Annotated in this window: 52 protein-coding genes and 1 pseudogene (1 of these 53 running past the window's edge); 26 read left to right on the top strand and 27 right to left on the bottom strand. The window is 72.5% G+C overall.

The genetic code is table 11. From position 1 onward, the window contains the following. Positions 1–77, bottom strand: the start of a protein-coding gene (locus CXR44_RS23425) for an ABC transporter transmembrane domain-containing protein (protein WP_101788245.1). 1612 nt of this gene lie to the left of the window's left edge; only the first 77 of its 1689 coding nucleotides appear in the window; its start codon is at positions 75–77; its stop codon lies off the left edge, out of view. 137 nt (positions 78–214) lie between these two features. Between CXR44_RS23425 and CXR44_RS23420 the strand changes: the two genes are divergently transcribed. Beyond that, complete coding sequence (locus CXR44_RS23420; RefSeq protein ID WP_101788244.1) at positions 215–838, top strand: phosphotransferase; 624 nt, start codon at positions 215–217, stop codon at positions 836–838. A gap of 77 nt (positions 839–915) precedes the next feature. On the opposite strand, the gene CXR44_RS23415 is transcribed toward CXR44_RS23420, so the two are convergent. From CXR44_RS23415 to CXR44_RS23405, 3 genes are read right to left on the bottom strand one after another with little or no spacing between them, the layout of a single operon-like run. Beyond that, a complete protein-coding gene (locus CXR44_RS23415) occupies positions 916–1656 on the bottom strand; it encodes a succinate dehydrogenase/fumarate reductase iron-sulfur subunit (RefSeq protein WP_101788243.1) in 741 nt (246 codons plus the stop codon). After that, positions 1653–3578, bottom strand: a complete 1926-nt coding sequence (locus CXR44_RS23410; protein ID WP_101788242.1) for a fumarate reductase/succinate dehydrogenase flavoprotein subunit — start codon at positions 3576–3578, stop codon at positions 1653–1655. The genes CXR44_RS23415 and CXR44_RS23410 overlap by 4 nt, the downstream gene beginning before the upstream one ends. After that, positions 3575–4339 carry a succinate dehydrogenase cytochrome b subunit gene (locus CXR44_RS23405; protein WP_101788241.1) on the bottom strand — a complete coding sequence of 255 codons (765 nt, stop codon included), beginning with the start codon at positions 4337–4339 and terminating at the stop codon, positions 3575–3577. The genes CXR44_RS23410 and CXR44_RS23405 overlap by 4 nt, the downstream gene beginning before the upstream one ends. Before the next feature lie 134 nt (positions 4340–4473). Here CXR44_RS23405 and CXR44_RS23400 point away from each other — a divergent pair, with 134 nt between their 5' ends. Next, entirely contained in the window at positions 4474–5403 is a 930-nt protein-coding gene (locus CXR44_RS23400) for a LysR family transcriptional regulator (protein WP_101788240.1), read from the top strand. Between the two features lie 6 nt (positions 5404–5409). Here CXR44_RS23400 and CXR44_RS23395 read toward each other — a convergent pair. Continuing rightward, positions 5410–6002, bottom strand: a pseudogene (locus tag CXR44_RS23395) (RNA-guided endonuclease InsQ/TnpB family protein); the annotation flags it as partial. 267 nt (positions 6003–6269) lie between these two features. On the opposite strand from CXR44_RS23395, the gene CXR44_RS23390 reads away from it, so the two are divergent. The 6 genes from CXR44_RS23390 (at position 6270) to CXR44_RS23365 (ending at position 12630) form a co-directional block, all read left to right on the top strand. Then, on the top strand, positions 6270–7406 hold the full coding sequence (locus CXR44_RS23390; protein ID WP_101788239.1) for a PP2C family protein-serine/threonine phosphatase: 1137 nt from the start codon (positions 6270–6272) through the stop codon (positions 7404–7406). Further along, on the top strand, positions 7403–8545 hold the full coding sequence (locus tag CXR44_RS23385) for a sensor histidine kinase (protein ID WP_101788238.1): 1143 nt from the start codon (positions 7403–7405) through the stop codon (positions 8543–8545). The genes CXR44_RS23390 and CXR44_RS23385 overlap by 4 nt, the downstream gene beginning before the upstream one ends. Next, positions 8542–8991, top strand: coding sequence for a response regulator (locus tag CXR44_RS23380; protein WP_101788237.1), 450 nt, complete (start codon positions 8542–8544; stop codon positions 8989–8991). Before CXR44_RS23385 ends, CXR44_RS23380 begins: the two co-directional genes overlap by 4 nt. Before the next feature lie 195 nt (positions 8992–9186). Then, positions 9187–9978 (top strand): hypothetical protein, encoded by a 792-nt coding sequence (locus CXR44_RS23375; RefSeq protein ID WP_101788236.1) that lies wholly within the window; start codon positions 9187–9189, stop codon positions 9976–9978. Positions 9979–9988: 10 nt separating this feature from the next. Then, complete coding sequence (locus CXR44_RS23370; protein WP_101788235.1) at positions 9989–11878, top strand: fumarate reductase/succinate dehydrogenase flavoprotein subunit; 1890 nt, start codon at positions 9989–9991, stop codon at positions 11876–11878. Further along, a complete protein-coding gene (locus CXR44_RS23365; RefSeq protein WP_101788234.1) occupies positions 11875–12630 on the top strand; it encodes a succinate dehydrogenase/fumarate reductase iron-sulfur subunit in 756 nt (251 codons plus the stop codon). Before CXR44_RS23370 ends, CXR44_RS23365 begins: the two co-directional genes overlap by 4 nt. Positions 12631–12848: 218 nt before the next feature. Here the strand turns inward: CXR44_RS23365 and CXR44_RS23360 are convergent, their stop codons facing one another. The 12 genes from CXR44_RS23360 to ychF form a co-directional block, all read right to left on the bottom strand. Then, complete coding sequence (locus CXR44_RS23360; protein WP_144070057.1) at positions 12849–14384, bottom strand: hypothetical protein; 1536 nt, start codon at positions 14382–14384, stop codon at positions 12849–12851. Between the two features lie 74 nt (positions 14385–14458). After that, the gene (locus CXR44_RS39600) at positions 14459–16210 is read right to left on the bottom strand and encodes a hypothetical protein (protein ID WP_180903663.1); all 1752 of its coding nucleotides are present in this window, start codon (positions 16208–16210) and stop codon (positions 14459–14461) included. Between the two features lie 62 nt (positions 16211–16272). Then, positions 16273–16665 carry a (deoxy)nucleoside triphosphate pyrophosphohydrolase gene (locus tag CXR44_RS23350; protein WP_101788231.1) on the bottom strand — a complete coding sequence of 131 codons (393 nt, stop codon included), beginning with the start codon at positions 16663–16665 and terminating at the stop codon, positions 16273–16275. Further along, entirely contained in the window at positions 16662–17753 is a 1092-nt protein-coding gene (locus CXR44_RS23345) for a C40 family peptidase (protein ID WP_101788230.1), read from the bottom strand. The genes CXR44_RS23350 and CXR44_RS23345 overlap by 4 nt, the downstream gene beginning before the upstream one ends. After that, on the bottom strand, positions 17750–18385 hold the full coding sequence (locus CXR44_RS23340) for a hypothetical protein (RefSeq protein ID WP_101788229.1): 636 nt from the start codon (positions 18383–18385) through the stop codon (positions 17750–17752). Before CXR44_RS23340 ends, CXR44_RS23345 begins: the two co-directional genes overlap by 4 nt. A gap of 2 nt (positions 18386–18387) precedes the next feature. After that, entirely contained in the window at positions 18388–20781 is a 2394-nt protein-coding gene (locus tag CXR44_RS41740) for a type IV secretion system protein (protein ID WP_101788228.1), read from the bottom strand. Further along, a complete protein-coding gene (locus CXR44_RS23330) occupies positions 20778–23252 on the bottom strand; it encodes an ATP-binding protein (protein WP_101788227.1) in 2475 nt (824 codons plus the stop codon). The genes CXR44_RS41740 and CXR44_RS23330 overlap by 4 nt, the downstream gene beginning before the upstream one ends. A gap of 44 nt (positions 23253–23296) precedes the next feature. After that, positions 23297–26389, bottom strand: a complete 3093-nt coding sequence (locus tag CXR44_RS23325) for a conjugal transfer protein (protein ID WP_180903662.1) — start codon at positions 26387–26389, stop codon at positions 23297–23299. A gap of 54 nt (positions 26390–26443) precedes the next feature. Then, complete coding sequence (locus tag CXR44_RS23320; protein WP_101788381.1) at positions 26444–26707, bottom strand: hypothetical protein; 264 nt, start codon at positions 26705–26707, stop codon at positions 26444–26446. A gap of 63 nt (positions 26708–26770) precedes the next feature. Further along, positions 26771–27529, bottom strand: coding sequence for a conjugal transfer protein (locus CXR44_RS23315; RefSeq protein WP_245899347.1), 759 nt, complete (start codon positions 27527–27529; stop codon positions 26771–26773). Positions 27530–28139: 610 nt separating this feature from the next. Beyond that, complete coding sequence (locus CXR44_RS23310) at positions 28140–28454, bottom strand: hypothetical protein (protein WP_101788224.1); 315 nt, start codon at positions 28452–28454, stop codon at positions 28140–28142. Between the two features lie 138 nt (positions 28455–28592). Further along, positions 28593–29669, bottom strand: a complete 1077-nt coding sequence (gene ychF / locus CXR44_RS23305) for a redox-regulated ATPase YchF (RefSeq protein WP_101788223.1) — start codon at positions 29667–29669, stop codon at positions 28593–28595. 241 nt (positions 29670–29910) lie between these two features. On the opposite strand from ychF, the gene CXR44_RS23300 reads away from it, so the two are divergent. Then, a complete protein-coding gene (locus CXR44_RS23300) occupies positions 29911–31167 on the top strand; it encodes a DNA recombination protein RmuC (protein ID WP_101788222.1) in 1257 nt (418 codons plus the stop codon). A 14-nt stretch (positions 31168–31181) separates the two neighbouring features. Then, a complete protein-coding gene (locus CXR44_RS23295) occupies positions 31182–31691 on the top strand; it encodes a DUF6542 domain-containing protein (RefSeq protein ID WP_101788221.1) in 510 nt (169 codons plus the stop codon). Positions 31692–31722: 31 nt separating this feature from the next. On the opposite strand, the gene CXR44_RS23290 is transcribed toward CXR44_RS23295, so the two are convergent. After that, positions 31723–32691 (bottom strand): 4-hydroxy-3-methylbut-2-enyl diphosphate reductase, encoded by a 969-nt coding sequence (locus tag CXR44_RS23290; protein ID WP_219601962.1) that lies wholly within the window; start codon positions 32689–32691, stop codon positions 31723–31725. A 100-nt stretch (positions 32692–32791) separates the two neighbouring features. Here CXR44_RS23290 and CXR44_RS23285 point away from each other — a divergent pair, with 100 nt between their 5' ends. From CXR44_RS23285 to CXR44_RS23275, 3 genes are all read left to right on the top strand, one after another. Continuing rightward, positions 32792–33730, top strand: coding sequence for a hypothetical protein (locus tag CXR44_RS23285; protein WP_101788219.1), 939 nt, complete (start codon positions 32792–32794; stop codon positions 33728–33730). Positions 33731–33757: 27 nt separating this feature from the next. Further along, a complete protein-coding gene (xseA, locus tag CXR44_RS23280; protein ID WP_101788218.1) occupies positions 33758–34993 on the top strand; it encodes an exodeoxyribonuclease VII large subunit in 1236 nt (411 codons plus the stop codon). Positions 34994–35091: 98 nt separating this feature from the next. Continuing rightward, positions 35092–35505, top strand: coding sequence for a nitroreductase family deazaflavin-dependent oxidoreductase (locus CXR44_RS23275; RefSeq protein WP_101788217.1), 414 nt, complete (start codon positions 35092–35094; stop codon positions 35503–35505). Positions 35506–35516: 11 nt separating this feature from the next. Here the strand turns inward: CXR44_RS23275 and CXR44_RS23270 are convergent, their stop codons facing one another. From CXR44_RS23270 to CXR44_RS23260, 3 genes are all read right to left on the bottom strand, one after another. After that, positions 35517–35762, bottom strand: coding sequence for an exodeoxyribonuclease VII small subunit (locus tag CXR44_RS23270; protein WP_101788216.1), 246 nt, complete (start codon positions 35760–35762; stop codon positions 35517–35519). Between the two features lie 62 nt (positions 35763–35824). Continuing rightward, positions 35825–36352, bottom strand: coding sequence for a DUF4245 domain-containing protein (locus CXR44_RS23265; RefSeq protein ID WP_101788215.1), 528 nt, complete (start codon positions 36350–36352; stop codon positions 35825–35827). Positions 36353–36363: 11 nt separating this feature from the next. Then, complete coding sequence (locus CXR44_RS23260) at positions 36364–36972, bottom strand: TetR/AcrR family transcriptional regulator (RefSeq protein WP_101788214.1); 609 nt, start codon at positions 36970–36972, stop codon at positions 36364–36366. Positions 36973–37188: 216 nt separating this feature from the next. On the opposite strand from CXR44_RS23260, the gene CXR44_RS23255 reads away from it, so the two are divergent. The 3 genes from CXR44_RS23255 (at position 37189) to glpX (ending at position 39770) form a co-directional block, all read left to right on the top strand. Next, positions 37189–37713 (top strand): zinc-binding dehydrogenase, encoded by a 525-nt coding sequence (locus tag CXR44_RS23255; protein WP_101788213.1) that lies wholly within the window; start codon positions 37189–37191, stop codon positions 37711–37713. 8 nt (positions 37714–37721) lie between these two features. Continuing rightward, positions 37722–38651 carry an AraC family transcriptional regulator gene (locus tag CXR44_RS23250; RefSeq protein ID WP_101788212.1) on the top strand — a complete coding sequence of 310 codons (930 nt, stop codon included), beginning with the start codon at positions 37722–37724 and terminating at the stop codon, positions 38649–38651. A gap of 84 nt (positions 38652–38735) precedes the next feature. Further along, positions 38736–39770, top strand: coding sequence for a class II fructose-bisphosphatase (gene glpX, locus CXR44_RS23245; RefSeq protein ID WP_101788211.1), 1035 nt, complete (start codon positions 38736–38738; stop codon positions 39768–39770). 32 nt (positions 39771–39802) lie between these two features. Here glpX and CXR44_RS23240 read toward each other — a convergent pair whose 3' ends face one another. Further along, positions 39803–40447 carry a DUF1707 SHOCT-like domain-containing protein gene (locus CXR44_RS23240; protein WP_144070056.1) on the bottom strand — a complete coding sequence of 215 codons (645 nt, stop codon included), beginning with the start codon at positions 40445–40447 and terminating at the stop codon, positions 39803–39805. A gap of 96 nt (positions 40448–40543) precedes the next feature. Here CXR44_RS23240 and CXR44_RS23235 point away from each other — a divergent pair, with 96 nt between their 5' ends. Both CXR44_RS23235 and CXR44_RS23230 read left to right on the top strand, forming a co-directional pair. After that, positions 40544–41212: a DUF998 domain-containing protein gene (locus CXR44_RS23235; RefSeq protein ID WP_101788209.1), complete on the top strand. Its 669-nt coding sequence runs from the start codon at positions 40544–40546 to the stop codon at positions 41210–41212. A 77-nt stretch (positions 41213–41289) separates the two neighbouring features. Continuing rightward, positions 41290–42456 (top strand): MFS transporter, encoded by a 1167-nt coding sequence (locus CXR44_RS23230; RefSeq protein ID WP_101788208.1) that lies wholly within the window; start codon positions 41290–41292, stop codon positions 42454–42456. A gap of 82 nt (positions 42457–42538) precedes the next feature. Here CXR44_RS23230 and CXR44_RS23225 read toward each other — a convergent pair whose 3' ends face one another. Genes CXR44_RS23225 through pdxR form a run of 3 tightly spaced genes read right to left on the bottom strand, consistent with a single transcriptional unit; the run spans position 42539 to position 45727 of the window. Continuing rightward, positions 42539–43351 (bottom strand): TIM barrel protein, encoded by an 813-nt coding sequence (locus CXR44_RS23225; RefSeq protein ID WP_101788207.1) that lies wholly within the window; start codon positions 43349–43351, stop codon positions 42539–42541. Then, positions 43348–44286 carry a Gfo/Idh/MocA family protein gene (locus CXR44_RS23220; RefSeq protein ID WP_101788206.1) on the bottom strand — a complete coding sequence of 313 codons (939 nt, stop codon included), beginning with the start codon at positions 44284–44286 and terminating at the stop codon, positions 43348–43350. Before CXR44_RS23220 ends, CXR44_RS23225 begins: the two co-directional genes overlap by 4 nt. Positions 44287–44335: 49 nt before the next feature. Then, positions 44336–45727, bottom strand: coding sequence for a MocR-like pyridoxine biosynthesis transcription factor PdxR (pdxR, locus tag CXR44_RS23215; RefSeq protein WP_101788205.1), 1392 nt, complete (start codon positions 45725–45727; stop codon positions 44336–44338). A gap of 199 nt (positions 45728–45926) precedes the next feature. On the opposite strand from pdxR, the gene CXR44_RS23210 reads away from it, so the two are divergent. After that, positions 45927–47579, top strand: coding sequence for a fumarate hydratase (locus tag CXR44_RS23210; RefSeq protein WP_101788380.1), 1653 nt, complete (start codon positions 45927–45929; stop codon positions 47577–47579). A gap of 187 nt (positions 47580–47766) precedes the next feature. Here the strand turns inward: CXR44_RS23210 and CXR44_RS23205 are convergent, their stop codons facing one another. Next, entirely contained in the window at positions 47767–47955 is a 189-nt protein-coding gene (locus tag CXR44_RS23205) for a DUF5999 family protein (RefSeq protein ID WP_101788204.1), read from the bottom strand. Between the two features lie 586 nt (positions 47956–48541). On the opposite strand from CXR44_RS23205, the gene CXR44_RS23200 reads away from it, so the two are divergent. The 4 genes from CXR44_RS23200 (at position 48542) to CXR44_RS23185 (ending at position 53830) form a co-directional block, all read left to right on the top strand. Beyond that, entirely contained in the window at positions 48542–49150 is a 609-nt protein-coding gene (locus CXR44_RS23200; protein WP_101788203.1) for a superoxide dismutase, read from the top strand. Between the two features lie 70 nt (positions 49151–49220). Continuing rightward, positions 49221–50387 (top strand): serine/threonine-protein kinase, encoded by a 1167-nt coding sequence (locus tag CXR44_RS23195; RefSeq protein ID WP_101788202.1) that lies wholly within the window; start codon positions 49221–49223, stop codon positions 50385–50387. A 35-nt stretch (positions 50388–50422) separates the two neighbouring features. Continuing rightward, entirely contained in the window at positions 50423–52384 is a 1962-nt protein-coding gene (locus tag CXR44_RS41735) for a serine/threonine-protein kinase (RefSeq protein WP_101788201.1), read from the top strand. 42 nt (positions 52385–52426) lie between these two features. Then, positions 52427–53830: a class II fumarate hydratase gene (locus CXR44_RS23185; RefSeq protein WP_101788200.1), complete on the top strand. Its 1404-nt coding sequence runs from the start codon at positions 52427–52429 to the stop codon at positions 53828–53830. Between the two features lie 67 nt (positions 53831–53897). Here the strand turns inward: CXR44_RS23185 and CXR44_RS41960 are convergent, their stop codons facing one another. Further along, on the bottom strand, positions 53898–55373 hold the full coding sequence (locus CXR44_RS41960) for an IclR family transcriptional regulator domain-containing protein (protein ID WP_101788199.1): 1476 nt from the start codon (positions 55371–55373) through the stop codon (positions 53898–53900). Between the two features lie 120 nt (positions 55374–55493). On the opposite strand from CXR44_RS41960, the gene CXR44_RS23175 reads away from it, so the two are divergent. The 3 genes from CXR44_RS23175 to CXR44_RS23165 all read left to right on the top strand — a co-directional run. Next, on the top strand, positions 55494–56270 hold the full coding sequence (locus CXR44_RS23175; protein ID WP_101788198.1) for a CoA transferase subunit A: 777 nt from the start codon (positions 55494–55496) through the stop codon (positions 56268–56270). Next, entirely contained in the window at positions 56267–56896 is a 630-nt protein-coding gene (locus CXR44_RS23170) for a CoA transferase subunit B (protein WP_101788197.1), read from the top strand. Before CXR44_RS23175 ends, CXR44_RS23170 begins: the two co-directional genes overlap by 4 nt. Continuing rightward, the coding region (locus CXR44_RS23165) for a thiolase family protein (RefSeq protein ID WP_245899346.1) at positions 56893–57671 on the top strand (779 nt) is incomplete at its 3' end. The genes CXR44_RS23170 and CXR44_RS23165, both read left to right, overlap by 4 nt.

The following is a 57671-nucleotide window of genomic DNA, read 5'->3' as shown; positions in this document are numbered from 1 at the left end:
CGCGCGTTCCACCACAGGTAGCGGAGCGGGCTGCGGATGTCGGGCAGGCCGGGATCGGCCTCGGGTAGGGAGCGCATAGCCTGTCAAGGTTGACAAACGTCGATCGCGCCCAGCAAACCATTTTCGCATCGCGAGGCCCGTCGTCCTGCGGCGTTGGTGTCAAGGCGGGGCGAGGGGGCGCGCCGGGCGGCCGGGTGCGGAAGAATCGGTGGCTGTGAGGCACGGGTACACCAACAGCACGGTCGGCGACGGCGCCCTGGTCGTCAAGTGTTATCAGGGTCCCGAGGCGGCGTTCCGGCTGCGGACCGAGAGCAGGTTCCTGCGCCGGCTGAAGGGACGGCTCCCGGTGCCGCCCGTCCACAAGGTCACCCGGACGAGCGTGACCACGGCGTTCGTGCCCGGCGCGCACGGCCAGGACCTCCTGGACGAGGGGCGGGCCGCCGAGGTGCTGGCCGCCTGCGGGCGGACGCTGGCCGGCATCCACCGGCTGGGCATCGTGCACGGCGACTACGGCCCGCAGAACATGCTGTTCGACCCGGCGACGTTCGAGCCGGTCGCGATCCTCGACTGGGAGTGGGCGCACCCGGGCCCGCCGGTCGAGGACCTGTCATGGTGCGAGTGGATCGTGCGCACGCACCATCCGGAGCACGTGCCGCTGCTGCCGTCCTTCTTCGACGCGTACGGCGCCGCGGTGCCGTCCTGGCCGGAGCGTCACGCCGCCATGCTGGAGCGCTGCCGCGCCCTGCTCGACTTCGCCTCCCGCTGGGAGCCCGGCGGCGAGGGCGAGAAGCTCTGGCGCCACCGCCTGGAGACCACCGCCGCCTGGTCCGGGCTCTAGCTCGGGCGAGTGGCCCGCACACGGCGGCGCCGTACGAGATGGGCGGATCTCGTACGGCGCGTCGGCACCACCAGGACCTACTTGGCGTTGGCCTTCAGGTAGTCGCTGTTCATCTGGGCGATCGTGTCCAGCGGGATGCCCTTGGGGCAGACCGCGGTGCACTCGCCGGTGTTCGTGCAGCCGCCGAAGCCCTCGGCGTCCATCTGGTCCACCATGGCCTTGGCCCGTGAGAGGCGCTCGGGCTGGCCCTGCGGCAGCAGGCTCAGGTGGGTGATCTTGGCGGCGGTGAAGAGAGAGGCCGAGCCGTTCGGGCAGGCCGCGACGCAGGCGCCGCAGCCGATGCAGGTGGCCGCGTCGAAGGCCGCGTCGGCGTCCTCCTTGCGCACCGGCATGCTGTGCGCGTCGGGCGCGGAGCCGGCGGGCACCGAGACGAAGCCGCCGGCCTGGATGATGCGGTCGAACGCCGACCGGTCCACCACCAGGTCCTTCACCACCGGGAACGGCGCGGCGCGCCACGGCTCGATGGTGATGACGGCGCCGTCCTCGAAATGGCGCATGTGGAGCTGGCAGGTCGTGGTGGCGCGCTGCTCGCCGTGCGCGACGCCGTTGATGACCATGCCGCACATGCCGCAGATGCCCTCGCGGCAGTCGTGGTCGAAGGCGATCGGGTCGTCGCCCTCGATGGTCAGCCGCTCGTTGAGGACGTCCAGCATCTCCAGGAACGACATGTCCGGGGACACGTCCTCCACCCGGTACGTCACCATGCGTCCGGAGTCGGTGGGGCCGCTCTGCCGCCAGACCTTCAGGGTCAGGTTCACTTGTAGCTCCGCTGGGTCATCTTGACGTACTCGTACTCGAGCGGTTCCTTGTGCAGCACGGGCACGCCCTCGGGAGAGTGCTCCCACGCCGACACGTGCGCGAAGTTCTCGTCGTCGCGCAGCGCCTCACCGTCGGCGTCCTGCGACTCGGCCCGGAAGTGGCCGCCGCACGACTCGGTGCGCACCAGGGCGTCGAGGCACATCAGCTCGGCCAGGTCGAAGAAGTCGGCGACCCGGCCGGCCTTCTCCAGCACCTGGTTCAGCTCCTCCGCGGTGCCGGTGACCTTGACGTTCTCCCAGAACTCCGCGCGCAGCTCGGGGATGCGCTCCAGGGCCTTGCGCAGCGACTCCTCGGTGCGCTCCATGCCGCAGTAGTCCCACATGAGCCGGCCCAGCTCGCGGTGGAAGGAGTCGGGCGTGCGGGTGCCGTTCACCGACAGCAGCCGCTCGATCTTGGACCGGACCTTGATCTCGGCCTCCGCCACGGCCTCCTCGTCGACCTCGCCGAACGGGCCCGCCGCCAGGTAGTCGCCGATGGTGGTGGGCAGCACGAAGTAGCCGTCGGCCAGGCCCTGCATGAGCGCGGAGGCGCCGAGGCGGTTGGCGCCGTGGTCGGAGAAGTTGGCTTCGCCGATCACGAACAGGCCGGGGATGGTGGACTGCAGGTCGTAGTCCACCCACAGGCCGCCCATGGTGTAGTGGACCGCCGGGTAGATGCGCATCGGCGTCTCGTACGGGTTCTCGCCGGTGATGCGCTCGTACATCTCGAAGAGGTTGCCGTACTTCTTCTCCACGGCGTCGCGGCCCAGCCGGTTGATCGCGTCGCGGAAGTCGAGGTAGACGCCCAGCCCGCCGGGGCCGACGCCGCGGCCCTCGTCGCAGACGTTCTTGGCGGCCCGGGAGGCGATGTCGCGCGGCACCAGGTTGCCGAACGCCGGATAGATGCGCTCCAGGTAGTAGTCGCGCTCGTCCTCGGGGATGTCGCCGGGCACACGGTCGTCGCCCTTGCGCAGCGGCACCCACACGCGGCCGTCGTTGCGCAGCGACTCCGACATGAGCGTCAGCTTCGACTGGTACTCGCCCGACACCGGGATGCAGGTGGGGTGGATCTGCGTGTAGCAGGGGTTGGCGAAGTAGGCGCCGCGCTCGTGCGCCCGCCAGATGGCCGTGGTGTTGCAGCCCTTGGCGTTCGTCGACAGGAAGAACACGTTGCCGTAGCCGCCGGTGGCGAGCACCACCGCGTCGGCGACGTGCCGCTCGATCTCGCCGGTCACCATGTCACGCACGATGATGCCGCGGGCCCGGCCGTCGGCGACGATCAGGTCGAGCATCTCGTGCCGGGTGAACATCTCCACGGTCCCGGCCGCCACCTGCCGCTCCAGCGCCTGGTAGGCGCCGAGCAGGAGCTGCTGGCCCGTCTGACCGCGGGCGTAGAAGGTCCGCGACACCTGGGCGCCGCCGAAGGAGCGGGTGTCGAGCAGGCCGCCGTACTCGCGGGCGAACGGCACGCCCTGGGCCACGGCCTGGTCGATGATGTTCACCGAGACCTGGGCCAGCCGGTAGACGTTCGACTCGCGGGCGCGGAAGTCGCCGCCCTTCACCGTGTCGTAGAACAGGCGGTAGATGGAGTCGCCGTCGCCGCGGTAGTTCTTGGCGGCGTTGATGCCGCCCTGCGCGGCGATGGAGTGCGCGCGCCGGGGCGAGTCCTGGTAGCAGAACGACTTGACGTTGTAGCCCAGCTCGCCGAGCGTCGCGGCGGCTGAACCACCGGCCAGACCGGTGCCGACCACGATGACGTTCAGCTTGCGCTTGTTGGCCGGGTTGACCAGCTTGGCGCTGAACTTGCGCTTCTCCCACCGCTCCTCGATGGGCCCGGCGGGGGCCTTGGTGTCGCGGATCTCGGCGCCCTCTACGTACTTCACTTGAGCACTCCAAAGGTGATGGCGAGCGGCGGGGCGAGGAACCCGACGAGGAGGGCCGCGGACAGCAGCCCCGCGGTCGCCTTCAGCGCCTTGTAACGGGTGCGGTTGGCCCAGCCGAGCGTCTGGAAGGCGCTCCAGACGCCGTGCCGCAGGTGCAGGCCGACCATGACGACGGCCACGACGTAGACGAGGGTCACCCACCAGCGCGACGGCTCGAACCCGGCCATCATCCGGTCGGCGGGCAGGGAGTCGAAGCCCTTGGGGTTGACCACGCCGAAGGTCAGGTCGAGCAGGTGCCAGACCACGTAGAGCAGGATCGTGACGCCGCCGAACCGCATGATGTGCGTGGTGTAGCCGCCCGCCTGCGACTTCTTCGCCACGTACCGGACCGGCCGCGCCTTCCTGGCCCGCCGGGCCAGGGAGATCGCGGCCCACATGTGCAGCACCACCGAGACCACGAGGATGATCTCCAGGATGGTGAGCACGGTCCGGTACGGCAGCAGCGGCGCGCCCAGGACGCGCAGCGCGTGGGCGTACTCGTTGAACGAGTCGCGGCCCAGGAAGATCTTCAGGTTGCCCAGCATGTGGAGGACCAGGAACGTGACCATCACGGCGCCTGTCACCGCCATGACGGCCTTCTTGCCGTTCGACGAGGCCAGGAAGCCACGGGTCCGCTTGGACCCCGGCTTCTTCGCGGGTGGATCGGACTTGGGGGTTCTCACAGGCGCGGTGGCGGCGCCGCGCTCTATCGTGGCAGTCACGCCGTCTGACGCTAGGTAGCAGGCGACGATCCGTCCAAGTCATCACGGGTCTGGTTTCCATAGCCCTCGGCTATGATGTCTGGTTTGTACGGCTGGCGTGGCGGGGCGCCTCCGGCCAGTGCGAGGAAAATCACATGCAGTTGCAGCAGCTCGCCTACTTCGTCGCCGTGGCGGAGACCAGGCACTTCACCCAGGCGGCCGAGCGGATGAGGGTGGCGCAGCCGTCACTCAGCAAGCAGATCAAGGCGCTGGAGACCGACCTCGGCGCGCCCCTGTTCTCCCGCGCCCGCGGCAACGTCACGCTGACCGCCGCCGGGGAGGCGCTGCTGCCGCTCGCCCGCCGGATGCTGGCCGACGCCGACACCGCCCGGCAGGAGGTGGCCGAGCTGGCCGGGCTGCGCCGGGGCCGGGTGCGGCTCGGCGCCACGCCGTCGCTGTGCGCGGGCCTGCTGGCCGACGCGCTGGCCCGCTTCCACCGCGACTATCCGGGCATCGAGCTGCTGGTGGAGGAGGGCGGCTCGCGCGACCTGGTCAGGGCGCTGGCCCGGGGCCAGATCGACCTGTCGCTGATCATCATGCCGTTGCAGGGCGACGACCCGGCGCTGGTGACGGAGGAGATCCTGCGCGAGAACCTCGTCGTCGCCGCGCCGTCCCACCAGAAGCCGCGCCGGCCGTACCTCCGGATCGAGGAGCTGCGGGGCCGGCCGATGGTGATGTTCCGCCGGGGCTACGACGTGCGGGAGGCGACGCTGACCGCGTGCCGGCAGGCGGGGTTCGAGCCGGCGCTGGCCGTGCAGGGCGGCGAGATGGACGCGGTGCTGCGGTTCGTGGAGGCGGGGCTGGGCGTGGCCGTGGTGCCGTCGATGGTGCTCGACGGGCGGCCGGGCCTGGTCGGGACGCCGCTGGCGCCGCCCGGACTGAACAGGACGATCGCCCTGGCGCACCGCCGGGACGTGGAGCCGGCCAGGGCGGCACGCGCCTTCCGGGCGACGCTGCTGTCCTTCGTGGCCGAGGCCGGCCAGGAGGGAACGCTTCCACAAGGGGTCGAGCTCATCGCACATTGACCTCCCCCGCTCCCCGGAGGAAGGGGTTACCACCGCGTAAGACCCGCGTCCACGCCCACCGACCGCTCGACCGGCGGCAGCGGGCTGATCTTCTCCCCCACCAGGATGGACACGAACCAGCGCCCGGCCGCGTCCCTCGACACGGTTACCGTGGACGGCTCCGCACCTTCCGGCAGCGGGCGCGACCACACGACGCGCAGCGGCGCGGCCATCTTCGCCAGGGTCAACTCCCCGTCCCGGAAGCGGAACGCCGAGCGGGTGTACTCCGCGCTCGCCCACGACCTCTTACGCGACTTGAACACGGGATATCCGGCACGACGCGCGAAGAAGTTCGCGAACGCCGCCTGAAGGTGGCGCAGCGCCTGCTGCAACGGCACCGACGACACCTCGCCCAGGAACGCCAGCTCCGGCGTCTTCTTCCACGCCGTCAACGCGGCCGAGGACTGCACGTAGGAGACCCGTCCGCCGCCCGCCGCGTAGGCGCGGGTGCGCTCCTCCAACGCCCTGTTGTAGACGAGGCGCACGCAGCCGAACGTCCGCGCAAGCTGATCCGCCTGCTCGATGGTCGGATAGAAGCGGTACTTGTAGGCACGCTTCACGATCTGCGCTGTTGCGGCAGACGCTGGTACCCGAGTTCGAAGACCTGTACGACAGGCTCCTCGGTCGATCGCGATCAGGCGGCATCCGTACTTGGCCGCATCTTGTACGGCGTACGCATATTCGAGCCTTGCGAAGCACGGGAAGATACATAAGCGCCGTCAGGAAGAGGTGGGTATGGTTGCTTTGCGCTGCGGGCTGTCCCAGCTGCACCGGGCCATCGTCCGCGGGTCCTGCTTCGACAGACGTGGTTTCCGCCGGGGGTCCCGGTGACGTCCACCCTGTCGGAGACGTTGACGCTGCTGCTCATCGAGGACGACGACGGTGACGCCTACCTCGTGGAGGAGTTGCTCCGGCAGGCGGAGGCCCCGCCGAAGATCACCTGGGTGCGCAGCCTGCGCGAGGCCCGGGCCAGGTTGACCGGCGAGATCCAGTGCGTGCTGGTCGACCTGTCGCTGCCCGACGCGAGCGGGCTGGAGGCGCTGCGCGAGGTGCTGGCCCTGGCGCCGCACGCCGCCGTGCTCGTGCTGACCGGGCTGCGCGACGCGCACGTGGGCGTGGCGGCGGTGCAGGCGGGCGCGCAGGACTACCTGGTCAAGCAGGACGTCGACGCGCGGCTGCTGGCGCGGGCGATCCGCTACGCGATGGAGCGCAAGCGGGCGGACCTCGCCCATGTCCGGCTGGTCGAGGCCGAGCTGACGGCCAAGGAGAACGCCCGCCTGGAGAGCGGCCTGCTGCCGGTCGCGATGCTGCGCACGGACGCGATCGAGCACACCACCCGCTACCTGCCGGGCAGCCAGGGCTCGCTGCTGGCGGGCGACTTCCTGGACACGGTGCAGACCGCCGACGGCGCGGTGCACGTCGTCGTGGGCGACGTGTGCGGGCACGGTCCCGACGAGGCGGCGCTGGGCGTGGCGCTGCGCATCGCCTGGCGCACGCTGGTGCTGGCCGGGCGCACCGGCGAGCCGATGCTGCGCACGCTCGACACGCTGCTGCGGGCCGAGCGTGACGCGCCGGAGATCTTCACCACGCTCTGCACGGTCACGATCGCGCCCGACCTGCGTCGCGCCACGCTGCGGGTGGTCGGCCACCCGCCGCCGGTGCTGGTGCGCGACGGCGTGGTGGAGGCGGTCGGCGGCGCGCCGTCGGGGCCGCCGCTCGGCATCTTCCACGACGCCGCCTGGCCGGCCATCGACGTGCCGCTGGGCGAGGAGTGGGCGATGCTGCTCTACACCGACGGCCTCATCGAGGCCGTCGTCGGCGAGGGCGACCGGCAGCTCGGTGTGGAGGGTCTGGTCGGCCTCGTACGAGCGCACGGCGGGGTGGACCTGGACCGGCTCATCAGCCACGTGGGAACACTGACCGACGATCTCGCGGCGGTTCTGCTCCGCAGGAGGCCCGCATGACCATCAACCCGCTGCCGCCGCCGAGGACGCCCGACGGGCTGGGCAGGCTGCCGATGGCCCGCTGGTTCGTCGTCATCGGCGTGGCCGCGACCGTGGTGCTGACGGCCGGGGTCGTGCTGACCGCGCTGCTGATCGAGCAGGTGCGCGAGGCCGGGCCCCGCCCTCAGGTGGAGGTGCTGCTCGACCGGGTGTACGTGGCGCTGATCGTCCTGCTGCTCGTGGTGATCGTCGCGGCCGTCGTGCTCGCTGCCGCGGTCCGCTACGTGGTGCTCAAGCCGATCGCGCGGCTGACCGAGCAGGTGCGCCGGGTCGCCGCCGGCGACTTCGACCACCGCCCGAACGTCGCCCGGCCGGCGGAGCTGGCGGAGCTGGCGAGCCACGTCGACTCCATGCGCGAGCGCATCGTGACGGCCTGGCGCACGGCCGAGGAGCAGGCGGCCGAGCTGCGCAGGTCCAACGGCGAGCTGGAGCAGTTCGCCTACGTGGCCAGCCACGACCTGCAGGAGCCGCTGCGCAAGGTCGCCAGCTTCACGCAGATGCTGGAGCAGCGTTACGGCGACCGGCTGGACGACCGGGCCCGGCAGTACATCCACTACGCGGTCGACGGCGCCAAGCGGATGCAGTCGCTCATCAACGATCTGCTCGACTTCTCCCGGGTGGGCCGGGTGGGCGGGGAGCGGACGGTCGTCGACACGGGGGCGGTGCTGGAGGCGGCGCTGGCCAACCTGGCCGGGGCCGTGGAGGACACCGGCGCGGTCGTCACCGCGGACCCGCTGCCCCGCGTGTCCGGCAACCGGCTGCAGCTCACCCAGCTCTTCCAGAACCTCGTGGAGAACGCCATCAAGTTCCGCTCCGACGAGCCGCCGCGGGTGCGCCTGACGGCCGGGCGGGTGGGTGACATGTGGGAGTTCGCCTGCTCCGACAACGGGATCGGGGTGGAGCCCAGGTACGCCGACCGCATCTTCCTCATCTTCCAGCGGCTCCACCCGCGTGACGTCTATCCGGGCACCGGCATCGGGCTGGCGCTCTGCCGCAAGATCGTGGAGTATCACGGGGGCCGGCTCTGGCTCGACGGCGACGCCGCGGGACCGGGGACGACGTTCCGCTGGACCCTGCCCGCCGCCGGAGACGACGAATGATCGGATGGCGTCCCATCGAGGTGCTCCTGGTCGAGGACGACCAGGGTGACATCCTGCTGACGCGCGAGGCGTTCGAGCTGAACAAGCTGCGCAACCGCCTGCACGTGGTGAACGACGGTGAGCAGGCGATGGCGTTCCTGCTCCGCCAGGAGGCGTACAAGGACGCGCCGCGGCCCGATCTGATCCTGCTCGACCTCAACCTGCCGCGGATGGACGGCATGGAGGTGCTGCGGGAGGTGAAGGACGATCCCGACCTGCGCACCATCCCGGTGGTGATCCTCACGACGTCGGAGGCCGAGGAGGACATCCTCCAGGGTTATCGCCTGCACGCCAACGCCTATGTCGCCAAGCCGGTGGATTTCGAGGCTTTTATCCGAGTTGTCCGGCAGATTGATGATTTTTTCGTCTCAGTGGTTAAGTTGCCGAACCAGGGGAACCGGCTCTGACGGGCCGACGTGACAGGAATCACAGCGGGTCATCCAAAAAGTGAGTGACCCTGCTCACAAATGCCCGCGCGAGCGTCGTAACGTATCCCCCACCAATGCGCGCCCGAGCGGAGATGACGGCCCACGGCACGCGCACCGAGCGAGATATCCCGGACCCGAGGCGAGCAGGGTCCGCGGGAGGTGGAGAGGTCCCCGATGACCCAGACGACGCCCGACACACCCGCCAGGAGGCAACGTGCGCAGATCAGGGTGCGCACGTTGCGGACGGACCGATGGTGGCTGTCCCCGCTGCTGACCTTCCTGGGGCTCAGCTCCTTCCTCGTCTACGGCGTGTGGGCGATCTTCGATTCCAGCTACTACGTGCCGGGCTCGGAGTACATCGCCCCGTTCTCGTCGCCCTGCCTGGCGACGTCATGTCCCGAGGGCGCGCGCTTCCTCGGCTTCGCGCCCTTCGGCGACTGGTACGCGCTCCCGCCCGGACTGCTCATCCTGGGCCTGCCGGGCGGCTTCCGGCTGACCTGCTACTACTACCGCAAGGCGTACTACCGGTCGTTCTGGCTGTCGCCGGCCGCCTGCGCCGTGCAGGAGCCCCACGGGAAGTACACCGGTGAGACCCGCTTCCCGCTGATCGCGCAGAACATCCACCGCTACTTCTTCTACGCCGCCGTCCTGATCGGCGCGGTCCTCAGCTACGACGCGGTCCTCGCGCTCGTCCACACGCCGCTCGGCCTCGGCTCCTGGATCCTGCTGGTCAACGCCGTCCTCATCTGGTGCTACACGCTGGGCTGCCACTCCTGCCGGCACATCACCGCCGGACGGCTCAACCACTTCTCGCGTCACCCGCTGCGCTACAAGGCCTGGACGTTGGTCTCGAAGCTCAACGCCCGGCACCAGCAGTTCGCGTGGGCGTCGCTGTTCTCGGTGATGGGCGCCGACTTCTACGTCCGCCTGGTCGCCAAGGGCGTCATCGCCTTCCCGTTCGCGTAAGGAATCTTCAGTGGAAATCGAGCGTCACGAATACGACGTCGTCGTCATCGGAGCGGGCGGCGCGGGCCTGCGGGCCGCGATCGAGGCCCGCCAGCAGGGCAAGCGCACGGCGATCGTCTGCAAGTCGCTGTTCGGCAAGGCCCACACCGTCATGGCCGAGGGCGGCGCCGCCGCCGCGATGGGCAACGTCAACTCCGACGACAACTGGATGGTGCACTTCCGCGACACCATGCGGGGCGGCAAGTTCCTCAACAACTGGCGGATGGCCGAGCTGCACGCCAAGGAGGCCCCCGACCGGGTCTGGGAGCTGGAGGCGTGGGGCGCGCTGTTCGACCGCACCAAGGACGGCAAGATCAGCCAGCGCAACTTCGGCGGGCACGAGTACCCCCGCCTGGCGCACGTCGGCGACCGCACCGGCCTGGAGATGATCCGCACCCTGCAGCAGCGCGTGGTGGCCCTGCAGCAGGAGGACCACGACAAGCACGGCGACTACGAGGCCTACATCAAGGTCTTCGCCGAGTGCACGGTGACCCGCCTGCTCAAGGACGGCGACCGCATCTCCGGCGCGTTCGGCTACTGGCGCGAGACCGGCAACCTCGTCGTCTTCGACGCCCCGGCCGTCGTGCTGGCCACCGGAGGCATCGGCAAGTCGTACGTGGTGACCTCCAACTCGTGGGAGTACACCGGTGACGGGCACGCCCTGGCGCTGCTCGCCGGGGCCAACCTGATCAACATGGAGTTCATCCAGTTCCACCCGACCGGGATGGTCTGGCCGCCGTCCGTACGCGGCATCCTCGTCACCGAGTCGGTCCGCGGCGACGGCGGCGTGCTGCGCAACTCCGCCGGCGAGCGCTTCATGTTCAAGTACATCCCCGAGGTGTTCAAGGACAAGTACGCCACCACCGAGGACGAGGCCGACCGGTGGTACACCGACCAGGCCAACAACCGCCGCCCGCCGGAGCTGCTGCCCCGTGACGAGGTGGCCCGCGCCATCAACGCCGAGGTGAAGGCCGGGCGCGGCTCACCGCAGGGCGGCGTCTTCCTCGACGTGTCCTCCCGGCTGCCGGCCGAGGAGATCAGGAGGCGGCTGCCGTCGATGTACCACCAGTTCAAGGAGCTGGCCGACGTCGACATCACCGCCGAACCCATGCAGGTGGGCCCGACCTGCCACTACATCATGGGCGGCGTCGAGGTCGACGCCGACACCGGGGCCGCCGCCGTGCCCGGCCTGTTCGCCGCGGGCGAGGTCTCCGGCGGCATGCACGGCTCCAACCGCCTCGGCGGCAACTCCCTGTCCGACCTCCTGGTCTTCGGCCGCCGCGCCGGCGCGGGCGCCGCCGCCTACGTCGACTCGCTGCCCGCCCGGCCGAAGGTGGCGCCCCAGCTCGTGGACGAGGCCCGCGCCGAGGCCCTGGCACCGCTGGAGCGCTCGGGCGAGAACCCGTACGAGGTGCACCAGGAGCTGCAGCGCACCATGAACGAGCTGGTCGGCATCATCCGCAAGGCCGAGGAGGTGCAGGAGGCGCTGGAGGTCGTCGAGAAGCTCAAGGAGCGCGTCCGCCTCGTCGGCGCGGCCGGGTCGCGCATCTACAACCCCGGCTGGCACCTGGCACTCGACCTGCGCAACATGATCCTCGTCTCGGAGTGCGTGGCCCGCGCCGCGCTGCTGCGCGAGGAGAGCCGTGGCGGTCACACCCGCGACGACTTCCCCGGCATGAACCCGCAGTGGCGCCGCAAGCTGCTCGTCTGCTCCACCGCCGACGGCTCGTCGGTCACCGTCACGGAGCAGGAGCAGCCGTCGATGCGCGGTGACCTGATCACGCTCTTCGAGCGCGACGAGCTGAGCAAGTACCTCACCGACGAAGAGATGGCCGCGTTCGACGGGATGGCGAAGTCATGAGTTACAAGGCAAAGTTCAAGGTCTGGCGTGGCGAGGGCGGCGAGGGCAGGCTCGAGGACTTCACCGTCGAGGTGAACGAGGGCGAGGTCGTCCTCGACATCATCCACCGCCTCCAGGCCACCCAGGCGCCCGACCTCGCGGTCCGCTGGAACTGCAAGGCCGGCAAGTGCGGCTCCTGCTCCATGGAGATCAACGGCAAGCCTCGGCTCGGCTGCATGACCCGGATGTCCACCTTCGCGGAGGACGAGACGATCACGGTCACCCCGATGCGGACCTTCCCCGTCATCAAGGACCTGGTCACCGACGTCTCCTTCAACTACCAGAAGGCGCGTGAGATCCCGTCGTTCACGCCGCCCGACGGGGTGCGCCCCGGCGAGTACCGCATGCAGCAGGTCGACGTCGAGCGGTCCCAGGAGTTCCGCAAGTGCATCGAGTGCTTCATGTGCAACAACGTCTGCCACGTGATCCGTGACCACGAGGAGAACAAGCCGGCGTTCGCCGGGCCGCGTTTCCTCATGCGGATCGCCGAGCTGGACATGCACCCGTACGACGTGGCGGACCGGCAGGACTCGGCCCAGCAGGAGCACGGGCTCGGCTACTGCAACATCACCAAGTGCTGCACCGAGGTCTGCCCCGAACACATCAAGATCACGGACAACGCGCTGATCCCGATGAAGGAACGCGTCGTGGACCGCAAGTACGACCCGCTGGTCTGGCTCGGCGACAAGATCTTCCGTCGCTCGAAGTCCTAGCCGCCGCCCACCGGCCGGTGAACGCGCCCGCGTTCACCGGCCGTCGCGTGTCAGGGGGCCGGTTGTCAAAGGGCCGGTGAGCGGCCGTCGCGTGTCAGGGGGCCGGTTGCCAGAGGGCCGGTGAGCGGCCGTCGCGTGTCAGGGGGCCGGTTGCCAGAGGGCCGGTGAGCGGCCGTCGCATGTCAGGGGGCCGGTGAGCGGTCGGGTTCACGTGGTCGTCATCGGGCGCGGCGCCAGAAGCCGCGCCTGCCCTTGCCCTGCTCGGGCAGCGGCTGCATCACCGTGGGCTGCTCGCCGCCGCCCGGCGCCTGCTCGCCGCCGGGCCGCTGCTCGCCGCCGGACACCCGCTCGCCGCCCGGCAGATGCTCGACGAGCGTCGCCTGCTCAGCGGCCGTCCTCTGCTCTGCGACCGTCGTCTGCTCAGCGGCCGGCAGCGGGAACGGGGGCAGAGGCTCGGGCCGGGTCCGGTTGTCGGCGTCGTGGGTCGTGGCGCTCGCCTGCCAGGGCTCGGAGTCGCCCGTCTCGGCCCCCGAGGCCGCACTCACCGGGAGCTCGGGCGAGCCCTCGTACGGGGCCGCACCTCCGGCCGGGATGTCGGCCGGAGGCGTCTCCGGCGGCACCAGCGGCTCGAAGAACCCCCGCTGCCCCTCCGGACGCCCGGGCGCCGCGGGCTCGGGCTCGTGGCTGTAGGAGTCGAAGTCGTCGGGGTGCAGGACGACCGCCTCGGCGGGCGGCGCGGCCTGCTCCTCGGGCACGAAGCCCGGTGCGGGCGGCTCCTGGTGGACGGGGCTGTACTGGACCTCCCCGCCGGGGTAGGTCTGGACGGGCACGAAGCTGATGATCGGCGCGTACGCCGGACCGCCGGGGTAACCGGCCGTGGGGTAGCCGACGGTGTAGCCGGGGCCGGCCGGATAGCCGTGGCCCGTCGGATGGCCGGGGAAGCCGGCATAGGCCCCGCCGGGATAGCCGGCCGCGCCGGGATGACCAGGTGCTGCGGGATGACCGGCGACGCCCGGATAGCCGGAGGCGGCCGCGTGGCCCACGCCGCCCGGATCGGGGCCGCCGACCGGCGGCCCGGCCTTGCGCACGGCCGCCGCGTGGGCGATCCGGCGCAGCCGTCCCTCGAAGATGAGCACCGCGAACAGCACCAGCAGCACCAGGATGAGCGCGGGGATGCTGAGCTGCCGGGTCAGGCTCTGCTGGTCGAACTCCGGCGACGCGTTGCGCACCTCGAGCTGCACCGGCTCGCTCGACGAGGGGTCCTCCGCCGGGGTGCTGCCGCTGGGCTGCGTCAGCGGCGTCTCCGTGCCGGCCACGGCGGGCAGCGAGACGCTGTCCTCCGGCGACGCCTCCGCGGGCGGGGTGGCGGGCGGCACCTCGACGCTCTGCGACGGGATCGGGTCGAGGTTCTGGCTCGGGATCGCCGGCGGCGGGGTCGGCGCGGCGCTGGTGGGAGCCTTCGTCTTCGTCTTCGTCGGGGTGGGCGAGGCGGTCTTGGTGGGCTTGGCCGACCGGGTCACCGTGCGGGTGACCGTGGTCTCGGGGTCTTCGGTCGGCTCCGGGGGCGTCGTCGTGACGGTGACGGTGACCTCGGTCGGCTCGCAGGCCTCGTCCGCCTCGCACGGCGGGACCTCCGGGTCCAGCGCCACCACCGTGGCACTCGCGCTCTGCCCCACGAAGGGCGCGGACCCGATGGCGGTCAGGCCGAGGGCCAGCACCATCGCGGAGACGGCCGTCGCTCGCGTGCGTGCCACCTGTGCCCTCCGCGCGTTCCGAGACCTTGGTCAGAGGAAATACTAGTCGCGTAAAAGGAACAGTAAAGACGGAATTACAGGACCTTTTTCCGCATTCGGGCTTGCTGCGCCCGAGAAACGCCCCAGAGGCCGCCGAGCAGCACCGCGATGCCTCCCCCCGCCGCCGCGACGCCCTGCGGCCCTGCCAGGACGTTCGCCGGCGTGGACCGTTCCGGGCGCTCGGCAGACATGGCCAGTTGCCGCGGCAAGGGGGCACCGAGGCCACCGTCCACGTTCCCGGTGACCGGCGTCTGCGGCGGCGGGCCGAGGGGCGCGGGGGTGGCGGCCGGGAAGCTCGGCCCGGCCGCGGGGCCGGACGGCTGGAACGGCACGACGGCGCCGCCCAGAGGTGGAGCTTCCACAAGCGACCTGGCAGCCGCCCCATGCCCCATCTGACGACCATGCACCCCATCGCCCGCCGCCGCCCCGGCGGTCCGAACCTCCCCACCGCCCCAGGCCACACCGTTCCGGGTCGCACCATCCCGTGACGCACCGTCCGGGGTCGCACCGTCCCGCGAAGCACCGTCCAGGGTCGCGCCGTCCCGGGTCGCACCGTCCCGCGAAGCACCGTCCAGGGTCGCAGCGCCCGGGGTCGCAGCGTCCCACGACCCGGCCCACTCTCCACGCCCGCGAGGCAGGCGGACGGCCTGGCCGCTCGACGCGAAGGCACTACGGTGCTTCTCGGCCCGCCCCCGCCACTCCGGCGAGGCCACACCGGAGCCCACACCCTCCGGGTCCACGCCCGCGTCCATGCTCAGACCCGCATCGGTGCCCGCATCCGCGCCCGTACTCACGCCCGCGTCCATGCTCAGACCCGCGTCGGCGCCCGCGTCCATGCCCGTAGCCGCATCCATGCCCGTAGCCGCGCCTGTGCCCGCGCTCGCGTCCGTGCCCGCCGTGTCGCCGGTCATCGTGCCCGCCGCGTCCGCGTTCCAGGCGGGCGCGCCCTCGGCAGCGCCGGCCGTCAGGTCACCCGCCACCCCGCTCCCAGCCGCCACGTCGCCCGCAGGCACCGTTCCCCCGGCCGGATGCCCGGCGGACGAGCCGACGACAGGCAGGGCGACCACCCGGCTGACCACCGTCACGCCGCCGTCCTCCTGGCCGCCCATCCGTGCCACGGCCGCGAGCACGATCTCCCGCGCGCCGTACGGAGCCGCGAGCCGTACGTCCACCTCGCGCCACGCGCGGACGTCGCCCAGCGCGCACGCGGACGCCCGTCCGGCCCGCACGGGCCTCGCGGACTCGGCGGCCGCGTACGCCCTGCGCAGGGCGGAGCGGACCCCGGGCGGCACCGCCCCGGCCCCGGCGGACGTCTCCGCGGCACCGCCCTCCTGCGCGGGAACGGTGACGCCATCATGCATGGAAACAGCGCCCCCGTCCTGCACGGAAACAGCGCCGCCGTCCTGCACGGGAACGGCGCCCCCGTCCTGCACGAGAGCGGAAGGCAGCCGGCCATCGCCGCCCGGCGCCACGAAGCGGAACGTGAGCCCCGGAGACTCCCCCGCCGCGCTCGCCGTCTCCCCCTCGGCGCCGTCACCGGCCGGGGCACAGGCCACCGAGGTCAGCGCCCGCGCCGGCCCGGCGGCCAGGGCGAGGCGGGCGGCACGCGCCGGCCCCGTCAGCCTGACCCGGAACCGCACCTCGTCCCCGGCCCGCACCCACGCCCCCGGCGCGTCAGGACCGTCCACCCGGTCGAGCGCCGGCGCCACCCCGGACGCCGTCGCGGGCACGACGGGCACCCCCGCCGCCACCATCGTCCCCGCCACGACCCAGCCTCGTCTGATCACGCGCTTCCCCCCGGCGGCGACAAATAACTCTCGACACTCGTAATGTTACACAGAGTGACACTCTAGCCCTGTCGCAGCGCGCTCTCCACGGCCTCCATGACCGGCAGGTCGGCGCCCAGCCAGGCCACGTCGTAGTACTCCTCCGGCCCCAGCCAGCGCAGCGCCAGATGCTCCTTCGCCTCCGGCGTGCCGGCCGCCACCGTGGCCAGCCAGACCCGCAGCACGTACCCGTCGGCCAGTGCGAAGTCACCGCCGATCCGGGCGCCCACGGAGATCTCCACCCCGAGCTCCTCGCGGCACTCCCGGACGAGCGCCTCGTGCTCGCTCTCCCCCGGGTCCACCTTGCCTCCGGGGAACTCCCAGCCGCCCGCCAGCGCCGGCGGCTCGGCCCGCTGCGCGGCGAGGACCCGGTCACCCTGGGCGACGATCGCCGCCGCCACCACGACCACGGTCATAGCGTCGCGCTCTGCAGCTTCTTGAGCTGCGCCTGCACGTCCGGGTGCTGCAACGGCCGGGTGAAGCCCACGATGTTGCCCCTCGTCTCGTACCCCGTCACCTTGATCGGCCCGCACAGCCGGCATCTCGCCTCGATCATCTTCCCCTTGGACACGACCATCCCCACATGGCCGGGGTTGTCGGCCGACGTACCCGGGCCGGAGTTGAAGAACACCAGGTCACCCGGCTGCTCGCTGCCCTGCTCGATCTTCACCCCGAACGGCCACTGCACGAACGTGGTGCGCGGGATCGACAGCCCGGCGGCCCGGTAGGCCGCGTAGATGATGCCCGAGCAGTCGAACGCGTCGGGCCCGGTGCCGCCCCACAGGTACGGCTTGCCCCGCTGGGCCAGCGCGTACGTGAGGATCTTGGCGACCACGTCGCTGGGCGCCGCCTCGACGATCGGGTCGTCGCACGAGTCGTCGGCCTGCGGCGGCACCGGGACCTCGCCGGACTTGGCGTAGCGTTTGGCGATCGCCTCGACCTGGTCGACGTACCACCAGGCCCGGTTGTAGACGAACAGCGCCCGGCGGACGTTCTCCGGCGCCCCGTTGCGCTTGAGCATCCTGGCGGCGCCGAGGATGGCGTCGGCCGGGTTGTAGACGTCGCCGATGCCGTCGCCGTCGCCGTCGGAGGCGTAGCCGTTGAACCGCGACGACACGTCGATCCGCGCCTTGCCGCCCCACGTGCTGATCAGGAACTGCATCGGCCCGGCCGCGCCCGCGTAGTTGGTGCCGCTCTTGACGCCCGGCAGGTCGGAGCGGCCGTGGTCGGTCTCGCGCTTGCCGACGGCGGCCAGGATGTTCCACTGCACGCCGACCTTCTCGCCGTGCTCCCTGTACAGATCCAGGTAGTCGGCCGGGATGTCGGAGGCGGCCTGGTCGGAGGCCTCCTCGTCGCGGGTGCCGCCGGAGCAGTCGGGCTGCTCTCCGCCGCCGACGAGCGACGGGACACCCGTTAACAGCACCGGCGACACGATGACCAGCGCCAGCAGCAGCGCCCCGGCCGCGCCCAGCAGCAGGGCGACGCGCGTGCGGGAAAGGTTCACCCCTCGCTGTCCCCGTCCTGGCCCTCACCGGCGGGCTGCAGGTCGAAGACCCGCCAGTCGGTGCCCATCTGGCTCACCGTGACCGCGTAGTCGGCGGCGAGCTGCTTGGCGCCGCTCTTGGCGGCGATCTGCTGCGTGCCGGTGACGACGAAGACGACGGACGTCTTCTCGACCGACCTGATCGACTTCAGCCGGGCGGTGGTCGTGGAGACCACCTCGTCGGTACGGTTCTGCTCGACACTGCCGGGCGAGGTGAGCGTCCTGGCCAGCACGTTGCCGAAGTCGGCCGTGGTGAAGACCTTCACCCGGTCGGCGTAGACGGCGGGGTCCTCGTCGTAGCGGAACGTCCCGTACGCGGCGGTGAACCGCTCGGCCAGGTCGGCGGCCGCGGCGAGCTGCTCCTTCGTCATCGGCAGGTAGGAGTAGACGTCGAACGGCGCGCCGCTCGCGGTCGCCAGGGGCGTGCCGCGCGGCGTCGGCGGCGCGGCCGAGGTCGCGCCGGCCGCCGGCTTCCCGGCGTCGCCGTCGTCGTCGCCGGAGCTCGGCCACATGGTGAGGTAGATGCCGACGGCCGCGATCACCACCACGATGGCGGCGAAGGCGAGCCCTCGCTTGTCACCCGTCGTGGACATCGTCAGTCTCGGTCCTGACTGCTCGGCTTGAGCCAGAACGGCACCGGCGGCTCGTCACCGCCCGAGCCGTTGCCTCGCCGGCTGGGCAGCCACAGGGGCGGCGGCTCGGCGGACCGCGACGGCGCGTCCCCGCGGGAGGAGCCGCCGAAGACGCCGCCGCCCGACCGTGATCCGCCACCGCCCCAGCCCGAACCGGTCGAACCGATCGAGCCGGTCGAGCCGGACCCGCCCGAGCGCGGCCTGCCGGACCCCGAGCCGCCGGACCGGGAGCCCCCGCCGAACAGCCCGCCGCCCGACCGGGACCCGCCCGAACCGCCCGAGCCGGAGCCCGAACCGCCGAAGATGCCTCCACCCGACCGGGTGCCGCCGGGCCTGGACCCGCCGGACCGGGAGGATCCGCCGGAGCGGACCGTGCCGCCGCGCGGGGCCCAGCCGCCGCCCGACCGGCCGCCGAACCAGCCCGCGCCGCCCGAAGCGCCCGAACCGCCGGAGCCGGCCGACCCGCCCGAACCGCCGGAGCCACCTGAGGCACCGCCCGAGACGCCGGCCGAGCCGCCGCCGGAGGGCCCGCCCGCACCGGCCGCCCGTGAGACGCCGCCCGCGAGCCGGGAACCCCCGGCCGCGGCCGCGCCCCGGTTGCGGGTCGGCGTGCCGTTCAGGTTGAGCGGCGGCGCCGCGCCCGGCCGCGGCGCCGGCGTGTGCCGGGTGCCCGCCTTGCCGCCCTGCTGGTCGGTGTTGAGCGGCGCCGGCGTGGCCGGCACCCGGGTGCCCGCCTGCGTGCCGGCGGTGACGCCCTCCTCGGCGCGCGCCCTGCCCTGCGCGACGGCCGCGGAGGCGGCCCCGCCCGCCGCCGCTCCGGTCGCCGCGGCCTGGATGAACGGCTCCGCCTTGCGCACGCCCCAGCGCCCGATCCGGGCCGAGGCCACCGGCGGCAGCGTGACCGCCGACCGTTCCAGCACCCGGGAGCTGGCCGCCTCGCCGAGCATGCGGGTGGTCAGCGTGTGGCCGTTCATGGAGGCGAACAGATGCTGGAACGGCCTGCGGTAGAAGAACACCGCGATCGTCAGCAGCGCCATGAAGAGGATCTGCAGCCCCCACGGCATGGCGGTCGAGATGATCAGCGCGTAGCCGTACACGAGCACGCCGAGCACGAGCGCCAGCACGGCCTGCCTGAGCAGGGTGCCGACCAGCATCTCCACCCAGCGCATCGCGATGATCCGCCCGCTGCCCGGATGCACGCCGATCAGCAGGAACACCGGCCCGAGGATCAGCAGCAGCAGGAAGCCCACCTTGAGCACCAGCAGCGACACCGCCACCAGGAAGATGAGCACGCCGGCGATCAGGGCGGCGATGAGCGCGCCGATGGCCACGCCCAGCCGGCTGGTCCAGTCCTTGCCCTGGAAGATGGCGAAGCGCGGGTCGCCCTTCAGCTTCTCGGCGACCTCGGCGTACCTGGCCTGGTGAGCCGCCGGGTCAGCGGCCGCCTGACCGGCCTGCGGCGCCGGGATCGACTGGATCTCCAGCATGGTCCGGCCGAAGTCGCGCACGACGGCCGCGTTGGGGTCGGCGGTGCCGAACATCCCGACCAGCCACGGCTTGCAGACCAGCGTGGACCACAGGGCGTCGGCGTTCTGGTCGACGCCGGGCGTGCCCACCTGGCCGTAGCCGCCGGCCTTCACTTCGGGATCGGTCTGGCCGGGGCCGGGCAGGCAGGAGGCGCCGCCCGCGCCGGGCAGGCCGGCGAAGGCGGAGTTGACCACCTCGCCCGTCTTGTCGGTGACGACCTTGCCCAGGCCGGTGAAGTCGCCGGGCCGGCTGAAGAACCAGGTGGCGACCGTGACGGCGAGCACCATCCAGATGACGCCTTCGGCCGTGGTGGTGGCCCGCTTGCGGATCAGGCCGTACCAGGCCAGCCAGATGGCGCCGAGGATGACGATGGGGCGCAGGAACGGCCAGTACATCGCCTCGGACAGGTTCGTCACGATGTCGTCGACGACGTCCTTGATCGACTGGAGTGGCCCCTCGGTCGCGGCGGCCTGGTAGGTGGTGATCGTGACCCGGTCGATCGCCTTGGCCCACAGGAAGACCATGTTGGCCCAGCCGTTGCCCATGACGGCGACGATGTCGGAGCAGCCGAGGTCGTAGGTGTGCCAGAACTGCCCGCTCATGCCGAACTGGGCGTAGTTGGTGGCGGGCGCCGGGGCGCCGTCCTCGCGCGCCGGCGGCGCGACCATGCCGTCGACGCCGCTGCCGACGATCTCGGGGGTGAGCTGCGGCGACAGGTCGCACGGGCCGGCGGCGGCGGGCGAGAAGCCGCCCACCACGAGCGGCACCGCGAGCACGCCCACCATGAGGGCCAGGACGAGCGAGAGCCGCCTGGGTAGCCGGATCTTCATGACCGAACCTCCTGCGCTCTGCCCACTCCCCCTTGAAGATCATGCATGCTGTCGTCGGGTTTGTCGTGTGTCGGATTGGTGTCAAGCCAGCGCAGCAGGTCCTCGGAGATGAGGTCCACCGCGATGCGGCCCGCCCGGCCGTCGAGGTCGCGGAAGACGCACTCGCCGTTGCCGAGCGAGCGCAGCACCGCCTTGTGCTCCTCCGACGGCTCGACCCCGAGCAGCGACATGACGTGCTCCACCTCCACCCGTTCGGTGGACCGGAACGCGAACACCGACGACAGGCAGTTGGTGACCTGCTCGTTCAGCAGGTCGCCCGCGTTCTGCGAGACCAGCACGAGGGCGGTGTTGCGGGAGCGGCCCATCCGGCTGACCTCCGGCACCAGCTTGGCGCCCTCGGGCGTGGAGGTGATGGCCCACGCCTCGTCCAGGAAGATCGCCTTGGGCGCCCGCCGGTCGAGGCCGTTCATCAGCCGCCGGGCGAACTGGGAGACGAGGTAGAGCAGCGCGACCGACAGCCGCTGCTCGTAGGAGTAGTCGTCACGGCCGGTCGCCACGTCGGGCAGCGTCAGCCCGCCCAGCGTGAAGACCGTCGTCCAGCCCTCGCTGTCGATCTGCTCGCCGCCCGACGGGTCGAAGCAGAGCCTGGCCAGGTGCATCTCCGACATGGAGCGGAGCACCGCGCCGAGGTTCTTGGAGGCGGCGTCCTCCGACTGTTCGAGATGCTCGACGACCTTGCCCAGCGACGGGTCGGGGCTGTTGGAGACGGCGGCGACCGCCTGGATCATCGCCGACTCGCGCTCCTCCGACATGCGCGGCAGCAGCAGCCGCAGCGTCTCGGTGGCCATGGTCTTCTTGGCCGCGATGTCGTCGCCGAACGAGAACGGGTCGAGCAGGCCGGGCGCGGCCGACCCGAGCGGGATGATCCTGGCCTTGCGCCCCCGCTTCTCCAGGAGCCGCACGAGCGACTCGGCGTCGCCCTTCGGGTCGATCACGGCGACGGTGACGCCGCGCAGCGCCATCTGGTAGATCATCAGCAGCGCCAGCGTGGTCTTGCCGCCGCCCGGCTCGCCGGTGATCGCGATGGCCGTCGGCCGGTTGCGGGTGGCCGCCACCAGCGGGTCGAAGTGCACGATGCTGCGCGCCCGCCCGACGGTCTCCCCGATGTACGGGCCGAGCCAGCCCTCGCTGCCCTCGCCGAGCCGGTCGCCGAGGTCGACGGTGGCCGTGGCCATGCCGCCCGCGATCGTGCGCAGCGGTTGGCGCTGGGCGTAGGCGTTGACCCGCACCTTCTCGCCCGGCAGCGCCTCGCAGAACAGCGAGAACTGGTCGCCGGTCGAGTTGACCACGTCGATGCCCATGTCGCGGTAGTGCTCGACGACCGCCTCGACCCGCTGCACGCAGATGTCCTCGGTGGGGGCCGAGACCATCAGCCGGTGCCAGCCGTAGACGAAGGGCAGGCGTTCCTTGGTGATGCCGTGTTCGAGCATGCGGGCGGCGTCGATCTGCTCCGCCAGCGCGAGCGGCGCCTCCGCGCCGGCCTCGCGGATGTGGATGTCCATGTCACGGGCGTGCGCCAGCTTGCGGGCGACGTCCTTGGACGCCTTGACCGGCGGGATGAGCCGCATCCGCGACGAGATCTCCACGGGGAACGGGAGCTGGTCGGCGAAGTGCATCCACGGCTCGCCGTCCGGGAACGGCATGAGGTCGGGGAAGCGGGCGAACGACATGTGCGCCACATAGGAGTCGCCCTGCGGCTGCACGATGCGCAGCAGCGACCTGCCGTTGTGGATCTCGCCCTCGACCAGCGACTCGATCTCGCCCCTGCCCCAGCGCCGCTTGGGGCTCGCCGACGGCGGCGGGTCGCCGAGCGCTCCGGCCGCCGCGTGCTGGAACAGCCACGCCACCTCGACGGAGGTGGCGTGCCTGGCGTACAGGGCGCTGGAGGCCAGCGCCCGGCCCAGCCGTTCGGCGTGCTCGGTCCAGCGGCTGATCTCACCGTCGGGCACGTGGTCGTCGTCGATGCCGAGCACCTTCTCGGTGCGCTGGTAGAAGCCGAACAGCTGCGACAGCACGCCGCCGCCGATCTGCCGGCCGCGCGGGCCGAGACGCACCCCGAGATAGACCTCCTTGGACCAGAAGTCCTTGGTCCAGACGTGGCGGTACATCTCCTCCAGGTAGTCGCGCCAGCCCGGCCCCTCGTCGGAGGTGCCGTTGAGCGCCATGGCCCACTCGGCCGCCGGATAGGCGCGGTGGGCGACCCTGAGATGCACCTCGGCGTCGGGCATCCTGATGGCGGCCAGCGCGATCGTGATGTTGGTGGCCAGCGCCTCGCGCTCCTCCGGCGTGACGAACTCGTAGCTGACCGTCGGCAGGCGGAAGTAGGCCCAGGCGCTGGTGTCCGTGAGCAGGATGCGGTCGTCGAAGTAGCGGACCGCCAGGCGCTGGTGCGCCCGGGACGCCCTGCTCATACCGCCCCCTCAGCGCATGAACTGGCCCCTGCTCGCGTGTTCACCTATCGCTCACCGATTCTCGTGCCCGGGGGGTCACTCGCCATCTCCTCTTCGCTCGGTCGGACGGTCTGCGCCGCGAAACCCGCCACCACGACGCCGGCGAGGGCGAGGTAGGCCCGCCGGCCGGCCGCGCGCAACTGGCCCGGCTCGACGACCTCGGCCCCACCCGGCGCCAGGTCGTCCTCCCAGGGGACCCGTACGATGGCCCGGCACCTGCCCCGCGCCACCGCCTCCGCCTGCTCGACGTCGGCCATCGAACGCCTGCTCACGCCGTTGACCACCATCACCGCCCGCCTGCGCAGGTCGGCGCAGCCGTGCCCGTCGAGCCACTCGTACGTCATCGCGACCGCCTCCGACGCCTCCTCGCTGGCGGGGACCACGAGCACGAGCTGGTCGGCGTACGGCAGGACCCGGGCGGCCAGCGCGGCGGCCGGGTCGACGACGGCCAGCTTGTAGTGCCGGTCGAGCAGGTGCATGACCTGGCCGAGGCGGTGGTCGGACAGCAGCGTGCGGTCGGCCAGCCGCCGCTCGGCGTCGGCGTCGCTGTCGGACCCGATCACCTCCAGCCCCGACGGTGTGCGCGAGGTGTAGCCGCGCATCGACAGGTAGCCGCTGACCCGGTCGAGACCCGACAGCAACGAGGTCAGCGTCTCGGGGGTCTCGGGGTCGATGCGGCTGGTCAGCGTCTGGCGGCCGGAGCTGGCGTCCACCGCGATCACCTTGTCGTCGCGGTGCCCGGCCAGCGTGTGGCCGAGCATGAGCGCCGTCGTGCTCTGCCCGGCGCCGCCCGTACAGCCGAGCACGACGATCCGGCGGCTGCCGCCGAACACGCCCCTGGCGCGGGCTTCGTCGATCTCCGACCCGTCGGTGCGCACTCCGCCGCCGCCGACGACCACCTGGGCGATGCGCCGCCAGCCGCCGGAGTCGCGGCCCACCACGGACTCGACCCGCCGCACCCGGCCCTGTGCCTCCCGCCGCCCCTCGGACGGCAGGGCACGCACCGGCGACACCGCCGCTCGCCCCGCCCCGGCCCGCCCACGCGTCGCGCCCGCTGCCGGAGCGGCGGGCGCTGCCGGAGCGGCGGGCGCTGCCGGAGCGGCGGGCGTGACGGTGTCCGCCGCGGGGCGGGTGCCGTGCTCATCGTCCGGTGCCGCCGCCGTCGCGCCCTCGCCCTCGGCCGGTCCACCGGGCGCAGGGGTGGGATGCCCGGAACCGGCGGTCGAGGTGCGCGGCGGCCACACCTGCTCGGTGCCGGCCGTCGACGACGGGTGCTGCCTCGGCGGCTGCCCCTTGCGGTGCTGCATGCGCGCCATCGCGGCGGAATCGTGCGTCACGGCCGCCGCCTCGTCTCCTGCGGAGACCTCGTCACCGTCCACCGCCGTGGCCGTCTCCTGGCCGCCGGCGGCCTCGCCACCGTCGTGGGACGCCGCGACCGCCTCGGGTCCCCCGGAGGCCTCGCCACCATCCTGGGACGCCCCGGAGACCGTCCCGTGCCCTGTGGAAACCTCATCACCGTCGTGGGGCGCCTCCGGCGACGGGTATCGCGGGGGCTCCGGCGTGGAAGCGTCGTCCGCGGACGGAGACGGGGCGACCACGGACACGGCGGGCAGGACCACGGGCGGCGGCGGCTCCGGCGCGTGCCGGGTCGCGGGCGCGGGGAGCTCGTGGCGCGGCGCGGGCTGCTGGGCATCGGCACTGGCGGCGAGCCTGCGCAGCCGGCGCAACGCCTCGGTGTCGATCGGCTTGCCCGCCGCGGGCCGTCGCTCCCCGGCCGACTCGGGGCCACGCCTCCCGGAGACTTCCCCGTTCTCGGAGACTCCCCGAGCCTCGGAGACGCTCCCGCCCTCAGAAGCGGCCCGGCCCTCGGAAGCGGCCCGGCCCTCAGAAGCGGCCCGGCCCTCAGAAGCGGCCCGGCCCTCAGAAGCGGCCCCGCCCTCAGAAGCGGCCCCGCCCTCAGAAGCGGCCCCGCCCTCAGAAGCGGCCCGGCCCTCGGAGGCGGCCCGGCCCTCGGAAGCGGCCCGGCCCTCGGAAGCGGCCCGGCCCTCGGAAGCGGCCCGGCCCTCGGAAGCGGCCCGGCCCTCGGAAGCGGCCCGGCTCTCGGAGGCGGCTGTGCTCTTGGCGAGATCCCCGGTCTCGGAGGCGACTTGGCTTTCGGCAGCGGAACCACGAGCGTCGGGGCCGGCCGCCGGCGTCTCGGAGCCTTCGGAGGCGTCGGGGGTAGCTGCGGAATCCCGCGCGTCCGGCGCGACGCCGGCGCGCCGATGACTCGGTGCGGCGGTGGTCGGCGGGTGGTTGTCATGGGCGCTGACCAGCGGTAGCTCGCCCCATCGGAGCGGTCCCGTCACCTCCCGCCCGGCGGTGGCGCGCTCCGGCGCGGCCGGTGTGCCCGATGCGGGCCGCGTGGCGCCTGCCGCCGATGTGGCCGATGTGGCCGACGTGGCCGACGCGGCCGATGTGGCCGACGTGGACTGTGTGGCCGGGTCCGTGGAGCCGAGGGCGGGGGCGGTGCCGCGGCGGGGAGCCGCGCCGAGCGCGCGCCCGGTGGCCGGCTCCGCCAGCGGAGCCTGCGCCGCCGCGGCGGCCGCCGCCGCCACGGCCGGGCGCACCTCGCGCGGCCCCGCGGCCCGCTCCGCCTGCCGCCTGCGCTGCTTCCTGGCCTGCTTGGCGAGCTGCTTCGCGTCCTGCGCGGCCCGCTCCTTGCGGGCCTTCTTCACGCGTACGGGAGCGGGGCTGGTGTGCCAGACCCGGCCGGCGAAGGTGATCGTCTCGGGCTCCGAGGACGGCGCGAGGCGGTACCAGGCGCGTGGCTGCCCGAGGTAGCGCAGCTGGGACTCCAGGAGTTCGGTGAGCCGCTTGCCCTCGATGACGGGCCGGGTGGACAGCCAGGTGACGATCCCGGGCGGGACGAGGAACAGGACGTGCCACGGCATCTGCACCGGCACCCCGACCAGCACCAGCAGGAGCGACCACGGCACGAACACGCCGACGAACACGCCGATCCAGACGATGGGCAGCGGCATCGGCAGGCGTAGGTCGTACAGCTTGTAGAGCCGCTTCTCGATGCGCCAGATGTTCGTGTACGTGGGCAGGTCCACGCGGTCCTCCTCTCCACCCGCTCGTTCATGACCGCCGTGGAGCGGTCTCAACCCTCACTTGATGCCCAGCGCGCCCGCGATCGCCTTGGCGGTCACCTCGATGATGTTGGGAACGTAGAAGATCACACCGATGGCCACGGCCAGGATGAGGAACTGCACGAAACGCGTGATCTCGCGGGTGAAGAGGAAGAACAGCGCGACCACGGAGACGACGACGAGGAAGAGCGGGGCGAAGAACGCGCGCAGGAACTCGGCGAGTCCTTCGGTGTTGACGCCCGTCGGTGCGGGTGACGGCGTCATGGCGATCAGGTCGAGCATCAGGGTCTTCACGATCACTTCTTGTCCTCCCGGGGGGTGCCGATCAGCAGCGCGGTCGTGCGTCTATCCAACGGCCCGGCCGGCACCGCGGATGTCGTTGACGTACCACTTGTCGCCCTGCTTCTCGACGGTGAGGCGGTAGGCCTGCTCGATGCGGGCGGACGCCGCACTCGCCTCGGCGGCTGCGTCGGGCCCGGCCGACGGCGAGGCCCCCGGCACGATCCACACCACCACCGCCTCGACCTCTCGGGTGGCACCCCCCACAGGCACCACGAGCTCCTGGAGCCCGCCGAACTCGAACGCGCCGCCGAAGCTCGGCAGGGACTTGCCGGCGGCGAGGTAGCGCTGCAGCCCGGCGGTGTCGCCCTTGGCGTACTCCTGGAAGAAGCCCTCCAGCTGGGGCTTGAGCTCGGCCGTCGCGACGTCGTCGGCTTCGGGCTCGACCGCCTGGGGCACCTCGGCGGGCGAGGGGGCGGGCAGGATCGCGGGCCTGCCCGAGACGGCGAACCGGCCGGTGTCGTCGCCTGAGTAGTAGATCGGGACGGACAGCAGCAGCCTGCGCGACCCCGACTGGAAGGCCACGGAGACGACGGCGTTGTTCGCGTCGGTGGTCCGGATGTCGTAGGGCTGGATGGCCACGGCCGCGAACTTGCCGTTGCCGTCCCAGCCGATCTGCGGGGCCATGCCCTCGGCGAGGAAGGCCGCCAGCTTGCCCGCCCGGCTCGTGGCGTCGTCCGGGCTGAAATTCAGGTAGACGCCCGCGAACTGCGCGGCGAAGGCCATGGCGCGCCCGGTCGGGAATCCGTCGCCCTCGGCGGTCACCTGATTCGACGCAGGGGCATTTTCCTGCGTAAACCGCTCAAAAGGTGCACGAACCCCATTAACCACAATAACGACGATAAGCGCCCAGAGAATGATGCGGCCCGTCCAGACGAGCCAGCGCCCCCCACCGCCGGACCAGCGACCGCGCCGCCGGGGCGGCGGCTGCGGGTCGTAGTCGGCCGGGTCCGGGGGTGCCGAAAGCTCGGGGTCGCCAGCGATCCGAGGACCGTGCTGGACGGTTGACCTACGAGCCATCACGCCTCCGCTCGCGCCCATCCCCCCGGAGGGCGCGGTGTCGTCCGTTGCCGATCCCCATGATCCGTGGTGAAGCAGTCACCCTATCCGGTCTCCGCCATTGTTCCAGGAAAGCCACGCCCATGCTGCAGGCATCGCCGTCTGGGAGCAAACCGAGTGCGCATGGAACGACGGAACGCGGGCTGTTGTCCTCATCGCCCGGAATAGGCACGTGACCAGGTCAGACATCCCCGGCGACATAACCGCGGAGCCAGAGGTTCCTGTCCGAATGGCGTTGGGACTGTCGCGAACTGCACATTTGGTATAAAGGCCCCTCCGGCGTGTCGTCTCACCGGCGGCGGGCCGCCGTCGGCCCTCAGACCGGTTCGGGGCCCTTCGCGGACTGCGAGTGCCGCCGGCTCTGGAGATCCACGACCGGCGCCGGCGGCACGCGGCTCGGCACCGTCCGCTCCAGGACGTGACGCAGGTCGTCGAGCAGGGTGGCGGTGCCGCCGTCGCGCACCCGCGCCGCGAGCTGCTCGCGCTCGTCCGCCTTCCTGCGCAGGTACTCCTCACGGTTGACGCGCAGGCCGTACATGAGCTCGACCCGCAGCAGGGCGAGCTCCTCCTCGAGGCTGATGCCCGTGAGCGTTGGTGCGGGACGTCGTTTCCGGATGATGCGACGGATCATGAGGGCCCTCCCGAGTCAGCGTCGACGCCGTGACGATTCGACGCGCAGCCCCCCAAAGCGGTTGACGCCGCACAAGTCCCGCCATCAACTGTCCGCCCGCGAACTGCCGGGACCAGCGACGCACCGGCACATCGCCCGCTACACGTTGAAGCGGAACTCCACCACGTCGCCGTCGCGCATGACGTAGTCCTTGCCCTCGATCCGCGCCTTGCCCAGCGAGCGGGCCTTGGCGATCGAGCCCGCCTCCACCAGGTCGTCGAACGAGACGACCTCGGCCTTGATGAAGCCGCGCTGGAAGTCGGTGTGGATCACCCCGGCCGCCTCCGGCGCGGTGGCGCCCTTGCGGATCGTCCAGGCGCGGGTCTCCTTGGGACCGGCCGTCAGGTAGGTCTGCAGGCCCAGCGTCTCGAAGCCCACCCGGGCGAGCTGCGACAGGCCCGACTCCTCCTGGCCCACCGACTGGAGCAGCTCCAGCGCCTCGTCGTCGTCGAGCTCGACCAGCTCGGACTCGATCTTGGCGTCGAGGAAGACCGCCTCGGCCGGCGCCACCAGCTCCGCGAGCCGCTGCCGCAGCTCGGCGTCGGCCAGCTCGTCGGCGTCGAGGTTGAAGACGTAGAGGAAGGGCTTGGCCGTCAGCAGGTGGAGCTCGCGCAGCTCCTCGCCGTCGAGGCCACTCTCGAAGATCGTCTTTCCGGTCTCCAGGACCTTCAGCGCGCCCTCGGCGGCCTCCAGCGCGGCCTTCTTGTCCTTGTTGTTGCGCGCCTCCTTCTGCAGGCGCGGGATGGCCTTCTCGACCGTCTGCAGGTCGGCCATGATGAGCTCGGTGTTGATCGTCTCGATGTCCCGCTTCGGCGAGATCTCGCCGTCGACATGGGTCACGTCGGGGTCGCTGAACACCCGGATCACCTGGCAGATGGCGTCGGTGTCGCGGATGTTGGCGAGGAACTGGTTGCCCCGCCCCTGCCCCTCGGAGGCGCCCTTGACCAGGCCCGCGATGTCGACGAACTCCACCTTGGCGGGCAGGATGCGGGCCGAGCCGAAGATCTCGGCCAGCTTGGGCAGCCGCTCGTCCGGAACGCCCACGATGCCGACGTTGGGCTCGATGGTGGCGAACGGGTAGTTGGCGGCCAGCGCGTTGCCGGTCTTGGTCAGCGCGTTGAAGAGCGTGGACTTGCCCACGTTGGGCAGGCCGACGATGCCGATGGAAAGGCTCACCCGTGCTCCTTAGCCGGCCACACGAGCCTGTGCCCGCTGCTGGTCGTTGCTCCGCTGCGCTCGCTCACGTCCAGCGAGTTTACTTGCTCACGGGGAGCGGCCAGGTCGGCGGCGGCGCCGGACCGGCCTCGGGACGAGCCCAGGGGCGAGCCGCGGGACAAGTGAGGGGACAAGCGACGGTCAAGGCTCGCACAGGCGTGTCTCGCGGATCCGGCGGCGATGTCCTGCAATCATCGCTGGAGTGGATGTCGTCTCGCTTCTCATCGGGCTCGCCGTCGGACTGGCCATCGGTTTCCTGCTGGCCCGCACCCGGGCGGCCGTACGGGTGGCGGAGGCCGACGCGCGGGCCAAGGCGGCGGCCGACAAGCTCGTCTACGTCGAGGAACAGCTGGCCGAGCGCTTCCAGGCGCTGTCCACCCGGGCGCTCGACGTCAACAACATCCGCTTCCTGGAGCTGGCCGAGACCAGGCTCGCCGCCAGCCGTGCCGAGGCCACGGGCGACCTCGACCAGCGCAGGCAGGCCGTCGAGCACCTGGTCGAGCCGCTGAAGGAGGCGCTCACCCGGGTCGAGACGCAGCTGCGCGACACCGAGGCCGGCCAGCGCGCCGCCCGCGCCGAGCTGGCCCAGCAGATGGAGTTCGTCCGGCAGAGCAGCCAGGAGCTGCGCTCGCAGACCACGGCCCTGGTCCGCGCCCTGCAGCGGCCCGAGGCGCGCGGCCGGTGGGGCGAGCTGCAACTGCGCCGGGTCGCCGAGATCGCCGGCATGCAGCGCCACTGCGACTTCGACGAGCAGGTCAGCGAGGGGTCGATGCGGCCCGACATGGTGGTGCGGCTGGCCGGCGGCAAGAACATCGTGGTCGACTCCAAGGTGTCGCTGGCCGCCTACCTGGAGGCCGCCGAGGCCTCCGACGAGTCGCTGGCCTCCGTACGCCTCGACGCGCACGCCCGGCACATCCGCGAGCACATCGACCGGCTGGCCGCCAAGTCCTACTGGCAGGGGTTCAACCCCTCACCGGAGTTCGTGGTGCTGTTCATCCCCGGTGAGGCGTTCCTGGCGCCCGCGCTGGAGCGCGACCCCGGGCTGCTGGAGTACGCGCTGACCCGGCGGGTGCACATCGCCACCCCGACCACGCTGGTCACCATGCTGCGCACCGCCCACTACGCCTGGCAGCAGGCCGCGCTCAGCGAGAACGCGCGGGCGGTCTTCGAGCTGGGCAAGGAGCTGTACGACCGGCTGTCGTCACTGGGAAGGAACGTCGAGACCCTGGGCAAGTCGCTCACCCGGGCCGTCGAGGCGTACAACAAGACCGTGGGATCACTCGAGAGCCGCGTGCTGGTCAGCGCGCGCAAAATGCACGATCTCGGCGTCGTGGACGCCGAGCTCGACTCCCCCGCGATGCTCGACGGGCTGCCCCGGCCGCTGGCCTCACCCGAACTGCTGGAAACCTCGTCTCTGATTTCCCCGGTCAGCGGTAAGTTGGCCAACGGGTCGCAGTAAGGGGGGCGAGGCCGGTGAGTGGGAAAGGCAGGCGTTCGGCGGTCAGGCTGACCGCGCGTGGCGCCATCGCGCTCGCCCTGGTCGCCACCTTGGCCGGATACGTCCTGGCCGACGTGCTGGACCTGGCGTTCGTGGTGGGTCCGGCGTTCGTGGCCGCGAGCCTGGTCGGCGTGCTGCTGGTCAATCCGCGCGAGCTGCTGTCGCTGGTGGTCACGCCGCCGCTGGTGTTCTTCGCGGCGACGATGTTCGTCGAGGCCGGCCGCGCGCTGGGGTCGGTGTCGATCATGCAGTCGCTGGCGCTCGGCCTCTACACCTCGCTGTCCGCCGGCGCGCCCTGGCTGTTCGCGGGCTCGGCCGTGGTGCTGGCCGTCGCACTGCGCCGCGGCCTGCGCGACAACGTGCGCGACCTGCGGACGCAGCTGAAGGCGGGCGCGGAGGTGCCGCGCCCGCGCCAGCCGTACGTGCCCGAGCCGGAGGGCTACTTCGAGCCCAAGGTCTACGGCACCCCGCGCGTCGAGGACTGACCCGCCGCGGCGGGTCAGTCCCTGCCCTCGGTCAGGCGACCGGGGCGCGCAGGTCCTTGCGCAGCTCGTGGGGCAGCGCGAAGCGCATGCTCTCCGGCACCGACTCGACCTGCTCGACGTCGGCGAACCCGCGCTCGGCCAGGTGCGCCAGCACGCCCTCCACCAGCTCCTCCGGCACCGAGGCGCCGCTCGTCACGCCGACCGTGGTGACGCCCTCCAGCCAGGCGTCCTGGATGAAGGAGGCGTTGTCGACCAGGTAGGAGGCGTCGGCGCCGTGGTCGAGGGCCACCTCGACCAGGCGCTTGGAGTTGGAGGAGTTGTCGGAGCCGACCACGATGACCAGCTCGGCCTCGGCGGCGATCTCCTTCACCGCGACCTGGCGGTTCTGGGTGGCGTAGCAGATGTCGTCGCTGGGCGGGTCGATGAGGGTGGGGAAGCGCTCCTTGAGCCGCGCGACGGTCTCTTCGGTCTCGTCGACCGACAGCGTGGTCTGCGACAGCCACACCAGCTTGCCCGGGTCCTTCACCCGGACCCTGTCCACCGAGTCGAGCCCGTCGACCAACTGGATGTGGTCGGGGGCCTCGCCGGAGGTCCCCTCGACCTCCTCGTGGCCCTCGTGCCCGATGAGCAGGATGTCGTAGTCCTGGGCGGCGAACCGCTTGGCCTCGTTGTGCACCTTGGTCACCAGCGGGCAGGTGGCGTCGATGGTGCGCAGCCCCCGCTCCTTGGCCTCGCCGTGCACGGCCGGGGAGACGCCGTGCGCGGAGAAGACGACGATCTCGCCCTCGGGCACCTCCTCGGTCTCCTCGACGAAGACGGCACCCTTGGCCTCCAGCGTCTTGACCACGTGGGTGTTGTGCACGATCTGCTTGCGCACGTAGATCGGTGCGCCGTACTGCTCCAGCGCCTTCTCGACCGCCACGACGGCTCGGTCGACTCCGGCACAGTAACCACGTGGCTTGGCTACGAGGACTCGGCGGTTGCGGGACTGGGGCTCCATAGTTCTTATGCTACGTGGAGCGGCCACGAGGCCCGTGCGTGCGGCCGAGCCCGCCGTTTGCCACACTGGCCGTCCACTACTGACCTCCCAGGGAGACGTCATGTCCCTCAGCGACGTGATACGCAACATCGCCAAGACCGTCACCGACAAGGAGAAGGCCAAAGAACTCCCCCTCATGGTCGTCCAGGGCACACTGAGCGCAGCCGGGCAGGCGATGCTGCTGGTGGACCGGATGAAGAACTCCATCAAGGGTCTGGGCGGCAAGGACAAGGCCGATGACGCCGACTCCCGTCCCGCCGACGACCAGGCCGCCGTCACGGCCGCCGAGGACAGGCCCGCACGCAGGGAGCCGGTCATCTTCGCGCCGCGCCCGTCGAGCAAGTCCGAGCCGAACGGCACGGAGAAGGACAAGCCGGAACCGGTCATCTTCTCCCCCGCCGCGAAGCCCGCCGCGACCGAGCCCACCTCCGCCGAGCCCACCTCCGCCGAGCCCACCGCTGTCGAGCCCGCTGTCGAGCCCGAGCCCAAGAAGGCCGAGCCCGTCGTCACCGAGCCCGCGGCCGTCGTCGGCGCGGACGAGGGCGCCGGGACGAAGGCGCCCGATACGCCCCTCGAGGCCGCCGCCAAGGCGACCACCAAGGCGGTCACGGAGACGGCCGGGCAGGAGCCCGCCCAGGAGCTCGCCGAGCAGCCCGTCACCCCGGCGAAGGCGGCCGCGAAGCCGAGGACGCCCGCCAGGGCCAGGACCTCGGCCGCCAAGCCGAAGGCCGGGACCAAGCCCAAGGCGACCGCCGAGACCGAGACCCCCGAGCCGAAGGCGGAGACCGCACCGGCGGCGGCCAAGCCGGAGGTGATCGGTCTGGTGGAGCCGCTGCCCGGGTACGGCGACCTGACCGTGGCCTCCCTGCGCGCCCGCATGCGCGGCAAGTCCGCCGAGCAGATCTCCGACCTCCTCGCCTACGAGCAGGCCACGGCCAAGCGCCCCGAGGTGGTCCGGATGTTCGAGAACCGCCTCGCCAAGCTGCAGGCAGGGGAATAGTCGCCCGGGGCACCGTAGTCTTCGGGCATGACCACGAAGACCACACCCGAGTCCCCGTTGCCGATCCGCACGGTCCTGCAGATGGTGGGCGGCTGGATCGGCAAGCTGGGCACGGTCTGGGTCGAGGGCCAGATCACCGACCTGAGCGCGCGCGGCGGCACGGTGTTCCTCACGCTGCGCGACCCGGTGGCCAACGTCTCGGCCCGGGTCACCGCTCCGCGCGGCGTCTACGAGGCCGCCGTGCCGCGCCCCGCCGACGGGGCGCGGGTCGTGGTGCACGTCAAGCCGGACTTCTGGGTCAACAGGGGCTCGTTCGCCTTCACCGCGCTGGAGATCCGCCCGGTCGGCGTCGGCGAGCTGCTGGCGCGGCTGGAGCGCCTGCGGCAGTTGCTGGCCGCCGAGGGGCTGTTCAACACCGACCGCAAGCGGCGGCTGCCGTTCCTGCCCGGGACGGTCGGGCTGATCTGCGGGCGTGACTCCGCTGCCGAGCGCGACGTCCTGGAGAACTCCCGCCGCCGCTGGCCCGCCGTGCGGTTCAAGGTGGAGGAGGTCGCCGTCCAGGGCCCGTACGCGGTCGGCGAGGTCACCGAGGCGTTGCGCAAGCTCGACGCCGACGCGTCGGTCGACGTGATCGTCATCGCCCGCGGCGGCGGCTCCCTGGAGGACCTGCTGCCGTTCTCCGACGAGACGCTGGTGCGCGCGGTGGCCGGGTGCCGCACGCCGGTGGTGAGCGCGATCGGCCACGAACAGGACAGCCCGCTGCTCGACCTGGTGGCCGACGTGCGCGCCTCCACGCCGACCGACGCCGCCAAGAAGGTCGTCCCCGACGTGGGCGAGCAGCTCACGCTGGTGCGCCAGCTCCGCGACCGGGGGCGGCGGGTGCTGGGCGGCTGGCTCGACCGTGAGATGTCGTGGCTGACGTCCGTCCGGTCCCGGCCGTCGCTCGCCGACCCCGTACGCGAGCTCGAACGCCGCGCCGAGCAGGTCGACGCGCTGCGCGAGCGGGCCCGGCGCTCGCTGACGGGCTCCCTCGACCGGGCCGAGGATTCTCTGACGCACCTGCGCGCCCGGCTCGTGTCGCTGTCACCGGCGGCGACGCTCGAACGTGGCTACGCCATCGTGCAGGACCTCTCGGGCGAGGTGGTGCGGCTCGCCAAGGACGTGCCGCCGGGAGCGCTGCTGACGATCCGCCTGACCGACGACCGTCTCACGGTCCGCGCCGAGCCACGCGACCCGGACGCCGGGCCTCCCGAGAACCTCTGATCCCTTCCGGGAACACCCGCGCCTCCTGACCCGGTTGTAGCGGGGAAACGGCTCCACCCGGCCGACGGGTGGAGACTTCCGCGCACAAGGAGCCCGGCATGTCCAGTGACTTCAACAAGCAGATCATCGAGGAGTTCCGCGCCAACGGCGGCCGGGTCGGAGGGATGTTCGAGGGCTCGCAGCTGCTGCTGCTCACGACCACGGGCGCCCGGAGCGGCAAGCTCACCACCACCCCCGTGATGTACCTGAAGGACGGCGACCGGTACGTCGTCATCGCCTCGAACGCGGGCTCCGACCGCCACCCGGCCTGGTATCACAACCTGCGTGCCAACCCGGAGGCGACGGCCGAGGTCGGCACGGAGACGTTCGTGGTGAAGGCGGCGTTCGCCGACGACGAGGAGCGCGACCGGCTCTACGCCCGGATGGTCGAACAGGCCGCCGGCTTCGCCGAGTACGAGGCGAAGACCAGCCGCCGCATCCCGGTGGTCGTCCTGGAGCGGCTGCCCGCCTGAGGACAGGCGGCTCAGAAGGGGGCGTCGTCGTCGCGTACGGCGCCCGCGTCGGCCCGCCGGGCCATCGCGGCGGCGAGTTTGACCCGGGCGCCCTGCAGCCACTCCTCGCAGATGGCGGCCAGCTTCTCGCCGCGCTCCCACAGCTCGATCGACTGCTCCAGGGTGAGCCCGCCCGTCTCCAGGCGGCGCACCACCTCGGTCAGCTCCTCCCGGGCCTGCTCGTACGAGGGTGCCTTGTCTGAGGTGTCGTCTGCCACGGCACCCAGCCTAGGGTCAGATGCCGGCGGGCGTCGCCGTGGCCCGCCGGGCGGGGGCGCGGTCAGCCCTTGGGCCGCTGCTGCAGGACCGCGGCGAACTGGCCCAGCTCCGGCCAGTCGGCCGTGCCGGTGATCACCAGGGTGACGTCGGGGAGCACGCGCACCAGCGAGCGCTGCTTCTTGTCCTCGCGGAAGCGCCGCTCCCACGTCTGGCCGCCGACCTGCTGGGTGCCGACGGCCTGGTTGGAGTTGGCCATGCGGTTGGCGAACTCGGCGGCGGGCTTCTCGTCGCTCTGCACGAACATCACGTGCTCGCGCTCGGCCGTGGCGTAGCCCAGGTAGAGCACCTGCGCGCCGTTGTCGCCCTTGGCGATCCGGTTGCTGTTGGGGATCCAGCCGGCCGGGTCCTTCGCGGGGGCCCACACCTGGTAGGGCACGGTGTGGCCGAAGTTGGCGACGGTGATCGAGTAGTCGCGCCTGGGGATGTGCTCCTCGCCGCCCTGGTTGACGAGCAGGAAGCAGCCCCCCGCCGCCAGACAGACGAACAGGGCTACCGCGTAGCCGTAGAACCCATCGGTGAACCGTCGCACACTTCGCGAGGTTACCCGCTGACGGGACCGGTCGCCGAGGCGGCCGGACGGATCCGGCCCATGATGGCGAGCACGTCGTCGGCCAGCCTGCGGTCGCCGGTGCGGACCACCTCGTTGACCGCCGCCGCGAGCGCGCCGGTGACGACGACCACGAGCGCGTCCTCGTTCTCGAAGAGGGTGGCGTTGAGCTCGGCCCACTTGCGCAGCCGGTCGCGCATGACCACCTCGAAGCCGGGCGGCCCGTCGCCGCGCAGGAACAGCGCGGCCAGCTCGCGGTCCTCCAGGCAGCCGTCGAGGTAGGCGCGGGCGGCCCGGAGGAAGACCCGCATCGGATCGTTCTCGCCCTCGGCCCGAGCCTCGCGGACGGCCTGCTTGGTGCGCCGGCTCTGCTTGGCCTGGAACTCCTCGAACAGCGTGAGGTAGAGGTCGGCCTTGCCGGAGAAGTGGTGGTAGAGGCTGCCGACGCTGGCGTCGGCCCGGCTCACCACGTCGGTGACGCCCGCCTCGGCGAAGCCCTTGGAGACGAAGACCTCCCGGGCCGCCTGGAGTAGCGCGGCGCGGGTCGCCGCGCCGCGCTCGGAGGTGCGGGCGGTGACCGGCCGTTCGACATCGCTGCTCATGGCAGGCACATTATCCTCCGCTGTCCGGGGATACATGGGCAACCGCCATCCGGGGCGGCCCGGCCGCGACGGCGTTCACGGTGTGCCTGGCCGTGTTCCGGGAATGCCGCGCGGCGAGACGCACGGACATGCGGCGGAGACGGCGGGCCATTCTGCGCGTGGGCCGGCGTTCCTAGGTTGGGTGCTGCGAAACCGGCAACCACTGAGGAGCTTTTCATGCGCGCCGTCATCCAGCAGTCCTTCGGCGGTCCCGAGGTCCTGCAGGTCGTCGAGGCCGACCGGCCGACGCCGCTGTCCGGCGAGGTCCTGGTCCGGGTGCGGGCCAGCGCTCTGAACCCGGTGGACGCCACCGTGCGGTCCGGCGCCTACCCGCTGCTCGGCGAGCCGCCGTTCGGGGTCGGCTGGGACATTTCCGGCGTCGTGGAGGAGGCGGCCCCCGGCGCCAGGTACAAGGTGGGCGACGAGGTGTTCGGCATGCCGTTCTTCCCCCGTGCCGCGACGGGGTACGCCGAGTACGTGGCCGCGCCCTCCCGCCAGGTGGCACTCAAGCCCGCCTCCCTCGACTTCGCGGGGGTGTCGGTCGAGCCGGACCACGCGGCGCTGGCGGCCATCGCCGAGCTGGTCGACGCCGGAGCGATCCGCCCGCATGTCGAGCAGGTCTTCCCGCTGGAGGAGGCCGCGAAGGCGCACGAGGTGCTGGGGACGGGCCAGGTCCGCGGCAAGCTCGTGCTGACGGTATAAAGCGGCACATGGACCTCCTTACCGAAGCGCTGGCGTCGATGCGGACCAGGCATCCCACCTCCGTCCGCACCGACGGCCGCGCGCCGTGGGGGTTGCGGCTGCCGCCCGCGGCGGGCGCCGGCTTCCACGTGGTGCTGTACGGCTCGTGCTGGCTCGTCCCCGTGGACGCCCCGCACCTGGAGCCGCTCCCGATGGGCGCCGGTGACGTGGTGTTCCTGCGCAGCGGCGCCCACTTCGTCCTGGCCGACCACCCCAGCACGCCGGGCGAGGTGCCGGCCCCGGAGTGCTACACGAGGACCCCGCCGATCGGCTCCGTCGTGCTCGGCGGCGACGGCAGCCGTACGAGCCTGCTGTGCGGCAACTACCACCTCGACATGGTCAGGCCCCATCCGCTGGTGCGGCAGCTCCCCGAGGTGATCCACCTGCCCACCCGGCACGGCCGCCACGCCGAGCTGAGGGCCACGGTCGAGCTGCTCGGCGCGGAGCTGGAGAATCCGCGTATCGGCTCGGAGGGCATCGTGCCCGCGCTGATCGACGCGCTGCTGCTGTACATCCTGCGCGCCTGGCTGGCCGAGCAGCCCGCCGACGGCGAGGGCTGGTCCGCCGCGCTGCGCGACTCCGCGGTCGCCCCGGCGCTGGCCGCCGTCCACGAGGCGCCCTCCGCCTCGTGGACGGTCGAAGCGCTGGCCGCGCGGTCCGGGCTGTCGCGCGCCGCCTTCGCCAGGAGGTTCACCGCTCTGGTCGGCGAGCCTCCCATGGCGTACCTGACCCGCTGGCGCCTGACGCTGGCGGCCAAGCTGCTGCGTGACTCCGACGTGCCGCTGACCACGGTCGCAGCCCGGACGGGCTACAGCACGGAGTTCGCGCTCGCCAAGGCGTTCAAACGGGAGTACGGCGTCCCCCCCGGCGGCTACCGCCGGCAGGCCAGGGCCGCCTAGCCGCTGCCCCGCGGCACCCATGACCGCCGTGGCCGAGGGTACGCAACTACCATCGAAGCAGTTTGTCCAGGAGGAGGCCTGTCCATGTCCGATCAGACGTCCGTTCCCGCGGCGCTGGCCACCGGCGAGCACGCGCCCGACCGCAACCTCGCGCTCGAGCTCGTCCGCGTCACCGAGGCGGCCGCGATGTCCGCCGCCCGCTGGGTGGGGAGGGGCGACAAGAACGGCGCCGACGGCGCGGCGGTGAACGCGATGCGCCAGCTCATCAACACGGTCTCCATGAACGGCGTGGTGGTCATCGGCGAGGGCGAGAAGGACCACGCGCCGATGCTGTTCAACGGCGAGCGGGTCGGTGACGGCACCGGCGCGGAGTGCGACGTGGCGGTCGACCCCATCGACGGCACCCGGCTGACCGCGCTCGGCATGCCCGACGCGATCTCGGTGATCGCGGTGAGCGAGCGCGGCTCGATGTACGACCCGTCCGCGGTGTTCTACATGGAGAAGCTGGTGACCGGCCCGGAGGCGGCCGACGTGGTCGACATCGAGGCGCCCGTGGCCGTCAACATCAACGCGGTCGCCCGGGCCAAGGGCTGCTCGGCGTCCGACGTCACCGTCGTCATCCTCGACCGTCCCCGGCACGAGCAGCTCGTCAAGGAGATCCGGGAGACGGGGGCGCGCATCAAGTTCATCACCGACGGCGACGTGGCGGGCGCCATCATGGCGGCCCGGCAGGGCACCGGCATCGACCTCATGCTGGGCATCGGCGGCACGCCCGAGGGCATCGTGGCCGCGTGCGCGCTCAAGTGCCTGGGCGGTGTGATCCAGGGCAAGCTGTGGCCGCGCGACGAGGCCGAGCGCGCCAAGGCGATCGAGGCGGGCCACGACCTGAGCCAGGTGCTCACCACGAACGACCTGGTCCGCTCCGACGACGTGTTCTTCGCGGCGACGGGCATCACCCAGGGCGAGCTGATGCAGGGTGTGCGGTTCAGCCGCGGCGTGGCGATGACGAGCTCGCTGGTCATGCGGGGGCGTTCGGGCACGATCCGCCGGGTGGACAGCGAGCACCAGCTGTGGAAGCTGCGCGCCTACAGCGCGATCAACTTCGACACCGCGGGCTGAGCTCCGCGACGTCGCCGGGTCCGGCCCGCCGCTCAGCGGCGGCGCCTGCGCCTGGGCGGCTCCTTGACCTTGATGTCGCCCACGAAGTTGGTGGTGCGCACCTCGACGACCGGGGCGTCCGGCTCCGTCGGCTGCTTGGTGAGCCGGACGGTCTGGCCCTTGGCGACGCGCACCACCTCCAGGCCCTCGGGCACGTGGATCTCCAGCCCGCCGAAGACGAGCGTGGCGTTGATGACGACGCGGTGGTTCTGCAGGATGGCGTCGCGCAGGTCGAGCTTGGTCACGCCGAACATCGCGGTGACGTCCAGCTCGGCCGGCACCACCCAGCGGCCGTCGCGCTCCTCCTTCCTGAAGAACGCCGACACCGGCCGGCCGTCGAGCTTCAGCGGCTGCTGCTCGGCCGGGAGCAGGTCGATCGTCACCTCGGCCAGCTCGCCGAGCGTGCGGGCGGCGTAGACGGTGCCGAGCCGTTCCTCGAACTCCTCCATGGTGAGCCGGCCGTCGGCGTGGGCGGCCTGCAGCACCTGGGCGATGCGCTCGCGGTCGTCGTCGGAGGCGCGCAGCTCGCGGGGCGCCGGGGCGTCGGACCGCGGGCGGCGCGCGCTGATCCACTCCTCGGCTAGCCGCTCACCGGCCTCCTGCAGGCGGGGGAGCCAAGAACTCTGGCGCTCGTTCACACCTCCGACGATAACCGGCGTTCGCCGCAGTCAGCGGAATCCACGGGGTCGCGCGACCGTTCCTCCCCCGAGGACCGTCGATCAGGGGAGGCGCTCGTGCAGCAGGCGGCGCGATGGGGACTCGGCGCGGTGGGCGCCGGCGCGGCGGTGATCGCCGCGCTCGACCTGGCCAGCCTGGACCGGATGAACCCGTTGCGCCGGACCATCAGCGAGCACGGCCTGGGCGAGCAGGGGTGGGTGTTCGGCGTGGCCGTGGCGCTGCTGGCGGCGGGGTCGGTGGCGATCGGCGTCGCGCTGGCGCGCACCCGGCTGGCCGGGGTGTTCGGCACGGTCGCGCTGATGGCGTGGAGCGCCGGGCTGTTCGTGGTGGCGTACTTTCCCAAGCACGACTGGTCGGTGGGGCCCAGCGTGGACGGCCACATCCATCGGGTGGGCAGCCTCGTCGCGTTCCTCAGCCTGCCGCTGGCGGCGGTGGTCATCGCCCGGCCGTGGCGGCACGCGGAGCGGCGCCGGGACGCGCTGGTGGCCTTCGGGCTGGGCGTGTGCTCGGTGCTGTGGGTGGCCGGCATCGGCGCGATGGTGCTGGTGGGGGCGGAGAGCGGGCTGCCGTGGTATCGCGTCATGCCGCTCGGGCTGGTGGAGCGGGGGCTGGCGGTGACGGAGGTGGCGGCCCTGGTGGCGCTGGGGGTGTTCGCGGCCCGCAGGCAGCCGGTCGCCGGGCGGCAGCCGGTGCCCGCCGCCGTGGCCGTGGAACCCGAACGCTAGACGCCTGGCGGGGGGACCAGCCGACGCACTAACCTGACCGCGCCTCACCTTTCTGCACCCCCCCACTGGAGGCCTCCGTGTCGTCCCCCCGCGACCGCCAGGCACGCATCGCCACGTTCGTCGCCTACGCCGTGCAGGGCCTGTCGTTCGCGACCCTGCTCGTCCAGACCGCGACCCTGCAGGACAGGCACCGTCTCGACGAGGGCTCGCTCACGCTGCTGCTGCTCGTCGTGCCCGTCTTCGCCGGGGTGGGCAGCCTGGCGGCGGGCTCGTTCGCCCATCGCAGGGGCAGCAAGCTCATGCTGCGGGTCGCCCAGCCCGTCGTCGCGGCGGCGGTCATGCTCGCGGGGGTCGCCCCGGACGTGCCGGTGCTCCTCGTCGCGCTCCTGCTGTTCGGCCTGGCGGTGGGCGCGGTGGACGCGGGCATCAACATGCAGGGCGTGGCGGTCGAGCGCAGGTACGGCCGGGCCGTGCTCAACGGCTTCCACAGCATGTGGAGCGTGTTCAGCCTGGCCGGGGCGCTGTGGGCGTCGTGGGCGGCCTCGCTCGACCTGGTCGTGATCATGGGAGTGCCGATGGCGCTGGCGGTGGCGGCCTCCCTGTACGCCGGCCCGAGGCTGTGCACGCTCCAGGAGGAGAAGACCGAGTCGACGCTTCCGGTCACCGGCCGCCAGCCGTGGCGGCCCATCATGCCGCTCTGCCTGGCGATGGCCTTCCTGTACGTCGGCGACGCCGCGGTGTCGAACTTCAGCACCGTCTTCATGCAGGACGTCATGGCGGCGGGCCCGGCCGTGGTGCCGCTCGCCTACGCCGCCTACCAGGGGGCGACGCTGGTCATCCGGCTGGGCGGCGACGTCGCGGTCCGCAGGTACGGGCCGGCCGCGATCGTGCGGATCGGCGGCGCCATCGCGACGCTGGGGTTCCTCGGCGTGGTGCTCGCCCCGAACCTGCCGCTGACCGTCGTCGCGTTCGGGCTGACCGGGATGGGCCTGGCGGTGGTGGCCCCGCAGTCGTTCTCGGCCGCGGGGCGGCTGGACCCGGCGGGCACGGGCGTGGCCGTCGCGCGGGTCAACCTGTTCAACTACGTCGGCTTCATCGTCGGGGCGGCGCTGGTCGGCGGCATCGCGGACGCCACCGACATGCGGGTGGCCTTCGGGGCGCCGCTCGTGCTGGCGGCGGTCATCGTGGTGCTCGCCAGGGGCTTCGAGCCGGCGGTCAGGGGCGGGGCCACCGCGCGCGGCTAGCAGCCGGGCGCGGCCGGGGTGCATCGCCGGGTGCGTCGCGGGGTGCGCGGGGGTGCGCGGGGGGGCGCCGCTGGGCGTGTCGCTAGGCGCGTCGCTGGGCAAGGGAGCGCAGGTAGGCGAGGCTGCGCCGGACGTCGTCGGCGGGACGGTCGCCGGGGCCGGCGAGGACGACGTCCTGCTCCATGACGTACCAGCCCCGGTAGCCGCTCGCGTCGAGGCCGGCCACGATGCCGGCGATGTCCACGTCGCCCTGCCCGAGCGGGCGGTAGACGCCCGCGCGCACGGCCTGCGTGTAGGTCAGCTCCCCGCTGGAGACGCGCGCGGCGAGCCGCGCGTCGACGTCCTTGAGGTGGACGTGCGACACCCGGCCGGCCGCCCGGCGCACCAGCTCGGCCGGGTCGGTGCCGCCGATCAGCAGGTGGCCGGTGTCCAGGCAGAGCGGGACCGTGCTGCCGTCGAGCACCCTGCTCACCTCGTCACGGGTCTCGACCATGGTGCCGACATGCGGGTGCAGCGCGACGTCCGGGCCGTGTTCGGCGGCGATCCGGTCGAGGTTGGCCAGCAGGGTGGCCCAGCCGGTCTCGTCCAGGTCGGGGCGCTCGTCGTAGCCGTCCCGGCCGGTGGCCGCGGCCAGCACGAGCATGCCCTCGACCGGCGGGATGCGGGGCAGCGGGTCGTGGCCGGGATCGTGCAGGACGACGGGCACGAAGGCGCCCACGGCGCGCATCCCGTACGACGCGATGAGCGCGGGTGTCAGGAACCCTTCGGGGCCCAGCTCGGTGGCGGTGAGACCCAGCTCGCGCATCTCGCCCAGCACCCGTTCCGGCGGGAGCTGGTGGCCCCAGCCGGGGACCTCGCACACGCCCCAGGAGATGGGCGCTCCGGCCAGCCTCATGCCCGCACCTCCGCCACCTGGACGGGACGGCCCTCGCGGCGCGACAGCTCGGCGGCCTCGGCGACGTACAGCGCGGCCAGCGCCTCCTCGACCGAGCACAGGCGCGGGTCGTCGCGCAGGAAGCCGTCGATCTCGTCCACGTACGCCTGCTGGAAACGGGTCACGAAGTCGGGCCACGGCTCTCCCGGTGGCTGCAGGCCCTCGGCCGAGCGCAGCGGGGCGCGCGGGCCGAGGCCGACCACCTGCGTGCCCTCGGTGCCGGCCAGCTCCATGCGCACGTCGTAGCCGCCGCCGTTGTAGCGGGAGCCCTGCAGCGTGACGAGGGTGCCGTCGTCGAGGCCGAGCAGGGCGGCGCTGTTGTCCACGTCGCCCGACTCGCGGAAGAAGCCGGCGCCCCGGTTGGCGCCCGCCGCGTGCACCCAGTCCACCTCGCGGCCGGTCACCCAGCGCAGGATGTCGAAGTCGTGGATGTGGCAGTCGCGGTAGATGCCGCCGGACAGCGGGATGTAGGCGGCGGGAGGCGGCGCGGGGTCGGCGGTGACGAGGTGGACGCGGTGCAGCTCGCCCAGCTCGCCGTCACGCAGCGCGGCGGCCGCGCGCACGTATCCGGCGTCGAACCTGCGCTGGAAGCCGATCCGCACCCGGTTGCCGCGGCTGGCCGCGAGCACCTCCAGCGTCTCCTTGACGCCGACCGCCGCGGGCTTCTCGCAGAACGCGGGCACGCCCCTGCGGCAGGCTTCGACGAGCAGCTCGGCGTGGGTGCTGGTCGGGGTGGCGATGACCACGGCGTCGGCGTCGAACGGGTCGCCCGGCCGGCCGTGCGGCGAGGTCCGCACGGGGTCGGCGACGACCAGCTCGTCGACCAGGGGGTGGGCGGCCAGGGTGGCCGCGTGGAACGCTCCGATCCGGCCCAGGCCCAGCAGTCCGACACGCACGACGCCTCCAACGAAGGGGTGGCTTTCTTTCTAAGCGAGACGCTCTCGCTCAGTCAATACTTTGTCCTGACATTCTGACCTTTAGCCCGACCACGGCCTCCTCCGCGCGGTGCGCCGGCAGCCGCGCGAAGCCGACGACCACCGCGGGGCGGCCCGGCGCGTGGCGCATGGGGCCGACCGGCTCGACGACCAGGCCGAGGGCCCGCGCCGCGTCGGCCGTCCGGCTCTCGTCCCAGCCGGCGGGCAGGTCGAGGTAGGCGTGCAGGCCCGCCTCGATGCCGCGCACCCGGATCTGCGGCAGGTGCTCGGCCAGGGCGCCGACCAGGGCGTCCCTGCGGCGGCGGTACTCGCGGCGCATCTGGCGCAGGTGCTTGTCGTAGCCGCCGGTGCGCAGGAAGTGGGCCAGCGCGTACTGCTCGACCACCGGGGAGCCGAGGTCCAGCTCGCCCCTGGCCCGCCGCACCGCCTCCCCCAGCTCGGCGGGCGCCGCCACCCAGCCCAGCCGGAGGCCGGGCGCGAGGGCCTTGCTGACGCTGCCCGACAGGACCACGTGGCCGGACGCCAGGCCCTGCAGGCAGCCGACCGGGTCCCGGTCGAAGCGGAACTCGGCGTCGTAGTCGTCCTCCAGGACGGTCGCGCCGGTCTCCTGGGCCCACTCCACGAGCGCCGCCCTCCTGCCCGGCGAGAGCACGACGCCCGTCGGGTACTGGTGGGCGGGGGTGACCAGCACCGCCCGCGCCGGCCGGTCCCGCAGGGCCGCCACGTCGATGCCCTCGCCGTCGACCGGGACGGGCAGCAGGCGGGCGCCCGCGCGGCGCAGCAGGGGCGCCTGCCGGTGGCTGCCCGGGTCCTCCACCGCCAGGGGCAGCCCGCCCGCCCGCTGGGCGAGAGCACGGAGCACCAGGCTGAGGCCCTGGGCCACGCCGCCCACGATCACCAGGTTGGCCGGGTCGACGTCGGCGGCCCGCACCCGCCTGAGGTAGCCGGCCAGCTCCTCGCGGAGCTCGGGCACGCCGCCCGGATCGCCGTAGTCGAAGGCGTCGGACGGGATGGTCGTCACGGCGTGCCTGAGCGAGGCGAGCCAGCGCTCCCTCGGGAAGTGGCCGAGATCGGGCGAGGTGGCGCGATGCCCGTAGAACGACCCGTCACCGCCCGCCCGCGCCGGCGCCGGCGGGGAGGCGGCCGCGCCGCGCCCGGCGGCGGGCGCCACGTGGGTGCCCGACCCGACGCGCGAGACGAGGAACCCCTCCGCCACGAGCTGCTCGTAGGCCTCCACCACCACCCCGCGCGACACGCCCAGGTCGGCGGCGAGGTCGCGGCTCGCGGGCAGGCGGCGGCCCGGCTCCAGGCGCCCGCGGCGGACGGCCTCGCGCAGCCCGGCGGCGACCTGCCCCGCGATGCCGCCCCGCGTGTGATCTATCGGCACGTACAGCTCGGCCATGTCGGTCCTCTCAACCACAACGCGATCGGCCGGTTCGCCGGAACCATTGCCTTCCTAGCATCCCTTTCCGTGTGGATTTCTCCTGGCGACGGTGTGGCGGGCGCGGAGAGCGCGACGTTCCTGGTGGGCACGCCGGCCGACGGCCGGTACGGGCCCGCGGGCGCGGGGGCGTACCCTTTGGGAAACCGAAAGGATGGGCATGGCCGAGTTCGACTACACCGACCTTCTCCCGCTGGGCGCCGACGAGACCACGTATCGGCTGATCACGTCGGAGGGGGTGCGGAAGGTCGAGGCGGCGGGCCGCACGTTCCTGGAGGTCGAGCCCGAGGCGCTGCGCCTGCTCACCGAGACGGCCGTGCACGACATCTCCCACTATCTGCGCTCGTCGCACCTGGCGCAGCTGCGCAAGATCATCGATGACCCCGAGTCGAGCGGGAACGACCGGTTCGTCGCGCTCGACCTGCTGAAGAACGCCTCCATCTCGGCCGGCGGCGTGCTGCCGATGTGCCAGGACACCGGCACCGCCATCGTCATGGGCAAGCGGGGCCGCCACGTGCTGACCGACGGGCGCGACGCCGAGCACGTCTCGCGCGGCGTCTACGACGCCTACACGCGTCTCAACCTGCGCTACTCCCAGATGGCCCCGCTGACCATGTGGGAGGAGAAGAACACCGGCAGCAACCTGCCGGCCCAGATCGAGCTGTACGCCGAGGACCCCCACGGCCACGCCGACGAGTACAAGCTGCTGTTCATGGCCAAGGGCGGCGGGTCGGCCAACAAGTCGTTCCTCTACCAGGAGACCAAGGCGGTGCTCAACGAGAAGCGCATGCTGGCCTTCCTGGAGGAGAAGATCCGCTCCCTCGGCACCGCGGCGTGCCCGCCGTACCACCTGGCGGTCGTCGTCGGCGGCACGTCGGCCGAGTACGCCCTGAAGACGGCCAAGTACGCCAGCGCCCGCTACCTCGACTCCATCCCCACCGAGGGCTCACCCTCCGGGCACGGCTTCCGTGACCTGGAGCTGGAGGCCAAGGTCTTCGAGCTGACCCAGAAGCTCGGCATCGGCGCCCAGTTCGGCGGCAAGTACTTCTGCCATGACGTCCGCGTCATCCGGCTCCCCCGTCACGGCGCCTCCTGCCCGGTGGCCATCGCCGTCTCCTGCTCGGCCGACCGCCAGGCGCTGGCGAAGATCACGGCGGAGGGCGTGTTCCTGGAGCAGCTGGAGACCGACCCGGCCCGGTTCCTGCCCGAGACCACCTCCGAGCAGCTCTCCGAGGACGTCGTCACGATCGACCTCAACCGTCCCATGCCCGAGATCCTGGCCGAGCTGACGAAGTATCCCGTCAAGACGCGCCTGTCCCTCACCGGCCCGCTCGTGGTCGCCCGTGACATCGCGCACGCCAAGATCGCCGAGCTGCTCGACAACGGCGGCGAGATGCCGCAGTACCTCAAGGACCACGCGGTCTACTACGCCGGCCCGGCCAAGACGCCCGAGGGCTACGCCTCCGGCTCGTTCGGCCCGACGACCGCCGGGCGCATGGACTCCTACGTCGAGCGCTTCCAGGCGGCCGGCGGCTCGATGGTCATGCTGGCCAAGGGCAACCGGTCGCAGCAGGTGACGGACGCCTGCCAGAAGTACGGAGGCTTCTACCTCGGCTCCATCGGCGGGCCCGCCGCGCGGCTGGCACAGGACTGCATCAAGAAGGTGGAGGTCCTGGAGTACCCGGAGCTGGGGATGGAGGCGGTGTGGAAGATCGAGGTCGAGGACTTCCCGGCGTTCATCGTGGTGGACGACAAGGGTGACGACTTCTTCACCGACCGCACGGGGCCGGTGCTGAGCATCGGGCGCCGCTGAGGCGTCGGCCGCTCAGCCTGGACGTCACGGCCGGGGCCCGCGTGCGCACCCGGCCGTCCGGTCGTGCCGTGGTCGCGCGGTGCGGCGTCGCGGGGAACGACGCCGGCCCCTGACGGGGGGGCAGGGCGCGGGATCGGGCGGGCGGCCGCCGGACCGGTGGAGGGCGGCGGGCGCGGTCGTCGCGGGGTCAGACGGCGACGGGGGCGCGGTGGGGGGCCACCGTGGTGCCGTCAGGGAGCAGCAGGCCGGTGTCGTCGAAGAGCACGATGCCGTTGCACAACAGACTCCACCCCTGGTCGGGATGGGCCGCGATCACGTGGGAGGCCTCGCGGTCGGGTGAGTCGGCGGCGGGGCAAGGGGGAACGTGTCTGCACATCGTGCACCTCTCAGCTGGCGCTCCTGGTGGTGGGAGTCTCAAAAGGGCAACTGACGCCCCGACGGCGTGCGAAGGTCGAGCGACGCGCCACCCGGCCTGCGGGGCGGCCTGGGCCGAATCCGGGTCTGGCGCATCCTCACCACGTCCTTCCAGCCACAGCCGTCATGGTCGCTGGCGCATACCCCCATCGTGCCGACCGGCACCGACACTTTCCGGCCGGTCGGGAGGCTGCCGCTTTTCGCACCTTCACTCTGCCCGCGCCCCCTTACGCAACCCTTACAACTCGCTGACGAACCCCAGAGTTCCTGTCAGTAACGTCTGTCGCCAGCATGCCACCCGTTTAACCTCGTCGTCCGCGTATTGAGACGCAGTACGCGACGAAGAACGGCGCCACGAAATCCGGCGAACAGCACAAAGATGCACGAGTAATACAAAAACGGGCATCGGCGCGGGCGGACCGCCCGCGCCGATGGGACCCGGCTGACCCTCGCCATCCTGTCCAACCGGGTCCTAGGTCGCAAGACTGATGCAGTTGCGACCTAGTTGCAATAATGTCCCAAGGCGTAGCGATCACCAAGGAGGACCCATGGGGCAGTACGCCCTTCCCGACATGCCCTACGACTACGCCGCCCTGGAGCCCGCCATCACCGGCGAGATCCTGGAGCTCCATCACGCCAAGCACCACGCCGCGTACGTCAAGGGAGCCAACGACACGCTGGAACGGCTCGCCGAGGCCCGCGACAGGGGCGAGTTCGGCAACCTCGTCGGCCTGGAGAAGACCTTCGCCTTCAACCTGTCCGGCCACGTGCTGCACACGATCTTCTGGCAGAACCTCTCCCCCGACGGCGGCGACCGGCCCGACGGGGCACTCGCCGACGCCATCGACGAGCACTTCGGCACGTTCGAGGCGTTCCGGAACCAGCTCACCGCCGCGACGGCGTCCGTGCAGGGCTCCGGATGGGGCGTGCTGGCCTGGGAGCCGCTGGGCCGCCGCCTCATGGTCGAGCAGGTCTACGACCACCACGGCAACGTCGGCGCGAACACCACGCCGCTGCTCGTCTTCGACGCCTGGGAACACGCTTACTACCTGCAGTATCGCAACGTGCGCCCCGACTATGTGCACAAACTCTGGGACCTGGTGAACTGGACGGACGTGGCGGCCCGCTTCGCTGACGTGACGAGTCAGCCGGGTTGACTCAGATTCGCAACATTTTATCGGCCCGGCCTCTACTGGTCGGTTTACACGAATAGGTAAGCTGCCAGGCATGCGTGCGCCCTCCGGTTACCTTCTCGCCGCGCGCTACCGGCTCCTCGAACCGGTCGGACGCGGCGGCATGGGCACCGTGTGGCGGGCGTACGACGAGCTGCTCGACCGCTACGTCGCGGTCAAGGAGGTCCGGCTGCCGGCCGTGCTCGACGAGGAGCTGCGCGCCGAGCTGTGCGCGCGCACCGAGCGCGAGGGCAGGGCGACCGCGATGGTCGCGCACCCGTCGGTCATCACCGTCTTCGACGTCGTCACCGAGGACGACCGGCCGTGGATCGTGATGGAGCTGCTCCAGGCCAGATCCCTGGAGCAGCTCGTCCAGCAGGACGGACCGCTCCATCCCCGCCGCGTCGCCGAGATCGGCCGGCAGATCCTCGGCGCGCTGCGCGCCGTCCACGCCAAGGGCATCCTGCACCGCGACGTGAAGCCCAGCAACGTGCTGGTGACGGAGGATCGGGCGGTGCTCACCGACTTCGGGCTGGCGGCGCTGGAGGGCGACGTCTCCATCACCCAGGCCGGCATCGTGCTCGGCTCGGCCGGCTACATCGCTCCAGAACGCGTGCTCGGCGCCAAGGCGAGTCCGGCCGCCGACCTGTGGTCGCTCGGCGCGACCCTCTACACCGCCGTCGAGGGCCGGGGCCTGCACGGCCGCCGCACCGCCGCGGCCGCGCTGGCGGCGCTCACCAGCGGCGAGCCGATCCCGATGACCAAGGCCGGACCGCTCGCGCCGGTCCTCGACGCGCTGCTCCGCATCGATCCGCAGACCAGGCTCGACTCGGTCCGGGCCTCGCTCATGCTGGCCCGCGTGGCGGCCGGCGGCTCGGCGGAGGAGCCGCTCGCGCCCCGCAGGTCCACGCGCCCGGGGCCGATGATCTCAGCGCCGTCCTTCACCCGCAGACCCGCCCACCGCGGGCTGCACCGGGCGGAGGCGACGGCGGCGGCGCTGTCCAACGGCACGACCCCCGCCCGCACTCCCGACACCCCGCGCGGCACGCGGGCCCAGACCGTCCCGCCGCCGCGGCAGGAACGCAGGCCCGGCGAGGGAGTGCACCGCAGGCGCGTCGAACCTCACCCCGCCCTGTCCGTTTACGCCCGGGTGAAGGCCGTGCTGATAAAGATGTGCCTCCCCAGGCGCTTCTGGCCGCGCGAACTTCGCAAGCGCGGGTAAAGCACTTCCCAACCGAGAATCGCTATCTTCTTCTCATGCCGGAACACCAGACTCGCCTGCTCGCGGAGCGCTACGAGCTGATCTCACCGCTCGGGCGGGGGACGATGGGGACCGTGTGGCGCGCTCACGACCGCGCTCTCGGGCGCGAGGTGGCGGTCAAGCAGATCCGCCAGGACCCGGGCCTCACCGAGGAGCAGCGGAGCGAACTGCGCGAGCGCATGGTGCGCGAGGGCCGTCTGGCCGCCCGCATCAGCCACCCGTCCGTGGCGGCCATCCACGACGTGCTCATCCACGAGGGCAGCCCGTGGATCATCATGGAACTGGTCGAGGCGCGCTCGCTGGAGCAGGTCATCGACGAGGAGGGCCCGCTGCCGCCCCGGCTGGTGGCCGAGATCGGCGTCGACCTGCTCGGTGCGCTGCGCGCCGCGCACGCGCAGGGCATCACGCACCGCGACGTCAAGCCCGCCAACGTGCTGATCACCGAGACCGGCCGCGTGGTGCTGACCGACTTCGGCATCGCCCGCGCCGAGGGCGACTCCCGGCTCACCAGGACCGGCATGGTGATCGGCTCTCCCGGCTACACCGCCCCCGAACGGGCACGGGGCGACTACACCGGCCCCGAGTCCGACATCTGGTCGCTCGGGGCGACGCTCTACTTCGCCGTGGAGGGGCGTCCGGCGTTCGAGCGGTCCTCGATCGCCGAGACCCTGTCGGCGCTGCTGAGCGAGAACGCCGACCCGCCCACGCAGGCCGGGCAGCTCCGGCCGGTGCTGAACGGGCTGTTGAACAAGGACCACAAGCAGCGCCTGAGCGCGGCCCAGGCGGAGACGATGCTGCGCATGGTCGCCGACACGCCGACCAGCGAGATGCCTGTCATCACGGGCGAGGCCCTGCCTGAACAGGAGATGTCCGTGGCCGATGCCAGGCACACCGATCCCGCCGCGCCGTCCCGGGCGAGGCCCGGCTCGCCGCACGCGGGCCAAGGACCGCACGCGGGCCAAGGACCGCACGGGGCCCCCGGCGCGTCGCCGCACGCGGGCCAAGGACCGCACGCGGTCCCCGGCGCGTCGCCGTACGGGGCCCCCGGCGCGTCGCCGCACGGGGCCGCCGGACCGCACGCGCCCGCGGTGCCGGGCGGACCCGCGCCGGGCGGGCCCGGCGCGGGCGAGCCGGGCGGCCGGTACGCCGGTCCCTCGCGCCCCCTCCACTCCGGCCCGCACGAACCCGCTCCCGCCCGGCCGGGTCCCGCCGCGGCCCCGCCTGGGCAGCCGGCTCCGGCGGGCCACGACACGGTCCCGCCCGGATCAGACCCCGGCCGGCGCGGCCCCGGCACGGCCCCGCCCGGATCCGACCCCGCCCAGCGCGGTCCGGGCACGGCCCCGCCCGGACCGGACCCCGGTCGGCGCGGTCCCGGCACGGTCCCGCACGCGCGTCCCGGCGCGGCGTCGCTGCCGCGCCCGGCCGACGCCCCCGGCGGTCCCCCGCCGGCCCGCGCGCCCGGGCCGCCCGAGGGCGACGACTGGGACCCGGAGCGGACCGTCAGCGTGATGCGGCCGAAGTCCCCGATGCCTCCCCCTCCTGCCGCCGGAGCGCCGCAGCGGCCCCCCGCCCCGCCGGCCCACACCCCGCACGACGAGGGCTCCATGACCACGCGGCGGGTGCAGGTTCACCGCAACCCCATCGGCTCGCCCGGCCAGCAGGTCTACCCGCTGCCCGCGCCGCCGGCCGGGCAGCCGGGCACCCGTCCCGGGCCGCGCCAGGGCCCGCCCGGGACGCTTCCGCCCGGCGCGCAGCAGCACCCGTACGGCGCCCGGCCCCCGCACGAGCCGCTGCCCGAGCGGCCCGACTCCCACGGCCTGGGCACCGACCTGTTCGCGATCGCCGGTCCCGAGCAGCGCCCCTCGGGCAACCGCAGGGGCCTGCTCATCCTCGCCATGGCCGCCGCCGTGGCCGTGATCATGGCGATCGTGATCGTGGCGGTGGCGTCGTCCGGCTGACCGGGCCGCCGTGTGTCGGACCGCGTGGGACAGACTGGGGGCATGAGCGAGTTCCGCATCGAACAAGACTCGATGGGTGAGGTCCGCGTTCCGGCCGGTGCCCGGTGGCGCGCGCAGACCCAGCGGGCCGTGGAGAACTTCCCGATCTCAGGACGGCCGCTGGAGCCGTCGCACATCGCGGCCCTGGGCCTGATCAAGGCGGTGGCCGCCGAGGTGAACGCCGAGCTGGGCGTCATCGACAAGGACCTGGCCGAGGCCATCGCGCAGGCCGCGGCCGACGTCGCCGAGAACGAGCACGACGACCACTTCCCGATCGACGTCTTCCAGACGGGCTCCGGCACCTCGTCCAACATGAACGCCAACGAGGTCATCGCGCACCTCGCCCAGGAGCGGCTCGGCCGTCCCGTCCACGCCAACGACCACGTCAACGCCTCGCAGTCGTCCAACGACGTTTTCCCGACCTCGATCCACGTGGCGGCGGCGACCGAGGTGACCTACCACCTGCTGCCCTCGCTCGAACACCTGGCGGCGGCGCTGCGGGCCAAGGCCATCCAGTTCGACCAGGTGGTGAAGTCGGGCCGGACGCACCTGATGGACGCCACCCCGGTCACGCTGGGGCAGGAGTTCGGCGGCTACGCCTCGCAGATCGAGCACGGGGTGGTGCGGGTGCGCTCGGCGCTCGGCCACGTCCTGGAGCTCCCGCTGGGCGGCACGGCCGTCGGCACCGGCATCAACACCCCGCCCGGCTTCGCCGAGAAGGCCATCGCCAAGCTGCGCGAGGCGACCGGCATCCCGTTCACCGAGGCGCTGGACCACTTCGAGGCGCAGAGCGCCCAGGACTCGATCGTCGAGCTGTCGGGGCAGCTCAAGGTGGTGGCCGTCTCCCTCACCAAGATCGCCAACGACTTGCGCTGGATGGGGTCGGGGCCCCGGGCCGGGCTGGGCGAGATCAACCTCCCCGACCTGCAGCCCGGCTCGTCGATCATGCCGGGCAAGGTCAACCCGGTCGTTCCGGAGGCCACGGCCATGGTCGCGGCGCAGGTCATCGGCAACGACGCGGCGATCACGTTCGCCGGCGCCTCCGGCACGTTCGAGCTCAACGTGCAGCTTCCGGTGATCGCCCGCAACATCCTGGAGTCCATCCGGTTGCTGGCGAACGTGTCGCGGCTGCTCGCCGACCGCTGCGTGGCGGGGATCACGGCCAACGAGGAGCGGCTGCGCGAGTACGCGGAGTCGTCGCCGTCGATCGTCACCCCGCTCAACCGGTACGTGGGCTACGAGGAGGCCGCGCGGATCGCCAAGCAGGCCCTGGCGGAGCGCAGGACCATCCGCGAGGTGGTCGTCGAGCGCGGCCACGTCGCGAACGGCACCATCACCGAGGCCCAGCTCGACGCCGTCCTCGACGTCCTCGCCATGACCCGTCCCGCCACGGGCGACCGAGGCTGACAGCCCGCCGGCAGCGGACGGCCGTGCGGCCGTGACCGCCGGAGTTCCGAAGGGTGGGGAGAAGGGTCTACGGGAGTGGGCGGCGGATGTACGCCAGGTCCGCCGTCATCGCGGCGGCGGCCTCGGCGAGGACGGGCAGGACGTCACGCACCAGCTCGTCGGCGGTGACGCGGCCGGCGTGCGTGGCCACGTTCGCCGCCGCGACGACCCGGCCGGCCCGGTCGTGGACGGGCACGGCGATGGACCGGACGCCCTCCTCCAGCTCCTGGTCCACGAGGGCGTACCCGTCGGCGCGCGCCCGCCGTACGGCCGCCGCCAGCTCGCCGGGCGAGGCGACCGTACGGCTGGTCAGCGGCTTCGGATCGATCCCGGACAGCCGCCCGTCGGGCAGACCGGCGAGCAGGACGCGGCCCATCGAGGTGGCGTAGGCGGGGAACCGGGTGCCGACGGTGATGTCGACGCTCATGATGCTCCGCGTGGGCACCCGGGCCACGTAGACGACGTCGTCACCCGAGAGCGTCGCGACCGACGCCGACTCGTGGACGCGCGCCACCAGGTCGGCCAGGTGGGGGTGCACGATCTCGCCGAGGCTCCGCGCGGACAGGTGGGCGTACCCCAGCTCCAGCACCCTCGGCAGCAGCACGAACCGGTTCGCCTCGGGGGCCGCGTATCCCAGCCGTTCCAGGCTGACGACCGCCCGCCGGACGGTGGCCCGGGGCAGGCCGGTCACCCGGGCCGCCCCGGCGAGCGTCAGCCCGCCGCGCGTCGAGCCGAGCGCCACCAGCACGGCCAGGCCGCGGGCCAGCGACTGCAGGTACACGGCGCCCAGCTCGTCCTTGGTGGCACGGTAGGCGCCGCCCACGGCCCCTGCCACCGCACCGCGCGGGGGCGGCGGGGGCGGCGGGGCGGGCAGGGCGGCCTCCATCGTGGTGGCCGTCTCGCGCAGGCGGGGCAGGGCGTGGGCGCGCAGGCCGGCGAGAGGGTGCCTGCTGGTGTGGCTGACGACGCTGACCGCGCAGACCGTCCTGCCGTCGCCGTCGCGCACCGGCGCCGCCACCTCGATCAGTCCCGGCTCCATGAGCTGGTCGCCCTCGGTCCACGGCGCGGACGCGTCTCTCAGCGCCGGTCCCGCCGCGCAACGGTCGGCCGGAAGCAGGTCACCGACCCGGAAGGCGATGGCCATCGTGCGCCGCCGGGCGTACGAGCCGACGAGCCGGACGCCGTCGCCGTCCGGGACGGCCAGCGTGACCGTCTCGTCGAGGGCCTCGGCGAGGGCGTCCGCGTGCGGGCCGAGAGCCTCGGCGAGGCCGCCGCAGGCGAGGTAGGCCTCGCCGAGCTCCATCAGCGGGCCGGCGAGAAGCACGTCGCGGTCCTCGACCCGCAGGTGGCCGAGGGTGGCCAGGGTGGCGACGACGCGGTCCACCGTGGATCTGGCCAGGCCGGTCGCGCGTACGAGGTCGGTCGCCCGCATCCGGCGCCCGGGGTCGGCCGACAGGACGCGCAGCACGTCCAGGCCGCGTTCGAAGGCACCGGCCGGCTCCATCCGTCCTCCTCGTGAGTCCGCTCGTCACCCGATGGGAGCACTTTGACAGGCGACGTCCGTTCCGCGCATACTCGGCGAGAGTAGTGAACTAAAGTTCACTATACGAACACCTGGAGTGCCGTGCGGACCAGCAAGGTGATCGCCACCGCCGAGGAGGCACTGGCGGACGTGTGGGACGGCGCGTCGTTCGCGGTCGGCGGCTTCGGCCTGAGCGGGATCCCCAGCGTGCTGATCCGGGCCCTCTACGACGCGGGAGCCACCGGCATCAGCGTGGTGTCCAACAACTGCGGCGTGGACGACGGCGGCCTCGGCGTCCTGCTGGCCGCGCGGCGCATCGCCCGGGTGACCGCCTCCTACATCGGCGACAACAAGGAGTTCGCCCGGCAGTACCTCGCGGGCGAGCTGGAGGTGGAGCTGACCCCGCAGGGCAGCCTGGCCGAGCGGCTGCGCGCCGGAGGGTGCGGCATCCCCGCCTTCTACACCCCCGCGGGCGTCGGCACCCCGGTCGCCGACGGCGGCCTGCCGCTGCGCCACGCCCCCGACGGGTCGATCGCCGTGGCCTCCCCGCCCAAGGAGGTGCGCGAGTTCGACGGCGTGCGGTACGTCCTGGAGCGCGGCATCACCACCGACTTCGCGCTGGTGCGCGCGGCGCGCGGCGACCGGCACGGCAACCTGGTGTTCGGCAAGGCGAGCCGCAACTTCAACCCCGTGGCGGCGATGGCCGGTCGGGTCACGATCGCCGAGGTCGAGGAGCTGACCGAGCTGGACCCCGACGAGGTGCACCTGCCCGGCGTGTTCGTGCAGCGGGTGGTCGTCCTCACCCCCGAGCAGGCCGCCGACAAGGGCGTCGAACGGCGTACGGTCTCCGCGGCGCCGGGGACGGTGCCGACGTCATGAGCTGGTCACGGGACGAGATGGTCGCCAGGGCCGCGGCCGAGCTGCGCGACGGCGACCACGTCAACCTCGGCATCGGGCTGCCCACCCGCATCCCGTCGTTCCTGCCCCCGGAGGTGGACGTGGTGCTCCACTCCGAGAACGGCATCCTCGGCGTCGGCCCCTACCCGACCGAGGACGAGGTCGACCCCGACCTGATCAACGCGGGCAAGGAGACCGTCACGGTGCGGCCCGGAGCGTCCTTCTTCGACTCGTCCCTGTCGTTCGGGATGATCCGCGGCGGCCACATCGACGTGGCGGTGCTCGGCGCCATGCAGGTCTCGGCCCGCGGCGACCTGGCCAACTGGATGGTCCCCGGCAAACTGGTCAAGGGGATGGGCGGCGCGATGGACCTGGTCCACGGCGCCCGCCGGGTGATCGTCGTCATGGACCACGTGGCCAAGGACGGCTCCCCCAAGATCGTCGAAGAGTGCTCGCTGCCGCTCACCGGCAGGGCGTGCGTCCACCGCGTGATCACCGACCTCGGCGTCCTCGACGTGACCGCCGGCGGGCTGGTGCTCGTGGAGACCGCGCCCGGCGTGAGCGTGGCCGAGCTGCGCGACCGTACGGCAGCGAAGGTGATCGCATGAAGGACGTCTACATCGTCGACTCGGTCAGGACCCCGATCGGCCGGTACGGCGGGGCGCTCGCCGGCGTGCGCCCCGACGACCTGGCCGCCCACGTCGTCCGGGCGCTGGCCGAGCGGACCGGACTCGACCACGCCGACGAGGTGATCCTGGGCAACGCCAACGGCGCGGGCGAGGAGAACCGCAACGTCGCCCGCATGGCGGCGCTGCTCGCCGGGCTGCCGGTGACCACGCCCGGAGCGACGGTCAACCGGCTGTGCGGCTCCGGCATGGAGGCCGTCGTCCAGGCGTACCGGTCGATCGCCCTGGGCGACGCCTCGGTGGTGATCGCGGGCGGCGTGGAGTCGATGACCCGCGCCCCGTGGGTGCTGCCCAAGCCCGACCGGGCCTTCCCCGCCGGCGGGCAGGAGCTCGTCTCCACCACGCTCGGCTGGCGGCTGGTCAACCCGCGGATGCCGGAGGAGCACACCGTGCCGCTCGGCGAGGGAGCCGAGCTGATCGCCGACAGGCACGGCATCACCCGCGCCGAGCAGGACGCCTTCGCCCTGGCCAGCCACCAGAAGGCGGCCAAGGCGTCGTTCGACCGCGAGATCGTCCCCGTCGGCGAGCTGTCACGCGACGAGGGCATCCGCGAGGACGCCTCCCTGGAGGCGCTGGCCCGGCTCAAGCCGGTCTTCCGGCCGGGCGGCACGGTCACCGCGGGCAACTCCTCGCCGCTCAACGACGGGGCGGCGGCGCTGCTGCTCACCGACGAGGCCGGGCTCGGCGGGCGCGAGCC

The sequence above is a fragment of the Nonomuraea indica genome (assembly GCF_002850745.1).
GTDB classification, from domain to species: domain Bacteria; phylum Actinomycetota; class Actinomycetes; order Streptosporangiales; family Streptosporangiaceae; genus Nonomuraea; species Nonomuraea indica.
Note: the sequence above shows the minus strand (reverse complement) of the source record. Positions and strands in the feature narration are given on the sequence as shown.

Excerpts from the sequence above, each read along its gene's own strand:
- CXR44_RS23400 (WP_101788240.1), top strand. The coding sequence starts at position 4,474 with ATGCAGTTGCAGCAGCTCGCCTACTTCGTCGCCGTGGCGGAGACCAGG.
- CXR44_RS23385 (WP_101788238.1), top strand. The coding sequence starts at position 7,403 with ATGACCATCAACCCGCTGCCGCCGCCGAGGACGCCCGACGGGCTGGGC.
- CXR44_RS23380 (WP_101788237.1), top strand. The coding sequence starts at position 8,542 with ATGATCGGATGGCGTCCCATCGAGGTGCTCCTGGTCGAGGACGACCAG.
- CXR44_RS23375 (WP_101788236.1), top strand. The coding sequence starts at position 9,187 with ATGACCCAGACGACGCCCGACACACCCGCCAGGAGGCAACGTGCGCAG.
- CXR44_RS23365 (WP_101788234.1), top strand. The coding sequence starts at position 11,875 with ATGAGTTACAAGGCAAAGTTCAAGGTCTGGCGTGGCGAGGGCGGCGAG.
- CXR44_RS23350 (WP_101788231.1), bottom strand. The coding sequence starts at position 16,665 with ATGACCGTGGTCGTGGTGGCGGCGGCGATCGTCGCCCAGGGTGACCGG.
- CXR44_RS23340 (WP_101788229.1), bottom strand. The coding sequence starts at position 18,385 with ATGTCCACGACGGGTGACAAGCGAGGGCTCGCCTTCGCCGCCATCGTG.
- CXR44_RS41740 (WP_101788228.1), bottom strand. The coding sequence starts at position 20,781 with ATGAAGATCCGGCTACCCAGGCGGCTCTCGCTCGTCCTGGCCCTCATG.
- CXR44_RS23330 (WP_101788227.1), bottom strand. The coding sequence starts at position 23,252 with ATGAGCAGGGCGTCCCGGGCGCACCAGCGCCTGGCGGTCCGCTACTTC.
- CXR44_RS23320 (WP_101788381.1), bottom strand. The coding sequence starts at position 26,707 with ATGCTCGACCTGATCGCCATGACGCCGTCACCCGCACCGACGGGCGTC.
- CXR44_RS23310 (WP_101788224.1), bottom strand. The coding sequence starts at position 28,454 with ATGATCCGTCGCATCATCCGGAAACGACGTCCCGCACCAACGCTCACG.
- CXR44_RS23290 (WP_219601962.1), bottom strand. The coding sequence starts at position 32,691 with ATGGAGCCCCAGTCCCGCAACCGCCGAGTCCTCGTAGCCAAGCCACGT.
- CXR44_RS23285 (WP_101788219.1), top strand. The coding sequence starts at position 32,792 with ATGTCCCTCAGCGACGTGATACGCAACATCGCCAAGACCGTCACCGAC.
- xseA (WP_101788218.1), top strand. The coding sequence starts at position 33,758 with ATGACCACGAAGACCACACCCGAGTCCCCGTTGCCGATCCGCACGGTC.
- CXR44_RS23275 (WP_101788217.1), top strand. The coding sequence starts at position 35,092 with ATGTCCAGTGACTTCAACAAGCAGATCATCGAGGAGTTCCGCGCCAAC.
- CXR44_RS23260 (WP_101788214.1), bottom strand. The coding sequence starts at position 36,972 with ATGAGCAGCGATGTCGAACGGCCGGTCACCGCCCGCACCTCCGAGCGC.
- CXR44_RS23255 (WP_101788213.1), top strand. The coding sequence starts at position 37,189 with ATGCGCGCCGTCATCCAGCAGTCCTTCGGCGGTCCCGAGGTCCTGCAG.
- CXR44_RS23250 (WP_101788212.1), top strand. The coding sequence starts at position 37,722 with ATGGACCTCCTTACCGAAGCGCTGGCGTCGATGCGGACCAGGCATCCC.
- glpX (WP_101788211.1), top strand. The coding sequence starts at position 38,736 with ATGTCCGATCAGACGTCCGTTCCCGCGGCGCTGGCCACCGGCGAGCAC.
- CXR44_RS23225 (WP_101788207.1), bottom strand. The coding sequence starts at position 43,351 with ATGAGGCTGGCCGGAGCGCCCATCTCCTGGGGCGTGTGCGAGGTCCCC.
- pdxR (WP_101788205.1), bottom strand. The coding sequence starts at position 45,727 with ATGGCCGAGCTGTACGTGCCGATAGATCACACGCGGGGCGGCATCGCG.
- CXR44_RS23210 (WP_101788380.1), top strand. The coding sequence starts at position 45,927 with ATGGCCGAGTTCGACTACACCGACCTTCTCCCGCTGGGCGCCGACGAG.
- CXR44_RS23205 (WP_101788204.1), bottom strand. The coding sequence starts at position 47,955 with ATGTGCAGACACGTTCCCCCTTGCCCCGCCGCCGACTCACCCGACCGC.
- CXR44_RS23200 (WP_101788203.1), top strand. The coding sequence starts at position 48,542 with ATGGGGCAGTACGCCCTTCCCGACATGCCCTACGACTACGCCGCCCTG.
- CXR44_RS23195 (WP_101788202.1), top strand. The coding sequence starts at position 49,221 with ATGCGTGCGCCCTCCGGTTACCTTCTCGCCGCGCGCTACCGGCTCCTC.
- CXR44_RS41735 (WP_101788201.1), top strand. The coding sequence starts at position 50,423 with ATGCCGGAACACCAGACTCGCCTGCTCGCGGAGCGCTACGAGCTGATC.
- CXR44_RS23185 (WP_101788200.1), top strand. The coding sequence starts at position 52,427 with ATGAGCGAGTTCCGCATCGAACAAGACTCGATGGGTGAGGTCCGCGTT.
- CXR44_RS41960 (WP_101788199.1), bottom strand. The coding sequence starts at position 55,373 with ATGGAGCCGGCCGGTGCCTTCGAACGCGGCCTGGACGTGCTGCGCGTC.
- CXR44_RS23170 (WP_101788197.1), top strand. The coding sequence starts at position 56,267 with ATGAGCTGGTCACGGGACGAGATGGTCGCCAGGGCCGCGGCCGAGCTG.